This window comes from Ruegeria hyattellae (genome assembly GCF_041537925.1).
Taxonomy (GTDB): Bacteria; Pseudomonadota; Alphaproteobacteria; order Rhodobacterales; family Rhodobacteraceae; genus Ruegeria_C.
In genome coordinates this window covers 112487-169525 of the sequence record NZ_JBGOSH010000004.1, presented here as the reverse complement: position 1 = coordinate 169525, position 57039 = coordinate 112487, and the positions used below count along the sequence as shown (strand labels likewise).

Genomic DNA, 57039 nt, shown 5'->3' with positions numbered 1-57039 from the left:
CCGCCAGTGTCATCGCCTCGATCTGATCGTGGGTGACAAAGACAGTTGTCGTTTTCAGGCGCTGGTGCAGTTCCTTGATTTCGGTCCGCATCTGGATGCGCAATTTGGCGTCCAGATTTGACAGTGGCTCGTCAAAAAGAAAAACTTGCGGATCGCGCACGATGGCGCGCCCCATGGCGACCCGTTGCCTTTGGCCGCCGGACAGATGGCGCGGCTTGCGGTCGAGATACTCGGTCAGGCTCAAGATCTCTGCCGCTTCCTTGACACGACGGTCGATCTCGGCCCTGTCGGCCTTGGCCACCTTCAGCGCAAAGCCCATATTCTCGGCCACGGATTTGTGCGGGTACAGCGCATAGGTCTGAAACACCATCGCGATGTCGCGCTCAGATGGTGGCAGGTTGTTCACGACCCGGTCACCGATTGCAATCGTGCCACTATCGATCGGCTCCAGCCCGGCGATCATGCGCAAGAGTGTGGACTTGCCGCAACCAGACGGGCCGACCAGGGCCACGAATTCCCCATCCGCAATTTCGACATTCAACCCGTGAATGACTTCGACCGCGCCGTAGGATTTGCGCACCTCAAGAATTTTGACGTCTGCCATACCTGCCTGCATCTCCTTCAGAAACCGGAGGTTAGACAAAGGACATTGAGCTGTCCACGCCGGGCGGCGGGTTTTGTTGACTCAACGTCATTCTGGATCATACTGGCGCGATGTGGGGGGCTACTGTCAGCGCAGCTTGTTCTTTTATTAGTATATTTTTCTGCGACTGCATCCCTGCGGATAAGAATAACCACACGTTTTTCTGGGAGGATTGTCGTGAAAGTTGAACTCTACAACTACATTAAGGCCGCGCAAAAAATGAACCGGCGCCAGATGCTCAAAGGCTCCGCAGCGCTTGGCGCAGTGGCGATGATGCCAAAGCAAGCCATAGCGGATGACAGCGGCAATATCCGCGCCGAGATTCTGAAAATCCCGGGCGTTGGCGCTGGCTCTCCAACCGATAGCGATTGGCAGAAAGTCGGTGAGATGTGTCTGGGCGCGACGAAATCCAATGTCGCCGAGGGTGAGTTTGACGGTGTCGAACTGACCTTCATGGGGCTCAACAACCAGAACCTGCACAACTTCCTGTTCCGCGGATTTCTGAAACCGTGGGAAGCCTATACCGGAGCCAAGATCAACTGGATCGATCTTGCGCAGGCCGACTACAATGCCCGGCTGCAGCAATCCATCGCAACCGGGACCGTGGATTTCGACATCATCGAAATGGGGGCCCCGTTCGAGGGCGATGTCCTGGGCAAAGGCCTTGCCTCCGAGATGCCCGATTGGGTGAAAGAGCAGATCGACATGGACGATTATGTCGACTACCTCAAGGCGCCGGTTGGCACCTGGGACGGCAAAACCTATCGCGTGTCGATTGACGGCGACTGCCACACATTCGCGTATCGCAAGGATTACTTCGGCCCCGATTCAATCACCGGACGTGAGGTGCCGAAAACCTGGAAAGATGTGAACGATATCACCAAGGAGTTGATCGGCAAAACCGATCCACTGACCGGTCTGCCTGCGCACGGGTATCTCGACCCACTTAAGGGCTGGGGCGGGTTTGGCTTCTATTTCCTGGAAAACCGGGCTGCCGCCTATGCAAAGCACCCCGACAGCCCTGCATGGTTGTTCGATCCCGACACAATGACGCCGATGGTCAACAATCCGGCCTGGGTGCAGGCCATTCAGGACGTGATGGACCTGATCGAGGCAGGTGCCTATCCGACCGACCAGATCAACGCCGACCCCGGCACCACCGCGTTCCAGCAGTTCCTGGCCGGAACCGGCTCGATGCTGATGTGGTGGGGCGATGTGGGGTCCAGCGCGCGGACCTCGGACACGTCTGTGGTTGGCGACGTGGTCGGCTTTGGCATCAACCCTGGTGCCGACAAGGTCTACAACGCCAAGACGGGCGCGTGGGAAGAGACCTATAACGAGGCACCCAACATGGCCTATATCGGCTGGGGCGTCTACGTCATGGCGACGGTTGAAGGCGACGAGAAGAAGAAGAAAGCCGCCTGGTCCGCCGCGGCCCATCTGGGCGGCAAGGACTTGTCGCTCTGGGCCTCGGCCTATCCGTCGGGTTTCCAGCCTTACCGCAACTCCCATTTCCGGTTCGAGGAATGGGAAGAGGCGGGTTATGACCGCGACTACGTCGAGGACTATCTGGGATCGAACGCGGACAGCTACAATCACAAGAATGCAGCGATCGAACCGCGCATCCCCGGGATCTTCCAATATTATTCGGTGGCCGAAGACGAGTTGGCCAAAGGATATGCCGGGCAGTATGGCTCGGCCCAGGAAACTGCGGATGCAATTGCCGCTGCGTGGGAGAAGATCACCGATCAGATTGGCCGCGACAACCAGATCGCCGTCTACAAGGCCTCACTGGGCCTCTAGTTCTGGACTAAAAAACTCGGAGCGGGCCGCACGAATTGCCGCCTGCTCTTCCATCAACTCACTCGTCCGGGGCCCCATTTGTCATCCTTCGTTGCGTATCAAGACCATGTCGCTAGAGTTTTCGCATGACTTCAGATGGCGACCTTCTCCATACCGTTACGGCAGAAAACATCTCGGACAGCCGAAGGCGATTGGGCAAGCTTCTGGTCTGGGGCACCGCCGCACTGTTCCTGGCACTGGCCCTCTTGCAAGCCTTGCACGAAGCCGGGCGCGTTTCCGCAGGCTTTGAGACCTGGCGTCCGGTTCTCTATGCCTACATGCTCTGGGCCACTTCGCTGTGTGTGGCTCAAGTGGTTGTCAACGGCGAGAAGGGCAAACGCACATTGTTTGTCCTGCCGGCTGCGCTGTTTGTGATCAGCCTTGTCGTCTTCCCGCTGCTTTTCGCGCTTTATATCTCGTTCACGGATTGGAATCTGGCCTCGCCTGCCGGTCCTCAGCCAAACGGCTGGGACAACATGGTTCAGATGTGGAATGACGGGTTCTACTGGAACGCGCTCAAGAACATGGTCTATTACGTGCTGGCGGTCAGCGTGGAATATGTCATCGCCTTTGGTCTTGCGTTGCTGCTGAACGCCCAGATCCGGGCGCGAAAGTTCTTTCGCGTCGTATTCCTTCTACCCCTGATGCTCAGCCCGGTGGCCGTGTCCTGGATGATCGGCAAGTCCATGCTGGAGGTGCGGTTCGGCCCGATCTCGCGGATCATCCGCGAGCTGGGCGGAGAACCCAGCTTTTTCAGCAACCCCGAGATTGCCCGTTTCATGATCATGGCAATGGATGCCTGGACCTTTATCCCCTTCATGATGATCATGCTGCTCGCCGGCCTTCAGGCATTGCCCAAAGAGGTCATCGAAGCGTCGAAGGTTGATGGCGCGACAGGATGGCAGAGCTTCAAGGAGGTCATCTTTCCCCTGATGTTGCCGGTCTCGGTGACAGCAATTGTCATACGTGTCATCTTCAAACTGAAGCTGGCCGACGTCATCATCAATGTCACCTCCGGTGGCCCGGGCGGCGCCACGGACAGCGTGACAAGCTTCATCTTCCGCGAATACCGCGACCGCTCAAACGTGGGATACGGCACGCTGCTGGCGATAATCTATCTGGTGTTGATCGTGATTTTCGTCACAGCACTTCTGAAGCTTGTCAGCAGATGGATGGAGCGGCCGGCATGAGCGACGCGATTTTCAAGGATCACGATGCAGATCGGCGCGCAAATGCCAAATGGTGGGCCAGCCGTGTTGCGATCTATGGTGCCTTGTTGGTGTGGACCGTGGTCTGCCTGTTTCCGATTTACTGGACGATCACAACGTCGTTCAAGTTGGCGCCTGATGTGATGAAGGGCAATATCGTCCCCTGGTGGGATTTCACACCAAGGTGGAAGGGCTGGGAATCCATCGGCATCTCACCGCGGTTGATCGGCGAGGTTTCCACCGTGCGCGAAGAGTTTCTGAAACGCTTCTGGAACAGCGCGGTCGTCGCGATTTCGGCCTCGACACTGGCCGTGGTGCTGGGCTCGCTCGCAGCTTACGGGCTGTCACGGTTCAACTATCGGTTCGGCTTCATGAGAAATTCGGATATCTCGTTCTTCTTTCTCAGCCAGATGATCCTGCCGCCGGTTGTCCTCGCCCTGCCCTTTCTGGTGCTCTACAAATCACTTGCTCTGCTCGACAGCAGGATCGGGCTTATCCTGCTCTACACTCTGATGGTTCTACCGATCGTCATCTGGATCATGCGGGACCAATTCCAAGGAATTCCGGTTGAGTTGGAAGAGGCCGCGCTGGTCGACGGGCTGGGGATCTGGGGAGCGTTCATGCAGATCGTCCTGCCCATCGCGCTGCCCGGCATGGTCGCGGCCTTTATCCTGTCGCTGGTCTTGTGCTGGAACGAGTATTTCTTTGCCGCGCTTCTGACAGCAACCAATGCGACAACCTTGCCCGTGATGGTCGCGTCCCAAACCGGGTCGCAAGGGATCAACTGGTGGTCGATGGCCGCCCTGTCATCGGCGGCGATCCTGCCACTGATCATCGTGGCGATCTTCCTTGAAAAATACATCGTCAAGGGCATGGCCGCAGGTGCCGTAAAGTAGATTCCTTGTCCAGCCTTCAGCGCGCGCCGAGTTCTGCTGCGATATCCTTGGTCTGTTCATACAGCCTGCGAAATAGGCCATATGCCTTCTCATAGGTGGCAATGGGCTGTGCCTTGATCACTTTCACCGGGGGATTCCAGACGGCAATGTCGGGGCGCTTGACCAACCCCACCGCAAGTGCGGCCAGAAAGGCGTCGCCATAGCTTGCGCCCGTCGACTTTTCACAAACGACCTGGTCGATGCCGGTAATGTCCGAGGTCGCCTGCAGCCATAGCGCGTTTTTTGTCCCCCCACCGACAGCCAGCAGGCGTTTGGGGGATTGACCAAGTTCAGCGAAAGTATCGGTGACATGCCGTGTGCCATGCGCGATGCCTTCGATCAGAGCGCGGTAGATATCGCCACGGGTATGGGTCAGGTTCAGCCCGAACACCGTGCCCTTGGCGTGCACATCATGGATTGGCGTCCGCTCGCCCGAGAAATAGGGCAAGACCAGCAAACCTTTCGCCCCGGGGGGTGAGGTAGCAGCTTCCTGCGCCAAGTTGGCAAACGCCTCGTCGACCGGCAAGTCGCGCGCGATTTGATCCCGGAACCAATGCGTCAGTGTGCCCGATGTGGCAAGCCCCGCCATCGAGGCATGTTCACCCGCAAAAAGCCAGGGCGCATACCAGATGCGCGGGTCCGAGACCTGCGTGGCGGCGCGCAGAATGATGAAGATGGTCGAGCCATACATCATCATCATGTCTCCCGGTTGATCGACGCCTACGGATAAGGCTTCTGCAGCGGCGTCGATCGTGCCGGTCGTTACCGGCGTTCCTTCCGCCAGTCCTGTCTGTTCGGCTGCGGATCTGGTGATGTGGCCCGCAATCTCGTTCGACCAAGCCAGGCGCGGCAGCTTGTCGAGCGCGATGATGTCGTCGGCAAGATCGTCGACCCAATCCTGTTTCACCACATCATAAAGCGGCGAGAAATTCGCGGCGGTATAGTGATCGATCACCACCTCGCCCGTCAGACGCTGCACCAGAAAGCTCGTCGAGGTCAGAATATGTGCGGTCTGCGCAAATATCTCCGGTCGCTTCCGCCTGAGCCAGAGGATCTTGGGGCCGACCGATTGCGAGGTCAGAGCATTGCCGCAGCGGGCAATGATCGTGTTCTCCCCGATCCGTTCGGTCAACTCACGCACTTCGGCTTCGGCACGCCCGTCAACGCCGTAGAGGACGCCGTTCATCAGGGGCGATCCACCTTCGTCGACCGGCAACATGCAAGGACCGATTGCGCTGCAGGCCACGGCCTTGATTTCGCGCGCATCGATGCCGCTATTGCGCAAGAGGGTTTGGCTGACATTGGCAAAATCACCCCACCAGTCCTCCTCCGGCCGGTGTTCCGCCCAGCCCGGTTCAGGCACTAGCATCTTGTGCGCGCGCATAGCTTGGGTGTGGATGACGCCATCGGCATCGACAAGAACACCCTTTGTTTCATAGGTGCCTATGTCAATGCCAAGCGTATAGGCCATCAGGTATACTCATCCCGATCAAGTGAGAAGTCAGGCCCGATGCGGCCAAGACCAGCCTCCAGAAGATCGGTCAGGGCCACCAGATCGCTCAGTTCACAAACCTCTCTAGCGGAATGCGAATAGCGCATCGGAAAGCCCAAATCGATCGCAGCCACACCAGCGCCCACCAATTGCACATAGGACAGGTCGGTCAAAATGCCGGTCTGAGCGCTGCGTTGTAGCGCGATGTTGTTTGCCTGTGCCGTCCGATCGAACAGATCGGTCAGGGCCGGATGCGGGATGACACCGTTCAACGTGCCCCGCCCATGAAAGGAATAGAGGCTCATCCCCGGACCCTGACCAAGCGCCATGTCCCCCCGTGCGGCCATGTCGGGCGTGTCGGTTGCAAGCATCAGATCAATCTGGATAGCGATGTCGGGTTGCAGGTGCTGCGCCAGCGGTTGCGCGCCGCGTAGATTGAACTCCTCCTGCACGGTAAAGGCCAGATGTACCGGCGGCCCGCTCTTTCGCTCTGCCAGGCGCCGCGCCATTTCCAGCAGGACGGCGCAACCGGCACGGTCGTCAACACTGGTGCCCGCGATCCGGTCATTGGCCAGTGCATTGGAGTGCGGCGCATAGACCACGGGCGTCCCGATATTGATGCCCGCAGCGACCACCTCTGTGACCGAGTTGAAACCGGCATCTACATAAAGATCAGCGTAAGGCAGAACCTTGTATTTCTGATCCGGCGCTGTCGCGTGGTGGCTCTTGTTAGCGATGATGCCAGCAACGTCGCGGCCTTCTCCGACACAGAGCAAAACTTCTTGCGCCGCCAGGGCGCGTTCCGGAACGCCGCCCAGCCGCTCAAGCCGGATCATCCCGCCCGCCTCGATCCTACGCACGACAAAGCCCAACTGATCCATGTGGGTAAACAGCATCACGCCGGGGCCCTCGCCCGGAAAATGCGCAACCAGATTTCCAAGTCGATCCGACCTGCTCGCGACACCAATATCATCCAGGCGCTGTCGTATCGCGCGGCGCACGCGGTCCTCGTGTCCGGACAGGCCCGGGACCATCATCAGGTCCAGAAGATCGCGCTTGATCCGGTCTTTCATGCGCGGGCCTTTCGCACGCGCGCCATGAAGTCACGGGCCCGATCAGGATCAACCGGGTTCCAGGTATCGCCATCCACCTTCAGCGAAGACCCCACAATACAGCCATCCGCAACAGCCAAAACATCTGCAACCGTTTCGTGTTTGACGCCGGTATTGGCCATCACGGCGACATCCGGCAGAACTGCCTTGACCGCCTCAAGATCGGACATGGCTGCGGCCTCGCCGGTGATCTGGCCCGATACCAGAACGGCGTCCGGGATGGACGAGAATACCGCGCTGCGCGCCCGATCCGGCAAGGGCCGCTGATCGAGGGAATGGGCGAATTCGGCCGAAACATTATAGAGCATCGCCATGTCGGGGCGGTTCAGCCTGTCTCGATACCGCATGGCCTTACCGGCATCCGGCGTCCATGGCCCCATATCCGACGCATAGGTTCCGGTGAAAATCTCGCGCACGAACGCAGCCCCTGTGGCAACGCCCAAGGCCACGCTCGACATCGGGTCCCAAAGAACATTCACACCGAATGGCACTTGGATCTCAGGCTTGAGCTGACCGATGATCGCGGCCATCGTCGCGGTTGAAGCCATGTCTACCTGGAACTCGTAGGGCCGATCATTTTCATTGCCGAACATCACCGCGTCGAACCCGGCACCCTGCAAAGCGACCAGATCGGCACGCGCCGTCGCAAGCAGATCAATTGATGGTTCAAAGAGCGGCGTTCCAGGTAAGGCACCGATGTGAACCATACCAATAACAGGTTTGGTGTTGCCAAACACGCGATCAAAATTCTGTGTCATGCCGCCCTCCTTCGCAAGACTAAGTCCATGGGTCTGTTTACGTAAAGAGAAATTGGGTTAGGTTGCGTCATCGGAGAAGGAGAGCTCGATGGCTTTGAAGACACGGCACTGGGATCGTCTTGGCAATGGCGGTCTGACGTTCACGGAATTGGGCTTTGGCACCGCACCTCTGGGAAATCTCTACAAGGCGATCTCGGACGAGGAGGCGCGCGCCACCCTGGATGCAGCCTGGGACGGTGGTGTACGTTACTACGATACCGCGCCCCTTTATGGTCTGGGTCTTGCGGAAACCCGGTTGAACCCGTTTCTGAGGGGCAAGCCCCGGTCGGACTATGTGCTCTCATCCAAGGTGGGACGGCTGGTCCAGCATTGTGCGCCAGAAAATCGCTCGGGCGTGGGCAAATGGTTCGACGTCCCACTGCGACGCGAGCAGTTCGACTATAGCTATGACGGGGTCATGCGCTCGTTCGAACATTCGTTCTCGCGGCTTGGCGTTGATCAGATCGACATCCTTTATGTGCATGACCTGTGTATCTTTTCGCATGGCTCCAAGGAGGCGTCCGATACCCGCATTGAGGAGTTCTTTGGCGCGCGCGGATATGACGCCATGATCTCGCTCAGGGATCAGGGCCTGATCAAGGCAATCGGCGGCGGCGTCAATGAATGGGAAGTTTGCCAGACGCTGGCAGAGCGCGGGGATTTCGACCTGTTCCTGCTGGCTGGTCGCTATACGCTGCTGGAGCAGGCTGCGCTGGACAGTTTCCTGCCACTTTGTGAGGCGCGCGGCATCGGGATCGTAACGGGTGGGCCATATAATTCTGGTATATTGGCAACCGGCGCCAAACCGGGCGCCTATTACAATTACGAGGTGGCACCAAAAGAGATACTGGATCGCGTTTCCGCGATCGAAGACGTTTGCCGAGATCATGGCGTGCGACTGGTCGATGCGGCCTTTCAGTTTCCGCTGCTTCATCCGGCCCACGTTGCCGTCATCCCCGGCGGACAGCATGCCAGCGAAACGGCAGACAATCTGCAAGCCGCTCAGGCCCAGATACCCGCCGCTCTTTGGGCCGATTTGAAGACCAAAGGCTTGATGCGGGAGGATGCCCCGACGTGAAGATCGATGCCCATCAGCACTTCTGGCAGCCCCTGCGCGGAGATTATCACTGGATGCCAAAGGACGATCAGACACTGAACCGTCCCTACGCGCCCCCTGATCTGGAACCCCATCTCAGGGCGCATGCGATCGGAGCTTCGGTGCTGGTACAAGCAGCCCCTACGCTGGAAGAGACGGAATACATGCTCGGCCTTGCTGATGCGACTCCGTTCATAAAGGGCGTTGTCGGGTGGGTTGATTTCGAAAACCCGGATCACCACGCTCATCTGGTTCGGCTGGCCAACCATCCGAAGTTTCTTGGCGTGCGACCGATGATCCAGGACATTGGTGATGTGAATTGGATGCTGCGCGACGACATCCAGTGGGCGTTTCGCGCCGTGATGGATCTGAATCTGACATTTGATGCGTTGGGCTTTCCCAGGCATTTGCCGAATTTCCTTGCGCTGACCACCCAATATCCAGAAATGCGCGTTGTCTACGACCACTGTATGAAACCGCAAATTCGCGATCAGCGGGCGGGACAAGACGCTTTTGCAGACTGGGCAGACGGGATGTCACGCCTTGCCGATCAAACAACCGGGTGCTGCAAATTCTCAGGTCTGGTGACCGAGGCGGGTGCGGATTGGACGATCGAGGACTTGCGTCCCTTCGCAATGCACGTGCTCAATGCCTTTGGCGCTGATCGCGTCATGTTCGGCAGCGATTGGCCGGTGTGCAGGCTGACATCGGACTATAACACCTGGTATGAAACGGCGCAGGCATTGACCAGTCATCTAAACGACGCGGAGCGGGCAGATATCTTTGGCGGGACAGCCGCAAGGTTTTATCGCCTGACCTGATGCACCGGGATGACTGCGATTGCCCAATGATTGATGGCGCTTCGTTTGACGAACAGCTTGTGGCGGGGAGACAGGGATTCGAACCCTGGGAACGCTCTCACGCTCAACGGTTTTCAAGACCGCCGCATTCGACCACTCTGCCACCTCCCCGCTGGGCTGGTGATCTAGATCGTCACGAAAGATCGCGCAAGCAAAAAGCGGGAAAACTTGCCGAGGCCGGTCCTGCGGTCTTTCATTGGCACAACCCGCAGGCTATGATCCGCCGCAATGGGGTTTTTTGCCCTGATCATAGAATGACCGGACAACCGGCACCGGGCCGCTTAGGCGGCCATACTCAGGCAAGGAATATGACCATGGTTCGAGCAATCGTGAAATGCAAAGCCCTTGTTGCTCCGGCTGTGCTGGTGCTCTCGCTGGCCGTTCTGGCCGGGTGCGAAGAAGGCAAACGCCCCGCCTTCCTGCAGCCCAAGGACAAATCGGAAACCGGCGCGTCGCCCAGCAAGGATAGTTCCAAGGCCATCGAGCGCGACGTCGAGGCACCCAACGTGTTTCAGGCCACCGAGGCCGGACTCTGGGACGGGCGGCCCTCGCTGGGTGGGGTCTGGGTCGCGCATCCGGATGCAACCGACCCGGAACGGGTGATCATCACCAACACCGCAAATGGCAGGTCCGTCGTCGGCGCGCTGTTCCGGCGTGAACGCGACATTCCCGGCCCGCGCCTGCAGGTTTCGTCCGACACTGCCGAAGCGCTGGGTATGCTGGCGGGCGCACCGGTCGAATTGAACGTGATCGCCCTGCGCAAGGAAGTGATCGAACCCGAGCCGGTGATCGAAGAAGAAGAGATAACTGAGGTCGAAACGGTCGAGGTCACTGACGAGATCACCGCAACCGAGCTGGACCCGATCGCAGGCGCCGCTGCGGCAATCGAGGCTGCACCTGAAACACCGGCAGCGCAGGCCCCAGCGGCAAACCCGGGGTCGTCTTATGTGCAAATCGGCATCTTCAGCGTCGAGGCCAACGCCAACCGCGCGGCCAATCAGATGCGCAGCGCCGGAATGACTCCCTCGGTCCTTGAGGAAAGCGCCAGCGGCAAGACATTCTGGCGGGTCGTCGTCGGACCCGCAAACACAAAATCGGAACGCACGGCATTGCTGAACAAGGTCAAGAAGACCGGGTTTTCAGATGCCTATATCGTGAAGAGATAAAAGGAGGTCAGACCCGGTGCTGACACAACTTCAAAGAACCGCCCTCGTCCTGTCCCTAGCGCTTGTCGGCCTGCCCGCTGCTGCGTTCGACACCTCTGCCAAGGCGGCTTATGTGCTCGATCAGGGCACCGGCACGGTGCTGTTGTCCAAAAATGCCGACGAGCCGCTGCCACCTGCTTCGATGTCGAAGCTGATGACGCTTTACGTTGCATTCGAGGCACTGCGCGACGGACGGCTGACGCTGGACGAACAACTGCCGGTCTCGGAACACGCGATGAGCTATGGCGGCTCGACCATGTTCCTGAATACCCAGGACCGGGTCCGGGTCGAGGACCTGCTACGCGGCATTATCGTGCTGTCGGGCAATGACGCATGTGTGGTGATCGCCGAGGCGCTCAGCCCCGACGGTACCGAGGCCGGGTTTGCCCGCTACATGAACAAGCGGGCCGAACAGATCGGCATGAACAATTCCAACTTCGCCAACTCCAACGGCTGGCCGGCCGCCGGACACCGGATGTCGGTGCATGACCTGGCGGTCCTGGCGAACCGGTTGATTACGGATTTCCCGGAATATTACCCGCTCTTCTCCGAAGAGGTGTTCGAGTTTGACGGCCGCGCGCCCTCGAACAAGAACAACCGCAACCCGCTGCTCAAGCTGGGCATCGGCGCGGACGGGCTGAAAACTGGGCACACCGCCGAGGCCGGATATGGTCTTGTGGGATCCGCCAAGCAGGGTGATCGCCGGGTGATTTTTGTGATCACCGGGGTTGATACAAATGCCAAGCGCGCAGAGGAGGCCGAGGCCATTGTTAACTGGTCGTTTCGCCACTTTGTCGAAAAAACCCTCGCCGAAGGCGACGAAGCGGTTGCCCAAGCACAAGTCTGGATGGGCGCTAAACGATCGGTAGGGCTGGTGCCCGGCGACGATCTGAGCCTGCTGGTCCCGGTACTGGGCGACAAGGAGATCACTGCCGAGGTGGTCTATAACGGACCGATCAACGCCCCGATCGAACAAGGCCAGCAACTGGCGGAACTGATCATCAAACCCGATGAATTGCCCGAGATTCGCCGCCCGCTGGTGGCCGCACAGGACGTGCCGCTTGGCGGCTTCATTGTCCGCCTGAAAACGGCAGGCATGATGCTGTTCGACCAGTTTATCAACGCGCCCGCGGGGTCTTCGTGACGGCGCGGGGCCTGTTCCTGACCTTCGAAGGCATCGACGGTTCCGGAAAATCGACGCAGGCGCGGCTGTTGGCGGATGTGCTGCGGACGCAGGGCCGCGAGGTGATCCTGACCCGTGAGCCGGGTGGATCGGCGGGGGCCGAGGAAATCCGGCGGCTGGTACTGGAAGGCGAGCCCGACCGCTGGTCGGCGGAAACCGAAATCCTGCTCTTCACTGCGGCGCGCCGAGACCATATGGAGCGGACCATTCTGCCTGCGCTGGCAGCAGGCCAGATCGTGATCTGCGACCGTTTCGCCGACAGCACCCGCATGTATCAGGGCCTGTCGCGCGGGGATCTGCGGGCACTGGTGGATCAGTTGCATGACCTGATGATCGGGCGCGAACCCGATCTAACCCTGCTGATCGACATGGACCCCGAAACCGGCCTGGCACGCGCCAAGGGGCGGCAGGGCACCGAAGAGCGGTTCGAGGATTTTGGACCCGAACTGCAAAAACGCATGCGGCAGGGTTTTCTGGATCTGTCCCGGGAATATGCCGACCGGTTCCGTGTTATCGACGGCAACCGGCATATGGGTGACGTCGCGCAGGATGTGGCGGACATCGTGCTCAAAGCACTGTAAGGGTCATCACGATGAGCGATGATCTTCCAGCACCAGACCAGGCCCCCGGCGCACCGCATCCGCGTGAGACCCAGAGGCTGTTTGGCCACGCGCAGGCAGAGCAGGCATTTCTGGAAGCGTTCAATTCGGACCGCCTGCACCATGCCTGGCTGATCACCGGCCCAAACGGTGTCGGCAAGGCAACGCTTGCCTGGCAGATCGCGCGGTTCCTGCTGGCCACGCCTCCTGCCGCCGAGGACGGGTTGTTCGGCGCGCCGCCACCCCCAACTTCGCTGGCCGTTGATCCCGAGCATCCGGTGGCACGGCGCATTCTGTCCGGGGCCGAACCCGGTCTGGCCTCAGTGACCCGATCAGTCAGTGACAACAAACGCTTGCGCAACGAGATCGTGGTCGATGATATTCGCAGACTGGGCAAGTTCTTTGGCCTATCTTCGGCGGATGGCGGGCATCGGGTGGTGTTGGTCGACAGCGCCGACGAGATGAACACAAGCGCCGCTAACGCGCTGCTGAAAATGCTCGAAGAGCCGCCCGCCCGCACCACGCTGCTGCTGATCTCACACCAGCCCTCGCGGCTGTTGCCGACGATCCGCTCGCGCTGCAGAACCCTGCGGCTGCACCCACTTTCGCCCGAGGACATGCAGGCCGCGCTGGATCAGGCCGGGGCCGATGCGCCGTCTGACGCCGGTCACCTTGCGGCGCTGGCGGCGGGGTCGGTGGGCGCAGCGCTGCGACTGATCAATCTGGACGGGCTGCGTATCTACGAGGAACTGATCGCCATTATGGGCACCTTGCCGCGTCTCGACCGCCCGCGCGCCCTGAAGCTGGCCGAAGCCAGCGCACAGCGCGGCGCGGCAGAGCGGTTCGAGCTGCTGCTGAACCTGATCGACATCGCACTCAACCGGTTGGCGCGGACTGGTGCCAGCGGCCAGCCACCCTCGCCCGAGGCCGCCAGTGGCGAGGCACAGGTACTGGCACGACTTGCCGCCTCACCTCATGCCGGGCGTGCCTGGGCACAAACGGCAGCGACGGTCTCGGCCCGCGCACGACATGGTCAGGCGGTCAACCTTGACCCCGCTGCGCTTGTCCTAGATACGGTTTTCAAGATGCAGGAAACCGTTGGCCAGACCGGATGAACGACAGCACGATCCCTCAGATTACCGACAGCCATTGCCATCTCGATTTCCCCGATTTCGAGGGCAAGCTGCCAGAATTCGTCGCCCGTGCCGCCGAGGCAGGCGTGACGCGCATGGTGACGATCTGCACAAGGCTGCGCAACGAACCCAATGTGCGCGCCATTGCCGAGGCCCATGCACGGGTCTTTTACGCCGCAGGCACCCATCCAATGAGCGTCGCCGAGGAACCGATGGTCACCGTTGACCAACTGGTCACCCTGTCGGCCCATCCAAAATTCGTTGGCATTGGCGAGACCGGGCTGGATTACCATTACACGTCCGACTCGGCAGAGGTTCAGAAACAATCTCTGCGGATCCATATCGAGGCCGCACAGCGCACCGGCCTGCCGCTGATCATCCATGCCCGTGCCGCTGATAACGACATGGCCCGCATTCTGGCCGAGGAATACCGCAACGCGCCTTATGCCTGCGTGATGCACTGTTTTTCCTCCAGCGCCGGTCTGGCGTGCGCCGCGCTGGATCTGGGCTTCTACCTGTCGATGTCGGGCATCGCCGCCTTTCCCAAAAGCCAGGAATTGCGCGACATATTCGTCGCCGCCCCGGTCGAGCGTATCCTTGTCGAAACCGATGCACCCTATCTTGCCCCGCCACCTCATCGCGGCAAGCGCAACGAGCCTGCCTTTACCGCGCATACCGCCCGGGTCGGAGCGGAACTGTTCGGGCTGGACTACGCCGATTTTGCTGCGCAAACGCAGCAGAATTTCGACCGCCTATTCGCCAAGGCCGCACAATACCGGGCCGCCGCATGAGCGATACGCTGCGCTTCACGATCCTCGGCTGCGGGTCTTCCGGCGGGGTACCGCGGCTGGGCGGGCTCTGGGGCGATTGCGATCCCGAGAACCCGCGCAACCGACGGCAGCGTTGTTCGATGCTGGTGGAACGTGTAGGGGCCGAGGGCACCACGACAGTCCTGATCGACACCGCTCCTGACATGCGCAACCAGTTGCTGGCCAGCGGCACCGGGCGGTTGGATGCGGTGGTCTATACCCACGCCCATGCTGACCACGTGCACGGGATCGACGATTTGCGCATGATCGTGTTCAACATGCGCGCACGGGTGCCGGTCTGGGCCGATGGCGACACGCAGAACGCCCTGCTCGGCCGCTTCGGTTACGCCTTCGTGCAGCCCGAAGGGTCACCCTACCCACCCATTCTGGACCTCAAGACCATCGATGGTACTTTCGAAATCGACGGCCCCGGCGGCCCGATCCCGTTCCGGCCTTTTCGGGTCGGCCATGGCAGCATCGACGCGTTAGGGTTCCGCATTGGCGATCTGGCCTACTTGCCCGATGTATCCGAGATGACGGATGAGGCCTGGGACGCGGTCAGTAATCTGGATATCTGGGTGCTGGACGCGCTGCGCCGAAACCCGCACCCGACCCACGCCCATCTGGAACGCTCATTGGAGTGGATGGCACGGGCGCAGCCGAAACGCGGCATCCTGACCAACATGCATTTCGACCTGGATTACGCCACTGTCGAGGCCGAAACATCCGACCACATCACTCCCGCCTTTGACGGGATGGTAATCGAATTGGTGCTCTGACATGACCCGCATGCCGGCAGACCCGTCATGCTGAACACCTTGGCCACTGTCATCCTGCCGGTCTTTCTGGTGATCGGCGCGGGATATGTCGCAACCGGCGTGGGCTATATCAAGCAGCCCCATAACGACGCGCTGATGCGCTTTGCGACCGGCTTTGCGATCCCCTGCCTGCTGTTTCACGCGATCGCCAAACTGGACCTGCAAAGCAGTTTCAATCCCGACCTGCTGATCAGCTTCTATCTGGCCGCCGCGCTGTGCTTCACCGCCGGGTTGATGGGCGCGCGGGTTCTGTTTCGCAGGCCATGGGAGGATTGCGTCGCAATCGGGTTCTGCTGCCTGTTCTCGAACTCGCTGATGCTGGGCATCCCGATCACCGAGCGAGCCTACGGGACCGAAGGCCTGGCGGGCAACTATGCCATCGTGTCGATCCATGCACCGTTCTGCTATTGCCTCGGCATCACGGTGATGGAGATCATCCGCAATCGCGGCAATGGCGGGCGTCAGACCGTGACGGCAGTACTGCGCGCGATGTTCCGCAACGCGCTGATCATCGCGATCGGGCTGGGCTTTGCCTTCAACTTCAGCGGGCTCAGCATGCCCGGCGTGATCGATGACGCGTTGCAACTCATTATCCGCGCCGCCCTTCCGGTGGCGCTGTTTGCGATGGGCGGCGTGCTGGTGCAATACCGGCCCGAAGGCGACATGCGCACCATCGCCTTTGTCTGCGCGATCTCGCTGCTGTTGCATCCGGCGCTAGTCTGGAGCTTCGGCACCGCCCTGTCGCTGCCGCAGGATCTGTTCCGCTCGGGCGTCCTGACTGCGGCGATGGCCCCGGGTATCAACGCCTATATCTTCGCCAGCCTCTATGGCCGCGCGAAACGGGTGGCGGCATCGTCGGTGCTGCTGGCCACCGGTGCCTCGGTGCTGAGTGTCTGGATGTGGCTGACCCTGCTGAGATGACGGCTGCGCCGGATTGACATTGGCAGACGCCGCGACATTTATGTCCCAAGCCCCAATAGGACACCCCATGCCCGATGCCCTGATCGTCGCCCACGGACAACCCTCCGATCCTGAACCCGCCTCTGCCGAGTTGGCCGCGTTCGCGCGCGGGGTTGAGGCCCACGCGCCGGGCCTGTCGCTGGCCAGCGCCACACTGGCCGCGCCCGGAGAGCTGGATGCGGCGGTGCAGACCCTGCCCTCGCAGGCGCCGGTCTACCCGCTCTTCATGGCGCGGGGTTGGTTCGTGACCGAGGTGCTGCCGCGCAGGTTAGGCGCGCAGGATCTGACCATTCTGAACCCTCTGGGCGTAGAGCCCGACCTTCCCCGCCTGGCCGCGCAAACATTGTCCGAAACCATGGCGCAGCAAGGTTGGCAGCCGCAGGACACCACGCTTGTGCTGGCAGCGCATGGCTCGGGCCGCAGCCGCAATCCGTCGGCGGTTGTCAATGCCTTTGCCGATATGCTGAAGCCCATGCTCCACGGCTGCGATATACGGGTCGGCTTTGTCGAGGAGCCCCCGTCGATCGAAGACGCCGCGCGCGGGATCGGTGCGCGCGGCATCTGCCTGCCCTTTTTTGCCTGCCAGGGCGGCCATGCCAACGAAGACGTACCGCAGGCGCTGAAGGCGGCCGAGTTTCAGGGCATCCTGCTACCTGTGCTGGGGGAATTGCCGCCCGTCAAACGCCGCATCGCCGAACAGTTGAGCACGTATACGGACCCAGCGAGTTGAGGCTTTCGCGTCACACACCGGGACCGGGCCGTAGCTGCGGATTGACCGAGTGCTTCGAATAGCCGAATTAGAAACCCATAAATAGGACAGGCCGGGTTTGAACATCCGGATCGCAAGGTCTGACCGAGGGACAAAAAGGAACGCCCATCCGCGCAGAACGGACGGGCGTTTTCTTTTTCTATATGTACCTTACGGCGGTCAGTTTTCGGTAGTCGGGAAGATCGGCAGCGCCGCCGTTCCGGTGCCTGCGCCATTGTTCGCCGCACTCAGAATTGCCAGCCGGTCCGGGTTCTGACCCAACACCGCACCGCCATTTTGCGCGGCGCTCACTGCCAGCTTCATCCACTCGGCCGCTTGTTGTCCGGTGGGTTTGGCCACGCCGAACCCTTCGCGCAGTTGGTGGCTGACCAACTCGCCATAGCCAAGCTCACCCGTGGCTGTCAGCAACACGGCAGAGGCCAGCGCCAGTTTCGGCGTGTCGGTGCGGTAGCCGATGCCTAGGCAGACCTCGCCTGCAGATTGCAACTGGTCCATCGACCGGCCCGACCCTTCCAGAAAGGTCTTGGTCTTTGCGATCACACGCGCGGGCGGTTCGTTGTCGATACCTTTGATCTGCGGTGCGATCGCCTGCGCCAGACCATCGCACTGTGCCTGGATCTGGGCGCTGGTCATGTTGGGAATCGTCGCCTCAAGACGTGAACTTTGCGCCATCGCCTGAGTCCGGGCCACGCAGAACTGTTCATTCAGAGCAAATTCCGGATCGGTGACCTGACCTGATTGCGTCAGACCACCATTGGCTGCGGTCAGCACATTGACCTCGTTGCAGTGCTCATTGGGCGAGCGTGCGGTCTGGCCAAACGTGAAATCCGGCAGTTCGGCATCGTCGGTCTTGACCGGTGTGGCCGCCGGAGCAGGCGCGGGTGCAGGCGTCGGGGCCGGGGCTGCCGGGGCCGGAGCCGTGGCAGGTTGCACCTGCGGGGTCTGGATGCCCAGTTGTTCGTTGCGATATGTGCGCAGCAAGCCGCCCTGCCCCTGCGTGGCAACGATCTGATTGTAAGGGGCCACATGGGCGCTGGCGAGCGCGCGTTGTTGCGAATTCAGCAGGAAGCTGCGCTCGTAATCATTGAGGTAGCCGTCGATCGGATACCCCATATCGGCCTGAAAGCGCGAAATACCGGCACGGCTGTTGCGTCCCAACGACCCGTCAACCGCCCCGACATTATAGCCGAAATAATTCAGCGCCGCCTGCACGTCGCGGTTCTGCTGCCGCTGAGCGGAAGAGATGCCCGAATATCTGGGCGCGGTGCTGCGCTGGCGCTGGGTAGCGGCCCTTTGGCGCTGCTTGTTCTTGTGAACCTCGTTCACGATGATGCCCCCAAGCAGTGCGCCACCGATCAGGGCCGCCGCCTCATCCGCGGGGGCCTGTTTTGCGGGAATCAGTGCGACGCTGGAGGCCAGCACTGCCATACAGATATGTTTGGTATACATTTCAACAACCTCGTTGAAGTCGCGGGCCCATAACAATCAGAACCCAGATCGACAGATTTCCTGTCGAGACTAAATGAACAGACCCACACAGCCCACCAAACCAGCCGCGTCTTGTCAAGTTTCAGCGCCTTTTCGCTGTCCGATTGCCGGTAAAAGTGAACTTGGGTTACGGATCGTGTCAAAAACGACGGACTGTTTCAGTTCAGCGCGAGGTTCATCAGGGCCTGCTGGCTCATATCGGGTGTTTGCGCATAAACGCCCAGATCGTCCGAGAATCTGTCCAATGCGCCCGCAAGACGGGTCTGCCCGGCCTGTGTCAGGTCCTGCTCCAGCACCATGCGCAGCCGCTCTGTTTCGTCTGGTGCATAATCCGTCGCCAATGTGTCCAGCGCGGTCTGATAGGACAACAGATAGAACTGGCGCTGGCGCCGCATCTGCTTGATCTCTTCGACATGGCCGCGCAATTGCCGTTCCATCAGACCGCTGCCACCGCCGGTGCGCTGCAGTTCGACCAGCATCCGAATGCTCGCCGCCTTGGCGTCGATCTGGGCGGCACTATCACGCAACGCCTCGACAAACACCGCGCCTGACAGTAGCGCCGCGCGCGCCGACTGGTCCAGCGCAGTCTGGATGCGATCGCGGTTCTGGCGTAGCTCAAGTTGCAAGGCATCCAGTTCCTGTTGCCGCTTGGTGTCCGGTTCCGCCCGGATCAGGTCCGAAAGGGTGCGGTCCGGATCGCCCTGCGCATCGTCGCCCTCTGCGGCCAATGCGCGCCAACTGTCCTCGATCTCGCCCAGCCGCGCCTGAGATGTCGAGACATGCGCACCGATCACCAGCCGCAGACCAAAGGTCTCGCCACGCAGGGGTCGCCCGGTGCGGGTGTCATGCGGCGGATACTCGGTCCGTTGCGCCGAATAGAGATCGCCCGCGCTGGACAGGACAGAACCGCCCCTCGTCACCACACCGCCCACCTGACCATGGGCGCGACCGGCGGCGTTCATCCGATAGGGTTCCAGCATCAGTTCCTCGGCATTGCCGTAGACATCATAAAGCCCCAGCGGGTTGGGCTTTCGCAACCCGACCGGCCCAAGCCGCCCGCGCGCCCCGCCACCCTGATAGAAGGCATGCTCCCGCGGATCGCTATCGGTGAAATAGCGCGGATCGGAAAACGCGCTCGGGTCTGCCTTGGCGCCACCGCGCGTTGCGTATTCCCACTCGGCTTCGGTCGGCAGGCGCAGGAAGCCGGACGCATCGCCGCTGCGCGGTAAACTATCGGGCGCGTTGCGATAGAGCCATGCGGTATAGTTCTGCGCCAGCGTCACCGCGTCAAACCAGCTGAACCCGCCGCGCGCGATACGGTCGGCACGCCCCCCGTCGCTGCAATCACCTTGCAGCGCGCGAAACTGGCCCTGCGTCAGCTCATAACGCGAGATGTAATAATGCGTGCTGGAGGGGTCGTCGCTGAACGGGCCACGCAGAAACGCCGTGCGCAGATAATCGGAATACCCCGCCCTTTCTGAGGATTGCCCCAACCGCACCCGCCGGTCGGCCAGCGGATCGGCGGCATCCAGCGGCACCACCACTTTCTGAAACGCCATCGACCCGCCGCAGGGCATCGGCAAGAGCAGATCGGCAGGCGCCTGACCCGCGCCGGGGTCATATAGCTCTATCTCCCACCCACCTGTTTCAGGTGTGGACTGCGGCGTGGTTTGCGCCATGGCCGGTGTTGCGGCAAGCCAAGCCAACGCCAAGATGCGCCCAATCATGAAACCTCCCGCAGAACCAACGCCGGGTCCGACCGCTGCGCACGCCAAGCGGCGATTGCGGCGGCAAGCGCCACAACGACAAATACCGCAAGTGAGATCATCAGGGCCTGCCCCATCGAGATCACCGACAGGCTGCGACCGCCCGGCAGCCCCTGCCCAAACCAAAGCTGCGCCATACGGCCAGCGATCCCATATAGCAGGAACGACAGCACCAGGCCAAGCGCCGCCGCAACCAGCGCCTGCACCACCGGGAACAGCGCCAGTTGGCGGCGGGTCAGCCCAAGCATCGCAAGGCTGGCCAGCACCCGCCGCTTACGCGCCACCTCGGACCAGAAGCTGAGCGTCAGCGCGGCGGCCAGACCCAGCGCTGCGATCCCCGCCGTCAAGCTCAATGCAAGGGTCAGGTTGCGCCCCAGCCGCAGCAGCGAAGTGACATCGGCGGTGCGGGCATGGGTGGTCACGCCAAGTTGATCCTCGATCCGGGCCTGCAGTCCTGGCAACGTCTCAAGGTCACGGGCATAAATCCGCGCGCCTGAATAGGCCGGGACCCGCCCGGCGATATCCTTGCCCGCCTCGATCCCGTGATCGGGCAAGGCATAGGCATCGTAAAAGGCCTCGATCAGGTCCAGCGTCTCAAACGGGACAAGAACCGCGCGACCGCCCAGCGCACGGTCCTCCAGCACCAGCCCCACTCGCATATCCAGCACCAGCTGCCTCGGCCGCCCTTCAGCCTGGCTGATCAGCTGAACGGAGGCACCGGGCGCAAGCTCCAACTGCCGCGCCAGCAGCGCGCTCACTGCAACGTTGCTGTTGTCGAGCCGTGCCCCCGCCGGCAGCGTCGGATCGCCTGTGCCCGAGGGCACGATCACCGCCTGCCGGATACGCCGACCGCTACTCTGGCGGACATTCATATAGTCAAACTGTGTGCGCACCTTGGGGGTCATGAAGGCGATCTCGGTCCAGCCGCGCAAGGGCGCGAGATCGTCCTCGCTCAGCGTCACATTGCCCGCTGTGTCGATCTGCAGATAGGCGGGGTTTTCCATCATTTCGCCGATCAGGGCAGAATAGACGCCGTTCTTGACGCCGAACAGCACCAGAAGCGGCACCAGAATACCCACCAGCAAGGCGCAATTGCAGAACAGATAGAACCGCTCGCGCCAGAGATCCTTGAAGGCCAGCCAGGTGATCAGCATGGAGCGGCCTCCAACCTTGTGGTGAAGGGCCTGTCCTTTGCGGGTTCAAGCCGCCGCATCTCGATCCCGAAACGGGCGATCCGGTCGGTATCGTGCGAGGACAGCAGCAGCCCTGCGCCAGTATCACGGGCCACCTCCAGCAACAGCGCCAATACCTGATCGGCGCTTTGCGCATCCAGCGCGGCGGTCGGCTCATCCGCGATCACAAAGGCGGGGCGATGGGCCAGCGAGCGGGCAATTGCCACCCGCTGACGTTGACCGATGGACAGCGCGTCAGGCAAGAGCGTGCGCAGATCGGCGAGGCCCAACCGCTCGATCAGTTCGGCGCACCACACGGCATCGGGCCGGTCACAGATCCGCTGCGGCAGGGCGATGTTGTCACTAACGTCAAGAAACGGCAGCAAGCCGCCAGTCTGGGGCACAAATCCAAACAACGTCGCCCGCATCAGCGGCAGCTCATCACCATCCGCCCCGCGCGACCAGAGCGCGGCCAGATCATTGCCCGCAGCCGCATAGAGCGTTTCCTTGGCAGGCGGGCGTAGCAGGCCGAGAACCTCAAGGATCAGCGTCTTGCCCGAACCGCTGGCCCCGGACAGGGCGATCACCCCGCCGGGCGGAAGATCAAGCGCGTCGATCTCGACCCGGAACACGCGGTCGATATCCGCAACCTCGATGGCACCATTGCGAACGGTCAGCCCGCCCTCAGCGATCATGGCAGGACATCAAACGGCATGGCAAAGACATGCTCACCATCCGGGGCATCGTCCGAAAGCGCCGTCCAAACAGCGGGGTCCAGCAGCCATTTGCGGTATTGCGTCAGCTTTTGCCGCATCCCGTCCAGGATCTGCCGCCGGATCATCGCGCTTTGCTGCCATCGGGCCGGTGTGGTCAGCATGAGTTGGCTTTCATAGGGCAGGTCTTCGAGAAATTCCAATGCCCCGCCAAGGGTTTCCGCGTCGGTGTTCACCAGCCGATCCGGGTTGCGTGCCATCCGCGCCACTACATCGCGGACCTGCGCAAAGAAGGTGTCGGCATCCTCGGCATTGCGGCTCTGCTCGCCCAGTTCCAGCAATTGTTCCAGCAGATCGGCCATCGTCGCCATCTCGTTCTTGGTAACTAGCAAACGCGGCTCGATGGCCAGACGGGTTGGATCTTCGACCGCCTTTTCCGACACCCAGCCTTCGATCACATCCGGGGCTTGCCGGTCCTTCAGACGCCCGAGATAGGCCAGTTGCATCGCCAACCCCAGATTGGCCACCTTGCCCGCCTCATCCGGGCTGAGCAGCGGTTTTTCGTCGCGCGCCACGCGGATGACATCAGTCAGCGCGGTGACAAGCTGCGTCACCTCCTGCTCAAACGCGGCCTCGGAGCCATCGGCAATGCCATAGTAAAAGGTCTCGTCATTGAAGCGCGAGAGCTGGCGGTATTGGTTTTCGGCATAAGCATGTTGCGCCGCGCCCCCGGCAGGTGTCTGCAGATGCAGGGTCATAACGGCAACGCCCTTGTCCTGCGCCGCACGCTGCAATTCGGCGGGGCCAATCCCGGAGCGAGCGTTAGGGTCGCGGGCATCCTTCGGCCCGGCATCGGTGATCAGTACCACGATCCGCGCATCGAATGGATCGCCATCGCTCCCTGACCAGTTGGTGCCTTCCAGAGCATCTTCGACCCCGGCCAAACTGTCCTCGTTGAATCCGGGCGAGTTGACGCGGGCCACATTGGACGCCGCACGGATGGTCGAGACGACCTGCGTCTGATCATCACGCCGTTCTAGCGGCAGAAGCGTTCTGGTGCGATATTCAAGGCCCGGGGCAGCCGCATCATTGTCGCGAAATGCTACAACGCCGAACTGCACGCGCGAGCCAACCTCGGTGCCTTGAATATCACCGATGATCTTTGCGACCGCCGCCTGCGTGCGCTGGATATAGGGGTCCATCGAACTGGTGGTATCAAGGACAAACACGATGCCCGCATCGAAATTATCGGCGATCATGCCCGCCTGCGCGCCATCTTCGCGCAGCGGCACCGAGGCGACCTGCATCAGCAGGTTATCCTCGTAATTCAGCGGGTGCAGGTCCTGGGTGAAATCGAGGATCGGCATCAGGTAAAGCCGTTCAACGATGTTGATATATTCCTCGGGCTCTGCTGCCACCACACCGCGCTCAGGCGCAAGCGCACCTTCAGACACTTCGCGCAGGATCTGCGCCTGTTCGGACTGCAGTGCGTCGTTTTCCATCAGGTCGCGTAGGCGCTCTTCGCTGTCGAACATCACCTGCCGTTGCCGACCCGCAGCGTTGGTGAAAGCGGCGACAATATTCTGTTTCCATTCCACCGCCTGATCGGCGCGCAGCCAACCGTCAGGCCCCTCGGAAATCGAACGGCCCACTTGGTACCAGCCGGGCTGAGTGGCATAGACATAAAGCGGCTGAAAGGCGGGATATTGGCGGAGAACACCGCCATCTGGTTCCGAGAATTGCAGGGCGCCCGGACGGGTCAAAACCCGCTGATAGACAGTCTTTCGCCCCTCAGCCAGCAAGGGCCGATCTGCCGCCGAGACACTGGACGGGGTCGTCAGCATCATTGCGAAGCCAAGGGCGATTGCGGCGGATTTAACGGCAGAAATCATCAAATGCCCCCTTTTCCAGCGTCAGCGAGGACCCGTCGAGCCGCGCACAGGTTGCGTCAAGCCGCGCCTGAGCCTCACCTGAGCCCGCCGCCACCGCTCCGGCGTAGTATTCCGCCGCCTGTGCCGGATCATCGGCAAATGTGAGCCCGGTCAGGTTCTCGATCCGCGGGGCAAGTTCGTCGCCGTCATAAAGCGTACCGAACAGTGTCAGCGCCTCCGGGTTGCCCTGTTTGGCGGCGGTCTCAATCAGGGTCAGAGCCGCATCGGGCGATACATCCGATCCGCAGTCTCGCACCGCCGCAATCTGTGCATCGAACCCGCCCAGTGCCCGAAGCGCGGGCAAGGCACAGGCAGAGCCGCTGGTCTCGGCGACCGGCGTCAGGCCCTCCGGTGTGATCGAGTCACTCTCTTCGGACAGCATATACCACGCCGCCGCGCCCGCCGCACAGAGCAGCAATAGCACGCCCAGCCAGAGCGCATAACCGCGCCGTTTCGGCGGAGTTTCCACTGATTCAACTGAGGCAATTTCCGTTTCTGGTTCAACAGGTTCTGGCGGCAATTTCACCTGGACCGGCTCCACGACCGGTTGCGCGCGCGTGGTGACCCGCAACGCCCCCGGCACCGCTTTTTCCGTGCGCGGCGCAACACTGTCAGGCCAAATCGCCTCGTACTGCTTGCCGTCGATCCGGAACCGCAGTGCGGTGTATTCCTCCAGCCGGTTCACCACTTCGGGTCCCAGCCGCAACCAGTCGGCCCCGTCATGGCGGAAGATGTCGAACGGGCCAAGCTCCTGCATTTGCGGCTGCCAGTTCGGCTCCTCTGCTACCCCCGCATACGGATGCAGCCAGCGCCCGGAATAGGCATCCTGCACCGCCACGCGCACCTGATCCGGCATCGATTCGCCGGGCAGTTCCAGAAAGGCAAACCCGCCCGAGGGGTTCTGGGGGTCCGGGTGGACTTTGATCCTCATCCGCCCTGCCCGTTCAATGCGCCGAGAATGCGGCCCAGCGCCAGATTCTGATCCACATCGACCTGCCCGCCCAGACCGTCCTTGGCATTGGCGACAAACATTGCATCCAGGCCAAAGACCCAGTCGGTCCAGAAACTCTGCGCTGTCGGACGCGGCTGCTGCGGCAAATCATCGGCGCTATCCGACGGTGCCGGCGTCACGAAGATCGCGCGCTCGCTACCATCACTGTTTTGCACCTTGGGCCTGTCGGCCTCGGCCACATCCTGCATGCCTAGGGTCGAGACAAAACCATTGATCGCTTCAGCCCCCAGAATCGAGGCCGGTTGCGCCTGTTTCTCAACCGTCAGTCCAAAATTCACCTCACGCAAAATGTCCGCTGTGCGGTCGCTCAGATCGGTGCGTCGTGCCGCCTGGATCAGTTCAGCCACCAGATCACCCGATGTGCCTTCACCGATCCCATAGGCCCGAAGCCGCATCGCATCGCTGCGCAGCGCCTTCATGCCTTCGATCCAGGCCTCCAACGCGGTTTCTGCCTGAAACTGCTCCAGGGTCATGGTGCGGATGCCGTCTGGTGTGCCCTGCGAGCGCTGCGTCGGACGGCCCGGGCGTTGCAGGCCAGCGCTGCCGCCTTCGGCCGCGTTCACCGCGTTTGTGATGCGGATCGAACTGGGTACCCGGCTGATCCGGCCTTCGATCTCTTCCTGATCGACCATCAGGGCCGAAACCAGCGCGCCAAAGCGGTGTCGAGACAGAACCTGTTCCAGATCGTCGATGACGCGCGCAGCGGCATCTTGTTTCTCGGCAATGCGCTTTTCCACATCATCCGAGACATGGAACGGGGCCATGGCGCGCGCGAGCTCATCTATGACTTGCCGCAACTGCGCCCTGATCTGCACCAACTTGCTGTCGGGTTTACACACCTTCTCAATATGTTGCGCGAGGTAGTTCACCCCGCCATCGTTAAGCGATAGCGCCGCATCCCAAGCCGCCTCGGGTGACGCGAAGTGCCGCTGCACCGACGGCGCCTGTACACAGCCTGAGCGCAGCTCGGCCAACCGCGCCTCTTTTTCGGGGCGCAGGCGTAGCTCGCGGCGGTCTTCGTCATAGTCGATCAGCCCGTCGACATAATAGTTCGGATTGCGCAACCAGAAGCAGTTGTCAAAGCTCTGGCCCGTCTGCCATTCGCTGACCCACGGGTCACTGCCCTTGCCGAATTTCTCCAACAGTGAGGCCTGCATTCGCCGGTCGAACCGGGTCTCGTCCCCGCCCTCTGCCGCGCTGTCCGACAGATGCTTGTCGAACTTGGTCAGCACCATGAACAGCACGCAATCCGCCGCCCGCCGGGCCTCGGGCGTCGGGCCATGGGTCTTGGCGATCCAGTTCTGCACCAACCCTGGCAGATCCACCGTTTCCATGTTGCTGTCCGGAATACACAGCAGCATTGAAGTGATTTCCTGATCCTCGACATAGCGATCGAAGAGATAGGCCACCTTGCCCCGCAAGAGCAGTTCGGGAAGCAAATTATCAGGGCTTTCAAAGGCTTTCGATAGGTCTTGTTCGAAGCGGTTCCGTGCGCCGGGGAAATCCAGCAGATCGGTATCCGCAAACATTTGCGACGGCAGGTCGCGCATCGGCAGCACCAGTTCGGCTGCCAACCCGCAAATGACCGAACGTGGCAGCGTTGCCTGCCGCCCCTGTTCGGTGGTCACGCTGAGTGGCGTACCATCTGCCGCCCCGCTTAGCGTTTTGACGTCGATGATCGAGGCCTCGCGCGGCACCAGCGCATCCAGCCCGGCATAGACCTGCGCCGCATGATCGAGCTGCGCCAGCGCATCGGCAAGGGTCAGGTAGAGCTCGGAAAACGGCGCATGACCGCCCCAAAGCAGCGACAGAAACGCGGCCCGGTCCACACGCGACAGGCCCGGCAGGATTTGCGCGGCCTCTTCCCAGAGTGGGCGCAGCGCGGTGGCATAGGCCTCTCGCCCGAAATGGCTGTCGACATATTCGGCGATCTCATGCACGTCATCCTCATCCAGTCCCGGCTGTACCGTGCCTGCGCGCGGTTTGAACTGATCGAGATGCGCCGCGATATCGCCCGGTTCCGGGACCGGTTCGGACCGGTCGCCATCCATGAAGAATGAATTGATCATTGTGCGGGCGATGTCTGCCTCAGAGAGCAGATTCAACCGGATCGGAAAGCCCGCGGGGCTGGGCGCGCGTTCCATGGTGAACCGCGTCACCAGACCGGTGCTTTCCCCTTCGCCCTCGGGGTTGATCTGGCGGATGTAATCCAGCTGACCGTCCGACCCCTCGAAATCCGCCACCAGACGCCCGTTCTCGGGTCGGGCCAGCACCGAGACCAGAAAGGATTTGCCCGCCTGGCTGGGGCCGAACACGCTGACCGACATGCGGGTCCGCGCCGACCGGCTCAACCGCCGCGAACGCCGCGCCGATTGTCGCATCAACCGGATCAGCGACCGCGCCTCGGCCCCCAGCAGATCACCATTGCCGGGGTCCTGCACCCAGGTCAGCGCCTCGCCGCAGACCGAGGCGATACGGGCGCATTCCTGTGCAAGCTGTTCCTGTACGTCTGTGCTCATCTTCTCAACCTACAGCCGGAAAAGTCCGGTATCGATCCAATATTCATCCTCGAACCCCAGCGTATGAAGGCGCAGATGCACCTCGCCCGGCTTCATGCTGTCGCCTTCGGCGTCCTCAACCTCAGTGACCGAGAACGCCTCGCGCATGGCTTCGCGCCTCAATACGGTGTCGGAGGTTTCCACATCGCTGTCCCCGTCAAACTCTGTGCGCTCAAACGTGACATTCAAGGGTGCCCGGCCCTGCGCCGACTGGGTCGCGAAATCCAGCCGATAGAGCGGTGTCGTCGTCCAGCGTTCCAGCGGCAACTGCCGCGCGCCCAGATGGATCGGCGTATACATCTTCACGCTTGCCTCAAGATCCTGCGCTGATTTACCCGCGTCCAGATCAACCTCAGAAAACAACACGCGATCTGCCAGAATTTGCCCCGATGTATCCATTTCACCGATATAGCGGGCGGTGGAGCGCATGCGGAAGGCTCCGGTCATCACTTTGAAGTTAGGGATGCGTGCCTCGCTGAGCGCGATCAGCATGCCACCCACTGCGACCGTGGATTTCGGATCGCCGATGCGCTGGGTCACCGGATCGCGGAACGGGTACCATCGCCCGGTCTTGTAGCTGTGCATCGGGATCAGCCTGTGCGGCGGCACTACCATCATCTCCTGCAGGATCGCGCGTACCGCAGGCAGGCGCGATGGACGCCCGGTGATCAGCACCACGTCGACACCCAGATGCGCGATCACCTCGCCCATATTGCCCAGCGCCTTTTGCAGCACCTCGCGGGCGATGGCATCCACCTCGTCCCGGCTGAAGGACAGTACCACATCGCGCAGATGGAACTCCTCAGCGCCAAGCGTTCGGGCGGGTTGTTCGATATAGTCGGTCAGCACATCCGGCAGGCTGGCATCACCGCTGTCCGACAGTGGCAGGATATCGGCAATCGTCAGATCGAGCGGGGCAAACTCATCTGCGGTCTCACAGGCCTCCAGAATAGCCACAGCCAGCGGCATCAGCACGCGCAGCGCAAATTGCCGCCGTTTCTGGATGCTCTGCTGATCGAGGCCACCGGTATCGCCCGCGAATAACTCTCGGATCTTCTCGGCGGCGTAGCGCCCGCCGCTCACCTCGATCGCCGTTTGCAGTCCCGGCAGGATGATCGAGGCGATGACCCGTTGCAACAACTCGTCACCGGCCACGCGGAACCCCTCGCGGAAAGTCTGGCGCGGGTGCAGCACACGCCCCGCCTCGCCCCAATAGGTGGTGACCATCAGGTCGGTTGTGCCGCCACCGATGTCAATGGAGGCCAAACGCAACGACGGCGTCGGATCAGCCCCGTCGGAGCGCGCGCGCGGGCGGCCTTTGAGCTCAAGGAACCGGTCGATTCGGCCATCGAATTTTTGGGTGAGTTCTGAATAGAGATAGACAAGCTGCGTGCAGCTGGCCTCGTCCCATTCCACGATCAGTTCGGGGGGCTGCGAGATCGCGCTTTCGCCCGAGCTTAGCCCCATCAGCGACCACACCAGCGATAGCGCACCCTTGGCCTTGGACCGGATTATCGCCTGTTCCTGCGCGGTGGTCGCGGTGGGCAGGGTCAGTATGATCCGGTCAAGGCGGCGCGGCAGTTCCGATTGCGCCCGCCGCGCCCGGCTTGCGGGCGCGTTCACTTGGATCAGCGCATGGGCGATGATCTCGGCCAGCATGAAGCCGAAGAGCGAGGCGCGCGCAAACCGGGGCCGGATCGCCGGGTTGGTTTGCGATTTGCCGCGCGGGCGCAGCCGGGCCTTTTCATCGGCGGCGATCTGTTCCAGCACATCGCCGTTTTCATTTAGAAACCGCATCCCCGCCCGCAGCGATTTCGGCAGGTTGTTGGGATCGGAGTGGTGATGGAACCGCCAGTCCTGCTGCAAGGGCGTGTCATCCCAGAGATAGCGTTTGGGACTCGAAAGACCCGAGGCCGTCTCGGTCCCCTCCTCGCCTGCGACGAGCCGCAGCGCCTCGGGTCCGGTACGCACGAAGCTGGGCCAGATGAAGGCGTTGCGTCGGCCCGAGCGGCTGGCAAAGCGTTCGTCGCCCATGCGGAACTCGGAGAACTCCACTCGGCTTTCGAAGAGGCCCGAATAGGTCCGCTCGGGCTGCGACAGGTCGCGGACTTCCAGAGGATATGATCGCGCCAGATCCAGCCGCGTCTCGCCCGGGAACCGCTCTATCAGGATGCCGCAGGTACGCGAATTGCCCACATCCAGCACCAGTTCCACATCCACCGGCGTCATCCCGTCGCGCTGCGAGACGGTGTTGGCCAGCCGCAGACGTGGCACGCTAACCGCATGATTGACCAGCCGCAGAAACGCAAGATAGCGCGCCCAATGCTCGAATTTGTGTGGCAGCGTGTCAGGGGTGATCCGCCTGCCGGGCCGTTCTGCGCGCTTGAAGGCGATAAACGCCTCCTCCAGCCAGTCGGACACCCACTTCTGCAGATCAAGCGCCTGCCCGTCGCCGTCGCTGTCCAACCGGCGCAGGAACCAGTCCATATGCGCAGGATCGGACACGAAGCGGAACTCGCGGGATTTCTCGGCATCCGCGCGCTCGGGCGCCAGATAGCGGTCCGCCTGTGCGGCCTCGATCAAGGCGGTATCGATGGCCAGTTGCACGCGATGGGTATTGCCGCCTTCGCCCTCGGGGCTGTCCAGTTCCACCACCCGCATCCGCGCCCAGGTCGAGGGGCCGGGATCGAAGCGTTCCTCGCCACCCGGGCCACGATCCGTCTTGATGCGCAGCACCGGCACCGGCACCCATTTCGACAGAAATGGTTCTAACGCAGCTATGGGACGCACCGAATAGGAGTCGTCATCGTCGCGTGCGGCCTCTTCTATCGCCTCATCGGTCTCGGCGTCGCCGGTGAGCGGCATCAACGCCCATTCCTCATTGGCGTCATCGCCGCCGACCTGACGTTCGATGAACCGCGCGTTCTTGACCTCGACCTGATCCAAACGGAATCCGAAATCGAGAATTTGCACGCCCGAATAGGGCACAAGCGTCACCTCGTCGCGCCAATCGACCAACCGGGCTAGGTGTTCACTGCTTTGCATTCACGTCTCTCAATTCGGGCTTCAATTCGGCGCTTCGGGCACAGTGTAGGACGCATCCTCCAGCCCTGCCAAGCGCTTGATTTTCTGGATGAGATTTGGCAACAGCCCGCCTTCTTCCTCGGGCTGCGGCGCGGCGGGTTCCGCAGGGGCCTCAGCGGGGGCAATCGGCACCACCGGCCTGCAGGCGCGGTCAGTCAACGCGATCTCATGCTGCAGGCGTGCGACACGGTCGCCCAGCACCTGATACTCGGAATAGGCCGCCGACAGTTCCGCTGTCTCTTCATGGCAATGATCTGGGCCAAACGGGCTCAGCCCGCAAGGGTGGATCATCAAATAGAGGATCAGCGCCAACAGGGCCGCCAGCAGCAGCCAGCCCAGCAGGATCAACCACCACCAGACCGGGCTGGTCCAGACGCTGGCCACCGGGCCGGATTGCACCGCGCTGAGCGGTTGCGCGCGCGGCACCATTTTGGTCAGCACCCCGCGCACAGCCATCCGCTCGCCGCTGACCCAGGCCCAATGCACCAGCACCGGGTGATCGCCATCAGCGCTGCGGATCACGTGGATCATGTCCTCGGACGGGATTTCCACCGCGTTGCGCAACGCCTCGCCCAAGCGGCGCTCGTCCGAGCCCGGCCCGGCCTCCAGCGTCTCCGCTTCAGACAGAATTGCGGCAATCATTTCGCCCAGCCGCGCCTTGAGCGCGTCCTGCTCTTCAGCCGCGAGATCAGACAGGCGCAACGGCTGCCCTGCCATCGGCGCGTGCCAGTCGATGCGGTCGCCATGGGGCGTGCTGACCGGCTCGGCCAGTAGATAGGCATAGTCTGCCCCCAGTCGTTGCCGCAACGCGCCGGTCACCAGCTCATAAGAGCGTTGCGCCGCCGTACCCAGCGGTTGCAGCCCTTCCGAGGTGGTGGTTGTGAGCAGTGCTTCAAACACCCGACATTACTCCTCTGTCGGGATCGATTGGGCGATTTGCGGGCGGACCTGCGGCGCGCAGACCTCCTCGGTCAGCACCGGCTGCGCCGGCGTGCCTTGCAGGAACTCCAGCACATCCGGCACTGCCAGCGCGTAGCTGCGGTTTTGTAACGGCCCCTTGCGCACGAAACTGTTGATCCCCACAACCCGCCCGCACATATCCACCAGCGGACCACCGGAATTGCCAGTGCTAAGCGGTGCGGAATGCATCAGGACATTGGTGTCCGGCGCCAGTTGCTGTTCAGTGTTCACGATCCCATCGGTCACGGTCAGTGCCGGCACAGCGCTCGCGTCACCGCGCATCAGCCCGGCGAAATCGAGGTCCAGTTCCAGAACGTCTCCGGGAAAACCCGCCGCAATCACGTTGCTCAGGCGCAGCGACGATGGCGGTTGATGAAAGGTGAAGCCGGGCAGATCACTTGCCTCGATCTGCAACAGCGCGAAATCGTCGCCGGTTTCGGCCAGCGGGCCGGAGGCCTTGACAACGGTGGCCGCCTGAGGCTCGGGCAAGGCCTTACCAATCACCACAACACGCGTATCAGCGCCAAGGTCGATGACATGCTGGTTTGTCAGGATATGACCGTCACCGATGGAAAAACCCGACCCTGCCGCAACGCCGGAGGGTCCCTCGGCCAGAACCAGAACAGTGCGGTTGTCGAGATGGCTAACCAGATCGTCGGGCTGGTCGGGCGCCTCGGGGTTGGGCACCAGAACGCGGTCGGCCTTGTTGGGCAGCAGCGCATCGGGGGCGGCTTCGGCCTGTTCGGGGAATGCGGTGCCCTCGGCGGGCGGCAGCAAGCCTTCGGGTGTCAGGCCACCGGGCAGGATCAGCACACCATCGGCGCGACAAATCGCACCGTCCAGCGCGGTTTCCAGCGAAGCGATGCGCTCACGCAGGCTGGCGTTAAGCGCGTTTTGCGCTTCCAGCGTCCCGGCCTCGGTTATGCGCGGCGGCTCTTTCGGCAACAATCTTGTGCCCGGCTGCAAGAGCCAGAACAGCACCGCCGCAGCGATCAGCAACAGCACGAGCAACGGCACCCAAGCCAATGGGGACAGGCGGGTCCGGGGCGCGGAGTCATCGATCGGAGGCTGTGCCGCCACCGGCGCTACAGCAACCGCAGGCGCGACTGAGGGTTTCGGGGCAGCTGTGGGCAGGCGCATGAAACGGCCCAATGTGGCTTCAAAATGCGCAGGCCGCGCTGCCGCGCTGGCCCCGCGCCCGTCGGGCATCAGTCCCCAGTTCACGATGAAGGGGCGGCCATCCGCCACCATCACATCTTCTGCCCCGAAAGTGGTCAGCGCGCCCCAGGCCAGACCGCTCTGCGCCGGATCTTCGGCCAGCGTCCGCAGCGGTCGCAGATGGTCGGACAGATAGGCCGAGATCCGGTCTTGCTCGGCGGGGCTCAACCGGCTGAGCGGCTGTGCCTCTCCGGTCGCATCGGCATACCAGGCAACGGTCGGTGCAGCCTCGTCATTGCCGCGGCTGATCAGCGGCTCGGCGAACAAACACGCCACTTCTGGCCCCGCCCGTTCCGACAGCAGCACTTGCAATTCGGCGTGACGCTCCAGCACCGGCACGTCACCCGCCCGCACGAAATCGTCCGGGGCCACGCGGATCTTGGACAGGAACTGATTGGCCATGAGGTTACCTCCGCGCCCGCCGCAGCGTTGCAGAGCTGCGGCCGTTGGTTTCCGGTTGATAGGTATCGCAATTTGCGTTGCCGCGATTGTCGATGCTGCAATTTATGTCGCGGCGGAAAATGGACGAGCCGTTGTCGCATTGCAGGTTACCCGGCTCGCGCATTGTCAGGCGGCCATTGCCAGGCAACCGCCCGGACAGACGCCCCTCGCAGCGGATCCCACCGGTCGAGCGCATCACCTGCGTACCGTTGCCGTTGCGGTCGAAACAGATGCGCCAATAGCGGAACCGTTCGATCTTGCCGGTGTTGATTTCGCGCACCGCATAATCCGATGACAGCTCCCAGCAGCCCTCCATCACCGAGATGTCCTTGTTGTCGAACGCGTCCGGGTCCAGCCCGCTGGGGGTCTTGGGTTTCGGCGGTGGCGGTGGCGGAGGGGGTGGCGGCGGCGGCGGAGGGGGCGGCGGATCTGCCTTGCAGTAATAGAGCGCCAGCTCGTGTTCCAATTGTTTCACCCGCGCGATCAGATCAGCATTGGTGACGTCACTCCGGGCCAGATCAGCCCGGAGACGTTCAGACGCGGGGTCTTCGCAGAACGAGATCACGCGGTCGGAAAACGGCAGGCGAACACCACACGATTGCAGAAGCAACGTGGCAGAGACACCAATCAGGGTGACAAGCACGAAGGCGAAAGCCGCAACGAGAAACCGCATAATCACCCAGGCGCCCGTCCCTGTTGGGGTGCGATGCGCCTCCTAACCACTTTCGGCGAGTTTATGACGCAGGCTTCGCGGGCCGCAAGCCCCCGTCTTTGTGCGCGCATACAGGGTCGTGAAAATCCGCCGGTCCGATTGCGGTGCAATGCCGGGTCAATTGATGCAGTCCGGGGGTTCCGGGGCACAGGGCAAAGGCGGCGCGATCATCGACGGGTCAAAGAATCGGTGCCCGGCGCGACCGCCATGCTTGGCCGCATAAAGTGCTAGATCGGCGGCATGCAGCAGTTCGCCCGCCTCGACCCCCGTCAGTTGGTCGGACAGCACGGTGCCCATGCTGCCGGAAATGCGGCATTCCTCTGCATTATAACCGATAGGAGTTTCCAGACGTTCGATCAGCCGTCTCGCGATCGTGTCCAGCTTATGTCGGTCCCGCAGCTTGGGAAAGACAATCACGAACTCATCCCCGCCAACCCGCGCCACGGTGTCGTCGCTGCGGGTCACGTCCACCATGATACGCGCGACCTGTTGCAGCACGTGATCGCCCGCAGCATGGCCCAACGTGTCGTTGACGGTTTTGAAATAGTCCAGATCCACATGCATCAGCGCAAACGGCACTGCCGCGCCCAGATAGCGATGCAGGATCAGGTCCAGCGCGCGGCGATTCTTCAGGCCGGTCAGCGTGTCGGAGAACGCCTGTTCCTCGGCGGCGATCTTGGCGCCCTGAAGCCGGGCATTGAGATTGCGCGACGCCTCCATGGCGGCTGATTTCGCCTCGATCAAGTAGAGCAGTTCAATCGCCAGATCGGTATGCGCGAAGTCAGCCCCGCTGAGCCCGTAATCGCCCACCGCATCCAAAAGCGAGATACCAAACGACATGTTCACCACCGCCCCCTCTCCCAGCGGTGCAAGACTGGCCTTCAGCGCGGTCTGCGGATCGTCGCGGAAGCGCAGGTGCAGCCGCCCTTCGGACACGGTTAGCAGTTCCTCCATCGACATGACGCGGCGCGGGCGCAAAACCTCGAACAGGTCCAGAAACCGCGCGCCCAGCAAGCTGCTGCCCGGGCGCAGCTTGCGGATTGTGGCACCGGCCTCTGTCACATGCCCGGTGGCGTTCAGTGTCAGATGCATCGGACAAAGCCGCCCCAACATTTCTCCAAGCTCGGCCTCGGTCATCCCGCGCGCGCCCCCAATTCGAAACTGCGCCCTTCGGCAAAAGAGCTTTCGATCAAGGTGATCTCGATGATCTCGGCATTGCCCGTCACCCCCTTGTGATCGAGGATCGCCAATGCGCCATAATCATCTGCCATGGCACGCAGCACACCGGTCATGACATCGGCATAGCCCGGCAGACCCGGCTGGCAAGTCAGCGTATAATGGCCAAGCGCGTACTCGCGCAATTCCAACCCGGGCAGCGTCAGGTCGGACACCGCCATGCGTGCCCGGTCGGGCAGATCGTCCAGCGAATGCAGGAATTCCACATAGGTTACCCCACCGAATCGCAACAGGCGCCGCAGAGATTCGGTATTGGGGTTCGAGACCAGATATGTTCCAAGATCTTCCAACAGGTCGCGCCGGTTGCGGCCCAGATCGCGCACGATCTCAACCAGCAGCTTGTCGGTACAGTTGTTTTCATAGACCAGCATCGGTTCGAATTCGACAAACCCGAGCTCGGCGGCTTCGGTCACCCGCAGCCAGCATTCGCGGCCAAAACTGTGGCACACGAAGGATTGGATCGCCCTGTTTATAAGCCCATGCATGACCTCACCCCAATCTGCGTCGGCACAGTGTCGCGCCGAAAGGATTAAGAAAGTCCCAACATGCCAGGGTGATCAAAAAATATTCGGGTCAGAAATCAGTGGGCGCGCCGCCTTCGGCCTTTCTGCGTGCCACGAAATCGGCCAACTCGTCACGGATGCCCGCATCCATGGCCGGGGCCTCGAACGCGCCGATGATCTCTTTGAACATGTGATGGGCACGCTCCGCCGTCCAGATTGCGCCTGCCTCTTCCCAAGCTTCGAAGTTGCGCCAATCGCTCAGATAGGGTTGGTAGAAGGCTGTGCTATAGCGGTCCTGAGTGTGTTGAATGCCAAAGAAATGACCGTCATTTCCGACTTCGCTAATCGCCTCCAGCGCGATGTCCTGAGGCGTTGTCGCGGTTACAGAAGGCTCCATATAGCGCTGAATATGCTGTAGAATCTCGCAATCCATGATGAACTTCTCGGGGCTGGCGATCAGCCCGCCCTCAAGCCATCCGGCCGCGTGATAGACCATGTTGGTGCCCGATTGCACCGCCGCCCAGAGCGAATTCGAGGTCTCCCACATCGCCTGACCATCAGGCACATTTGCGGCGCAGACGCCCGAGGACCGCATCGGCAAGCCGTAGAACCGCGCCATCTGTCCGGTCATCTGGGTGGAGCGCATATATTCCGGCGTGCCAAAGGCAGGCGCGCCCGATTTCATGTCAACATTGGACGTGAAGGTCCCGATAACACAGGGAATTCCCGGCCTGACATACTGAAATAGTGCGATCGCGCAAAGCGCCTCGGCCAGCGATTGCGCCACTGCACCCGCCATCGTGACAGGCGCCATCGCACCGGCCAGCGTGAAGGGCGTCACCACAATCGCCTGTCCCCGCCGCGCCAGCCGGAGGCAACCATCGATCATCGGGTAGTCGTGCTTGAGCGGCGAGGTCGAGTTGATGTTGGTATACATGCGCGGCGAAGCTTCGAACTCTTCATCGCTCAAGCCCCCGGCGATGCGCACCATCTCCATCACGTCTTCGACCCGTTCTTTGCCCAGCGAATAGGCGTGCATCACCTTGTCGCTGAGCGTCAGTTTGTCATAGAGCACATCCAGATGCCGGACCGAGGCATGGATATCGACCGGCTCCACCGGATACCCGCCCGCGAAGTGGATGCAGTTGAAATATTGCGTCAGCTTCAACAGGTTCCGGCATTGCTCGCGATTGCCCGAGACCTTCTTGCCAATCTCCATATCCCAGTAATTCGGCGGCGAAGAGACATTGCCAAACAACATGGCATTGCCCCCCACCGTCAACTGGCGGTCGGGATTGCGCGGAGTGAGCGTGAACTGGCTGGGGGCCTTGCCCACCATCTCCATGACGAAATCACGGCCCATCCGCACCACGTCACCCTCGACCGAGCACCCGGCCTCGCGCAGGATGCCCAGTGCTTCTTCGTTCAGGAAGACAACTCCGATTTCTTCGAGGATGCGCATCGCGCCGTCATGGATGGCCTCGATGCCTTCGGGGCCAAGCGGTTCGACGGGTCGGTCGATATTGACCGGGATGCGCCAGGGCATCTGCTCGATGACCGCTGATCCCCGCCGGGCGGCGGCACCGGCACGGCCTCCGCCCCGTTTCCTGCGTGTGGCGCTCTGGTTCATGGCACATCTCCCTTCGCTTCTTTCGAGGAAGCCTCAGATGCGCCGCGCGCTGCCGCTCTGTCCGCGACCTGTAACGTCGCTTTTCAATCCTTTACCGGCGGTTTTGCGAGTTGAGGCGCGCTAGAGACCCAGCCAGGCCGGGATTTCGCCGATATTGTTCAGGACCACATCCGCATGAGGGGCAAGTTCTTGCACTGGCGCCGGGCCAGTCAGCACGCCCACGGTCCGCATCCCCGCGGCGCGGCCCGCGATCAGGTCATGAGTGCTGTCGCCGACCATGGCGACATGTTCGGGCGCGACGTCGACATAAGTGGCGAAGGCAAGCAACTGCCCAGGTTCGGGCTTGGCCCCATGGCCGCTGTCCGACCCCGCAATAAAATCGAACCGGTCCTGCACCCCGGCCCCGCCCAGGTGCACGCGTGCAGGCGCTTCGGCGTCGTTGGTGGCAACGCCAAGCTTGATACCCTGGCCACGCAGGTGATCGAGAAACGGGATCAGCGGCACCGCCTCGGCCTGCGGGGCCTTGGAGGCCTCATGATTCAGCATGTCGATGAGTTCGGGCTTGGTCATGCCGGGTATGGAAGGCGCGAGCACCTCGACGATTTCTGCGGGCGTTCCCGCAATCACGATGCTGTCGGGGTGGTAACGACGGGCGTGCAGGTCAAAGCCGATCACTTCACCCAGCTGCGCCGCGCGAGTATGGTCACCCTCTGCCAGCTTCATCATAAGGGCACAGGCAAAGGTCTCCCACGTGGTGGCGAAGTCAAACAGGGTTCCGTCCTTGTCAAACAGAATGGCGTCGATCTGCATCAGGGTCTCCGGTTTGGTGGGTCAGGTCCAGTGCATCCCGGCCTCGCCCGCTAGGGCAGCACGGGCCTGCATCGGTTGGTCATAGGGAACGGTGTTGGCATCACAAAAGGCAACGATCCAGGCATCGTCCATCATCAGGAAATCCAGCACCGAGAGCAGAAACTCAGAATCTCCGGCGCTTGCGCGCAGTTGCGCCTCATCTGCGCCGGTCGATCCCAGAAAGATCGGCAGCAACTCGTCATTTCCGACCAGCCAGGTCAGCGCGCGCAGCGCCAGCGTCTCGGCTGCAGGGGCGGAAAAGGTCATCGAGCCTCCGGTCTTTACGGCTACGGAAAGGGATTCTTAACCAGTTTCTTAAACAAATCGGAAGGAATGAAAAGCACTTGTCGATAGGATGCTTCGATGCAGGGAACGATTTTGATACTGGACGGCGTGTCCACCAACCGGATCATGCTGAAGGTTCAGTTGTCGGCCGCATGGTATCATGTGGTACAGGCCGCAACGCTTGAAGGCGTGATGCCGCTGATCCACCGCACGCATCCCGACCTGATCATCTCGGCGATGGACCTGCCCGATGGCGATGCGCTGGGGCTCCACCGAATGCTGCAGGCTGAAAGCGGCACCGCCAACATTCCGATGATCGCGATCGCGCGCCAGAATGATCGCGGCGCAAAGCTGCGGGCGCTGGCGGCGGGCATACACGATGTACTGTGCCAGCCCTGCAATGACGTGATCCTGCTGGCCCGTATCCGCAGCCTGATCCGTATCCATGGCAATCTGGGCGAGTTGCAGCGCCAATCCGCGTCGCAAGCGGTGGGGTTCGACGAAGCGCCCAGCCCCTTTGCCCCGGCAGAGCGGACCGCCTCGGTCGCAGTGATCGCGCAAAGCTGCGGCACCGGAGCGGTCTGGCGCACGCAACTGCGCGAGCAGGTGGGCCACCGGCTGGATCTTGTCACCTGCAACGGGCTTCATGGCCTGCCCGGTCAGGCCGCGCCGGATGCGCTCATTGTGGAGCTTTCGGAAGGAGCGGCAGGCCTGCGCCTGCTGGCTGATCTGCGCGCGCGTGGGTTGACCCGCAACGCCGCCGTGATCGCGGTGCCCAAACTGCCCAGCACCCAGCGCGCTGCAACCGCGCTGGATCTGGGGGCCGATGACGTGTTGATTGGCGGGTTCTGCGCCCGTGAGGTTGCGCTGCGGCTGGAGACGCTGTTGCGCCGCAAGGCCCGCGCCGACCGCTACCGCGACAGCGTGCAGGCAGGGTTGAGGGCGGCAACACGGGATTCGATGACCGGGCTTTATAATCGCCGATATGCCCTGCCCGCTTTGGGCCGGCTGCTGCGCGGGCCCAAGACACCCGATGCGGGTTTTGCCGTGATGATGGTCGATCTCGATCACTTCAAAGCGATCAACGACACCTATGGACATGCGGCAGGCGACGCGGTGCTGATCGAAACCGCCCACCGCCTGCGCAGCAACCTGCGCGCGCAGGACCTAATTGCCCGGATCGGGGGCGAGGAATTCATGGTCGCGTTGCCCAACACGCCCCGCGAGGATGCGGACCGTGTTGCGGCGCGCCTGTGCCGACAGATCAACGCGCAGCCCTTCAAGGTGGGTGCTGGCAACGCCCCCATCCTGGTCACGGCCAGCATCGGTGTCGTGGTGGGCGAGCCCGAGAACACGGCATCGGGACAAAGTGATATCGACCGCCTGATCGCGCAGGCCGACAAGGCGCTTTATGACGCCAAACATGCGGGGCGAAACTGTTACATGCTGCAGCAGGCCGGCTGAGGTTACTTCTTGCTACCCTTTTTGCGCCCGCGCTGTGCCAGCTCTTCCAACCTTTCTGCATAGACCTGCCGCTCGGCATCATCCATGGTCAGAACCTGCTCGATCCAGGCGTTCTGCATCGCCATGAAAACCGCGCTGCGGGCCTCGGCCTGTTCGCTGATCACCAAACGCAACGCCTGCGGATCAAACGGATCGGCATCCAGCATGGCAATCACCGCCTTCAGGTCCGCGCCCTTGGCGCCCTGCCGGGCTTTGTGCAACTCACGCGTCTGCGTGCGCAGTGTCTTGCGGTCGTCATCGGGCAAGGCCCGGTAGAGCATGGATCCCACCGTTTTTGGCATCGGGCGCTTGTGATCATGCCCGCCAAAGCGCAGCATCGCGCCAACGGCCAACCCCGCAACCGCCAGGTTCAAGGCCAGCGAGACGCCAAGCAGCAGTTTGACCCAGGTCCGGGTTCTGTAGACGGTTTCGGCCATTTACCCCTCCTCCAGCGTGACATCATTGAAGGCAAAGCTCTGAAACAGCTCCAGATCTTCCTCCTGCTGAAACACCATGCCGGCGGGATCCGGCAGGAATTCCGGCGGTGCCAGACCGATCCAGACCCCGGCGGCGCTGGCCGCAGCAAGCCCGCCCAGCCCGGCCCAACCGCCAAGCAAGGACTGTATCTGATCCCAAAGACCGGGGCGGGTTCGAATCGGTTCGGCTTGTGTCAGATGATCCTGCTGAATGCGGACCGCATCCGCCATCATGAGCGTAGCCAGGCCATCGGGCATTTCGTCCCGCGAGTTGCGCGCGTCGGCAAACAGGGCCTCCAGTTCCTTGTCATCTTCAGTCATCGCCATATCCCAATTCCGCACGCCGGTCGGCCAAGGCCTTGGCAAGTGCTCTTTTGCCCCGGGCAGTCAGACTTTCGACCGCCTCGACGCTGATGTCCATGATCCCCGCGATCTCGGGGTTCGACAGCTCTTCGATATGCCGCAATACAACCGCCTCGCGCTGCCTGTCGGGCAGTAGCATCAGGGCGGCCTGCAAGGCGTCATGTCGGGCCGCGTCCTGTAGCCTGTCAGCCGGGCCCGGCGCGCTGTCTTCAGGCTCAGGCACCGCGTCGATATCCAGCGGTTTCTTGCGACGCTTGATGTCAAGGCAAAGGTTCAGCGTCACCCGATAGAGCCAGGTCGACACCTTGGCCTGCCCCTGTTGCCAGTCCGGGGCCATGCGCCAGAGCCGGATCATCGTTTCTTGTGCCACATCCTCGGCCTCGGCCCGATTGCCCAATACTCGCAGCGCCACCGCATAGGTCCGGGGGCCGAGCCGATTGGTTAGCTCGACCACCGCCTGCCTGTCGCCCTTGGCGAACATCACAAGCAGGGTATCGTCGCTGAGCCCGGTCACGGTCGAGATGTCACCGGACCCAGCCGAAGATATCACCGGCAGGTCTTCCACACGGATCAGTTCTGTTGCGCGTCACCGTGCTTGTGCTTGCCGTGCTTCCTGCCCATCTTGTGGCCCGCATCCGCGAATTCCTGCTGCGAGATAGTGCCATCGTCATTGGCGTCCATCCGATCGAACATCTTGGCCGGATCACGCCGCTTGGGCAGCTCGTCCTGGCTGAGTTGACCATCGCCGTTGGCGTCGCGACGTTCAAGCATCTTTGCCGCCTTCTCATTGGCTTTTGCCTGCCCTGCGGCCTGCAACTCTTCGAGGCTCAGCATGCCGCTGCCATCGGTGTCGACCGAAGTGAACCGCTGCTCCTGCCAGGCCTGCACCTCTTCGATGGTGACCTGACCGTTGCCATCGGCATCCAGCACCTCGAAGGCAACGCCCTTGCCCGGCCCTTTGGCCATTGCGCTGCTTGCGGCGATTGCCGTCGCCAGAACAACAACCCCACCGATAAAGCCTGCATGTTTCATCCTGATCTTCCTTTTCTTGTGCGACGGCCCGCTGCCGCCGATCATGTAGGTCAAACGCAGGCCAAACTGAAATCCGTCGCGGACTGGACAAACTTTTTCCAGACACCCCGCGCGCGTGTTAAGATGCCCGGGCCTGTCACCTTTTGCGACATGGGGACGCAAGACAGATCTAGACCCTTTTCTGTCGCGCCGTTTCAGGGCAATAGGGCGGGTGATTTGCATTGAGGGCACCATGACCGATCAAGCCATTGAAGCGACCCAACCCGTATCAGATCGTCCCACCTGGCCTGCGCTGGCCAAGGGGTTCCGTCGCAAATGTCCGCGCTGCGGCAAGGGGTCGCTGCTGTTCAAATATCTCAAGGTGCATGATACCTGCGGCGAATGCGGTCAGGATTTCTATCACCACCGCGCCGATGACGGGCCCGCCTATCTGACCATTCTGCTGGTCGGTCACCTGATGGCCCCGGCGCTGCACGTGACCTTCGTGCAATGGCGTCCAGAACCTCTGACGCTGTTTTTGATATTTGCGGTTGGTTGCCTGGCGCTCTCGCTCTACCTTCTGCCCAGACTGAAGGGCGCGGTTGTCGCCTATCAATGGGCGCGGCGCATGCACGGTTTCGGGCAGGCAGACTGAGCCCCGCAAGACAGGCTGGGGCATGAGCGAAGACAAGACAGCAATCCGGAACGCCGCGACCGTCATCGTATTGCGGGATCGTGAGACGAACCCATCGGTGCTGATGGGGCAGCGCGGGGCCAAGGCGGCCTTCATGCCCAACAAGTTCGTTTTTCCCGGTGGTGCGGTGGATGCCGCTGACCGTGAAATCGCGCTAGCCGCGCCGCTGCCCACGCTGTGCCGTGACCGTCTGACGGAAGATGTGCCCGAAGATATCGGCAGCGCCCTTGCTGTCGCCGCGATCCGTGAACTGTGGGAGGAAACCGGCCTGATCCTGGGCCAGCCCGGCACGTGGAACGGACCGGTGCCCGACGATTGGCAGGATTACGCCGCGACCAAGCACCTGCCCTCGGCACAAGGTCTGCAGTTCGTCTTTCGCGCCATTACACCGCCCGGTCGCCCGCGCCGCTTTGACGCGCGGTTTTTCTTGATCGACGCGGCCCACATCATCGGTGATCCCGACGATTTCTCGCGCGCCTCGGACGAGCTGTCGCATCTGCAATGGATCCCGCTGAGCGAGGTGCGAACATTCGACCTGCCCTTCATTACTGAGGTGGTCTTGGCCGAGATCACCGAGCGGACGCAGGACATGACCCCGCCCGCCTCGGTTCCGTTCTTTCGCAATGATGACGAGCAGAGCCTGTTCCTGCGTCTGCGTGGGCACCATATGACCGACGACTGAACCGGTCAGCGCATCCGGCTTACCACCACCGTCACTTCCGGTTTGCGGCCGATCTCGGTCAGGGCAGACTGGCGGGTGATCCGGCGCAGCGCCTCTTCCAGCTTGTCATCGTCGCGCAGGGTCTTCTTGTCGGCCCGCATCAGGAACTGGTTCAAATCCTCTTCCAGCACCTCGATCAGCGCCGCGCGCGAGTTGCCGGTTTCCGGCAGGCCCTTGGTGTCGCACCAGGGTTCGCCCAGCGGCTCATCCTCTTCGTCCAGAATGGCTGTCACGATCACATGGCCGTTCAGCGCCATGCGGATACGATCACGTACCACCCCGTCCAGAGCGCCGATCTGGACGCTGCCATCCAGATAGGTGCGACCCGTTTCGATATAGTCGGCAACCTTGGGCGCGTTGCCGCTGAGGTCCAGCATCATGCCATTGACCGCGACGATCCCGGCGCGGCCTGCGGCCTCGGCCAGTTTCGCGTGTTCGCGCAAGTGACGGTGTTCGCCATGCATCGGGATCACCATCTGCGGATCGACGATCTGATGCACGCGCTCCAGATCGGGGCGGTTGGCATGGCCTGAGACATGATAAAGCCCCGAACTGTCATCAACCACGTCCACGCCCATTTCGCTGAGCTGGTTCATGATGCGGATCACACCCTTTTCGTTGCCGGGAATGGTTTTGGACGAGAACAGGAACAGATCGCCTTCGGCCAGCGACAGCCCGCGATACTTGCCGCGAGCAAGCTGCGCGCTGGCAGCGCGGCGCTCGCCCTGGCTGCCGGTCACGATCAGCATCAGATTGCCACGCGGAACATCCTGCGCCTCTTCCGGGCTGATGACCTTGGGAAAATCGCTGAGCACGCCGGTCTCGACCGCCGCTTCGATCATCCGCCGCATGGCACGGCCCAGCAACACGACAGATCGCCCTGCCCGCGCGCCCGCCTCGGCCAGGGTTTTCACACGCGCCACATTCGAGGCGAAGGTTGTGGCGACCACCATGCCCTTGGCCCCGGCCACCAGCTTGGTGATCTCCGGTCCGACCTCGGATTCGGAGCGGCCCGGATGGGACGAAAACACGTTGGTGCTGTCGCAGACCAGCGCTTTCACCCCGGATTTCGCCACTTCGGCCCAGAGATCGGGGTCAAACGCCTCACCCACCACGGGATCTGCATCCAGCTTGAAATCACCCGAATGCACGATCCGCCCGCCGGGCGTGTCGATGACCAGTCCGGCACTTTCCGGGATCGAATGCGACACCGGCAGGAAGCCCACCTTGAACGGCCCGGCCTCGATCTGTTCGGGCCAGGGCGAGGCCGTGCGCACGGCCTCTGGCGCGTGGCCACGCTCCTCCATCTTGCGCCGCGCGATATTGGCGGTGAAAGCGCGGGCATAGACCGGCACGTTCAGCGCTGCATAGTTGAGCGAGACCGCGCCCACATGATCCTCATGCGCATGGGTGACAAAGATCGCCTCGAGCCGGTCAGCGCGTTCTTTCAGCCAGGTAAGATCGGCAAAGATCAGGTCGACGCCGGGCGTCGTATCCATATCGGGAAAGGCCACGCCCAGATCAACCAGGATCAGCCGTTCCTTGCCCGGTGCGCCATAGCCATACACATAGGCGTTCATGCCTATCTCGCCCGCCCCGCCAAGGGGAAGGTAAATCAATCGTTCACTGCTCATTGAGAGCCACTATCCTTGTTATAGCGATGGATCACGGTCAATCCGTGCATCGTCAGATCGTCTTCGAATGTGTCGAACAACTGGGCGGATTGCTGGAACAACGGTGCCAGCCCCCCGGTTGCGACAATTTTCATCGGGCTGCCATATTCGCCCCGTATCCGTTCGCAGACCTCGCGCACCAGACCGACATAGCCCCAGAACACACCGGACTGGATGCACTCCACGGTATTGGTGCCGATCACTTTCTGCGGTTTCGAGATATCCACATGCGGCAACGCAGCCGCCGCCAGGTGCAGCGCTTCGAGGCTCAGGTTGACGCCGGGCGAGATCACGCCGCCCACATAAGCACCGTCATGCGCTACCACGTCGAAGGTGGTCGCAGTGCCGAAATCCACCACGATCAAATCGCCGCCATGCCGGTCAAAGGCCCCGGCGGTGTTGACCAGCCGGTCGGGGCCGACCTGTGTGCCCTCATCCACGCGGGGCGGAAAGGGCAGCAGACAGTCGGGCTTGCCCACTACCAGCGGGCGGCAGCCAAAGAACCGGTCCGCGAAGACCCGCAGGTTGAACACCACGCGCGGCACCGTGGACGAGATCACCACATCGGTTATTTCCGCCTCGATCCCGTAATGTTTCACCAGCGTCGAGTACCAGGTGAAATAGGCATCCGCCGTGCGTGAATGGTGGGTCGAGGTGCGCAGGGTGCACAGAAACTCCTGCCCATCCCAGATCGAGAACACGGTATTGGTATTGCCGCAATCAATCGCCAGTAGCATGCGCTTTGGTCCTCAGAAATAGATATCCGCCGCAGGAATGCTAGCGCGGCCTTTGGCGGTCAATAGGACAAGATTGCCCTGCCCGTCCACCGTCTCGAACGTGCCGACCGTTTCATTGGTGGAGGTCCGCGCAGTAATCACCTCGCCCAGCCTAGCAGCACGGGCGAGCCAGGCCTGCCGGATCGGCTCGAAGCCATAGCTCTGGAACTGCGTCTCGTAGCGGGCAAAAGCGGCGGCGAGTTCGGTCAGGAAATCCTCGGGCGTGACCAGCGCACCGGTCTCCGAAAACAGCGAGACCGGGCGCAGCGCACCGTCCTCGACCTGTGCGGCAGCCGGGGCCTCAGCCAGGTTCACACCGATACCGATGGCCAGATAGTTGACACCCTGCCCCTGGCCCGCGCTTTCCAGCAGGATGCCTGCCAACTTGCCACCGTTGAGCAGCACGTCGTTGGGCCATTTCAACGTTAGCCCGTTCGCACGCCCGGTCACAGCGACACAGGCATCGAACAGGGCAAGCGCGGCGATAAAGCTGCGCAGCGCGGCGTTTTCGGCGGTTCCGAACGGGCGCATAACCAAGGTGGCAGCCAGATTACCGGTCGGATTGGCCCAGGCCCGCCCGCGACGTCCGCGCGCGGCGGTTTGGCGATGGGCCAGGATCCATTCGGGCCCGGTCAGCGCAGGCGCGATCCTTGCAGCCTCGTTCAGGGTGCTGTCGACCTCGTCCAGCACCCGCTTGCCATAGGCTTCAGGCCAGATGCTCATGGCAAAAAGGCCCGGTTCAGCAACCGGGCCCGGTGTGGGTGATTGGACATGCTATCAGTTGACAAGGGTTGCTGCCGCTGCCGCCGCCGCACCTTCGACGCCGAACTGATAGAACACACCGACGATCATCAGCGCCGCCGAGGCCATCAGCGCACCCCACAGGACCGGCGAAGAATTGGTGTCGAGTTGGTCTTCGTTCTCGGCCCCGAAATACATGTAGAAAACGATGCGCAAGTAATAGAACGCGCCGATCACCGAGGCGATGGCCGAGGCCACGACAAGCCCGAACAGATCGGCCGAGATCCCGGCCTGCCAGACTCCGAACTTGGCGAAGAAGCCCAGCATCGGCGGCACGCCCGCCAGGCTGAACATCAGGATCATCACGGCCAGCGCCTTGGCCGGTTCGCGGCGCGAATATTGGCGCAGCGCGTCGATATCGGTGACCGGCTGGCCGTCCCGCTCCATCATCAGGATAAAGGCGAAGGTGCCGACATTCATCGTCACATAGATCGCCAGATACATCAGCATCGCCTTAATGCCCATTTCGGTCCCGGCGGCTAGGCCGATCAACCCGTAACCCATATGGGCGATCGAGGAGAACGCCATCAGCCGCTTGATGTTGCGCTGCCCGATCGCTGCAATCGCACCCAGGAACATCGACAACACCGAAAGCAGGACGATCACCTGCTGCCAGTCCGTCACGGCACCACCGAAAGCGTCATGCATCACCCGCGCAAACAGTGCCATCGCAGCCACTTTCGGCGCAGTGGCGAAAAAGGCCGTGATCGGCGTTGGCGAGCCCTCGTAGACGTCGGGGGTCCACATGTGGAAGGGTACGGCAGACACTTTGAAGGCCAGGCCCGAGATCAGGAAGATCAAGCCAAAGAGCATCCCCAATGACATATCACCATGGGTGGCAGTCTGGATGATCCCGGTAAAGAGCGTGGTGCCCGCAAAGCCATAGACCAGCGACGCGCCGTATAGCAGCAGCCCGGAACTCAGCGCGCCCAGCACGAAATATTTCAGACCGGCCTCGGTCGATTTCGCACTGTCGCGGCGCAGGGCGGCCACCACATAAAGCGACAGCGATTGCAGCTCCAGCCCCATATAAAGCGACATCAGATCACCGGCGCTGACCATCATCATCATGCCCACGGCTGCCAAAGCGATCAGCAGCGGGTACTCAAACCGCAACAGCCCCCGGCGCGACATATAGTCCTGGCTCATGACCAGGATCACCGCCGCCGACAGCAGCACAGCAACCTTGGCAAACCGCGCGAATCCGTCATTGATGAACATGCCGTTGAAGGCCACCTGCGTGGCGTTTGGCTGCACCGCGATCCAGATCGCCAGCGCCGCCATCAGCCCGGCAGTGGTCCAGACCAGAAGCGGCCCCAGCGCATCCTTGCGCGTATAGACAGCCCCGATCAGCGCGGCCATCGCATAGACGGACAGCACAATCTCGGGCAGGATTACGGTCAGATCAGCCTGGATCATCTCCGGCCCCCTCAGTTCGATGCGTGCTGGGTGGCGGCCTCGGCCGCGGCCAGCGCCGTGTCATAGGTCGAAATCAATGCAGTTGTCGACGGGCCGATTACATCGGTCACAAGCGACGGGTAGACACCCAGCAGCAGAGTCATCGCGATCAGCGGCGCAAAGATCAGCCGCTCGCGCGAATTCATGTCGCGGATCGATTTCAAGCTCTCCTTGATCAGGTCGCCAAAGACCACCCGGCGATAGAGCCACAGCGCATAGGCCGCAGAAAAGATCACGCCGGATGCGGCCACGGCAGTCACCCAGGTGTTGACCTGGAACGCCCCCATCAGCGTCAGGAATTCCCCGATAAACCCGGAGGTACCTGGCAGGCCCACATTGGCCATTGTGAACAGCATGAAGACCAGCGCATAGGCAGGCATCCGGTTCACCAACCCTCCATATGCCTCGATATCGCGGGTGTGCATCCGGTCATAGATCACCCCAACACAGAGGAAGAGCGCCGCCGAAATGAAGCCGTGGCTGAGCATCTGGAAAATCGCACCATCGACGCCCTGCTGGTTCGCGGCAAAGATTCCCATGGTCACAAACCCCATATGCGCGACCGAGGAATAGGCGATGAGCTTTTTCATGTCTTCCTGCACCAGCGCCACCAGCGAGGTGTAAACCACCGCGATGGCCGACATCCACAGGACCAGCGGCGTCATCACCTCGGACCCTACCGGGAACATCGGCAACGAGAATCGCAAGAAACCATAACCGCCCATCTTCAGCAGGATGGCGGCCAGCACGACCGAGCCCGCTGTGGGGGCCTGCACGTGGGCATCCGGCAACCAGGTATGGACCGGCCACATCGGCATCTTGACCGCAAAGCTGGCAAAGAAGGCGATGAACATCAGCGTCTGCATGCCACCGACGATATAGACGCCCAGCACGCTGAAGCTTTCAGACGAGAACTGGTGCCCCATCAGCGCAACGATATCGGTGGTCTGCGCATCCGCATACATCGCCACCATCGCCACCAGCATCAGCACCGAGCCGAGGAAGGTGTAGAGGAAGAACTTGAAGCTGGCATAGATCCGCTCCTTGCCGCCCCAGATGCCGATGATCAGGAACATCGGGATCAGCCCCGCCTCGAAGAACAGGTAGAACAGCACCAGGTCCAGCGCCAGGAACACACCCAGCATCAGCGTTTCCAAGAGCAGGAAGGCAATCATGTATTCCTTGACCCGGTCCGTCACGTTCCAGCTGGCCAGAATGGTCAGCGGCATGATGAAGGTGGTCAGCAGCACGAAAAGAACGCTGATCCCGTCCACGCCGACCTTGTATTTCAGCCCCATCAGCCAAGCGCGTTCTTCCACCATCTGGAAGCCGGTATTTTCGGGATCAAAGCCGGTATAGACGCCGAGGGACACCAGAAAGGTGATGGTCGTTGCAAACAGCGCCACCATCTTGGCATTGCGCTGCGCGGCAGCGTCTTCTCCGCGTAGGAAAACAGCCAGGATCAGCGCCGCAATGGCCGGAATGACGAGAACAATGGAAAGAATGTTGTCCATCAGTGCGCCCCTCCGCCGATCGACATCCAGGTGACAAGGGCGGCAATGCCCAGCACCATGTAGAACGCATAGGTGAAGATGTAGCCCGACTGCGCCTTGCCCGCGAGCCGAGTAAAGAACGGCACCACGCCCATCGCGACCCCGTTCAGGAAGCCGTCAATGGTGTTGCCATCGCCGCGCTTCCACAGGAAGCGGCCCAGCGCCAGCGTCGGACGCACGAAGATCGCGTCATAGATCTCGTCAAAGTACCACTTGTTCAGCAGGAACAGGTAAAGCGGGCGCTGATTTTCGGCCAGCCGTCCGGGCAGCGACGGGTTCACGATGTAGAAGAGATAGGCCAGCAGGAATCCCAAAGCCATCGCCACGAAGGGTGAGACCTTGACCCATTTCGGTGAAGCATGGGCATCGTCCAGCACGTGGTTGTCCGGGGCCATATAAATCCCGCCCTCGCCGGGCTCACCCGCAAAGACATAGTGATGGTCACCGCCATGCGCGGCATCGCCTGTTTCGCTGTCAGCATGGGCCGTGTCCTCGGCGTGCGCATCGCCCTCTGCCGTGTCGTGATGCTCCTCGGCGGTGCCATCGGCCACATGTTCGGCATGGGTGTCCGCGTCATGCCCCTCGGCATGTTCCGAGGCCTCGGCCACCGGGATACCATAGAATTTTCCCACCTGATCGGCATGCCCGAAGAACGAGCCATACCAGAGCATACCGGCAAAGATCGCGCCGAGGCTCAGCACGCCCAGCGGCACCAGCATGGTCATCGGGCTTTCATGGGCGTGGTCATGGGTGTGCTTGTTGCCGCGCGCCTCGCCATAGAAGGTCAGGAAGATCAGCCGCCAGCTGTAGAAGGCGGTGAAGGCCGCCGCGATGACCAGTGCCCAGAAGGCAAATCCGGTGCCACCGGCCCAGGCGCTTTCGATGATCGCGTCCTTGGACAGGAACCCGGCAAAGCCGATACCGGTCAGCGGAATGCCAACCCCGGTAATCGCCAGCGTGCCGAACATCATGCCCCAATAAGTATAGGGGATCTTTTTGCGCAGCCCGCCATAGTTCATCATGTCTTGTTCATGATGCATGGCGTGGATGACCGAGCCCGCACCAAGGAACAGGAGCGCCTTGAAGAACGCATGCGTCAACAGGTGGAACATCGCCGCCGAATACATGCCCACGCCTGCAGCCACGAACATGTAGCCCAGCTGCGAACAGGTCGAATAGGCGATGACGCGCTTGATATCGGTCTGCACCAGACCAATCGTAGCGGCAAAAAACGCCGTGGCCGCACCAAGGAAGGTGATGAACGCGGTGGCGTTCGGCGCGAATTCCATCAGCGGCGACATGCGGCAGACCAGGAACACGCCCGCCGTCACCATGGTTGCCGCATGGATCAGTGCCGAGACCGGCGTCGGGCCTTCCATCGCGTCCGGCAGCCAGGTGTGCAGGATCAACTGCGCCGACTTGCCCATCGCACCGATGAAGAGCAGCACGCAGATCACCTCGATCGCTGACCATTCACCCCAGAGGAAGGTCAGCTGCGTCTCGGCCAGTTTTGGCCCCGAGACGAAGACATCCGAGAAATTGATGCTGTCGACCAGAAAGAACAGCGCGAAGATGCCAAGCGCAAAGCCGAAATCGCCCACGCGGTTCACCACAAATGCCTTGATCGCCGCCGCATTGGCGCTTGGCTTGCGGTAATAGAACCCGATCAACAGGTAGGATGCGACGCCCACGCCCTCCCAGCCAAAGAACATCTGCACCAGATTGTCCGAGGTCACCAGCGCCAGCATCGAGAAGGTGAAGAAGCTGAGATAGGCAAAGAAGCGCGGCTTATAGCTCTCACCCTCGCGGAACGCAGGATCGTGATCCATGTAGCCGAAGGAATATAGATGCACGAGCGCCGAGACGGTCGTCACCACGATCAGCATGATCGCGGTCAGCCGGTCCAGCCGGATCCCCCATTCGGTGCTGAGCGACCCGCTTTCGATGAAGCGCATCACCGGAATCTGCTGAGTCACGCCGTCGAAGGTGAAGAAAACGATCCAACTGAGGATACAGGCCAGGAACAATAGCCCCGTCGCCGTCCACATCGCTGCCTTCTCGCCGATGAACTTCCAGCCAAACCCGCACAGGATGGCCCCCACCAGCGGGGCAAAGAGGATTGTGGTTTCCATGAGTTCCTCAGCCCTTCATTACGTTGACGTCTTCGACGGCGATGGTGCCGCGGTTGCGGAAGAAACAGACCAGAATGGCCAACCCGATGGCCGCCTCGGCCGCGGCGACGGTCAGCACAAAGAGCGTAAAGACCTGCCCGACGAGATCTCCCAGAAAGCTGGAAAAGGCCACAAGGTTGATATTCACCGCCAGCAGCATCAGCTCGATGCTCATCAGCAGGATGATCACATTCTTGCGGTTCAGGAACAGGCCAAAAATGCCAATGACGAACAGGGTCGCCGCAACGGTCAGGTAATGTTCAAGTCCAATCATATTCTCACCATTCCAGCAACGGATAGCCGTATTTCGTACAGGTATGCTGCGCCAACGGCGCAACGGGGTCATCGGGGCCAAACGGGTCGGCGAGAGGCGCATCCGATACCTCAGGCAGGGTGTCGGGCTCTGCCGCATCACTAGAGAGCAGATCATATCGATTGTTCGAACAATCGAAGTGATAGATCAGGTGCTCGGTACCATCGGCCCCTTCCTTGCGGGCGTGCAACTGCGTGAGGCCACCGCCAAAATCCTTGCTCGCTGCTTCGAAATGCTTGTTCACCGTATCGAGCGGGTTTTCGATCTCATTCTCAGCCGCACTCGCACCACCTGCCAAAACAAGCAGACCGCAGACTGCGACAATCTCAGTGGTGATCCTTGTCCGCCCGCGCATAGTCACAGCCCCTGCCCCGGTTTCACGTCTTTCAACTCCATCGCCTGCGCCGGATCGCGCATCATCTGAGCGATGATGTCCTGGCGCTTGATGTCCTGACGGTGGCGCAGGGTCAGGACGATGGCACCGATCATGGCGACCAGCAGGATCAGGCCCGCAAGTTGGAACAGCAGAAAATACTGGTCGTAGAGGATCACACCCAAAGCCTGCGTGTTGTGCATGTCGGTGGGTATCACCTGCGCGCGCAGGCTCTCGGCCGCTTGTGCGCTTTCCCAGGCGCCAAAAGCCATGACGAACTGCATCAGGATCACCAGCCCGATCAGCAGCGCCAGCGGCATGTAACGCGCCATCTCGGCCTTGAGCTCGGCGAAATCCACGTCGAGCATCATCACGACAAACAGGAACAGCACTGCCACCGCGCCCACATAGACGATGATCAGCAGCATGGCGACGAACTCGGCCCCGAGCAGCACAAACAGCCCCGCCGAGGACAGGAAAGACAGGATCAGCCACAGCACCGAATGCACCGGCTGGCGGCTGATCACGGTGAATAGACCACCCGCTATGGCGCAGATTGCAAAGAGGTAGAAGGCAAATACCGTCATGTCTCGTCTTCCTCGCTTTCGCCCATTACCTCTTTGGCCAGTTCCAGCGCGCGGGTCATGGCCGGGATGCCGGCAAAGACCGACATCTGACCGATCGTCTCGACGATCTCCTGCTTGCGCGCACCTGCCTCCAACGCGTGGCGCACGGTCTGGCGCACCGCCGTGTCGGCCTGCGCACCCTGACAGGTCAGCCCAGCCAGCGTCAGCAGCAGGCGGGTCTTGGCGTCCAGCCCATCCTTGTTGACCGCGTTGCCGAACATCATTTCCATGACTTCCTTGGGCATGGTCGGCCACAGCGCCTCGAATCCTTTGGGTGAGAAGCTTTCAAGCGCGGGGTTGAGCGCCTTGGCCATTTCCTGAGCCTGCGCCATCATCGCTTCGAACGGGTTTTTGGGCGTGTCATTCATCGGTAGGGCGCGTCCAGTTCCAGATTGCGTGCGATCTCGGCCTCCCAGCGTTCGCCGTTATCAAGGAGCTTTTCCTTGTCATAAAACAGCTCTTCGCGGGTTTCGGTCGCGAATTCGAAATTCGGGCCTTCAACAATGGCATCCACCGGGCAGGCCTCCTGACAAAAGCCGCAGTAGATGCACTTAGTCATGTCGATGTCATAGCGCGTGGTGCGGCGGGAGCCATCCTCGCGCGGCTCAGCATCGATGGTGATGGCCTGTGCCGGGCAGATCGCCTCGCACAGTTTGCAGGCAATGCAGCGCTCTTCGCCATTGGGATAGCGTCTGAGCGCATGCTCGCCCCGGAACCGCGGCGAAAGCGGGCCTTTTTCATGCGGGTAGTTGATGGTGGCCTTGGGGCCAAAGAAGTATTTCAGCCCCAGCTTCATGCCCTTCCAGAAATCCTGCAGCAGGAAGTATTTGGCGGCGCGGGTATAGTCGATCTGGGTCATATCAGCCTCCGGTGCCCCAACGGGCGAACGCGCCCCAGAACCAGTCGAATTTGGCGGCGAAGGCCACGAATACGACCCAACCCAGCGAGAAGGGTAGGAAGACTTTCCAGCCCAACCGCATCAGCTGGTCATAGCGGTAGCGCGGGGTGATCGCCTTGACCATCGCGAAGAGAAAGAAGAAGAACGCCATCTTGGCGACCATCCACAGCACCCCGTCGGGCAGGCCGGGAATGGGCGACAGCCAGCCGCCGAAGAACAGCAGCGAAGTCAGGGCGCACATCAGGAAGATGGCGATATATTCGCCCGCCATGAACAGCAGGAAGGGCGTGGCGGAATATTCGACCTGATAGCCAGCAACCAGTTCCGATTCCGCCTCGGGCAGATCAAACGGCGGCCGGTTGGTCTCGGCCAAGGCCGAGATGAAGAACAGGAAGACCATCGGGAAATGCGGCAGCCAGTACCAGTTGAAGAGGCCCAGATTGCCGTCCTGCGCTTGCACGATCGCGCCGAAATTCATTGATCCGGTCGAGATGATGACGCCGATGATGATCAGGCCGATCGAGACTTCGTAGGAAATCATTTGCGCCGCAGAGCGCAAACATCCGAGGAACGGATATTTTGAGTTCGATGCCCAGCCGCCCATGATCACGCCATAGACCTCCAGCGAGGAGACGGCAAAGACATAGAGGATGGCGACGTTGATATCGCTCAGCACCCAGCCATCGTTGAACGGGATCACCGCCCAGGCGATCATCGCCAGCACGAAGGATGTCAGCGGTGCGAGGATGAACACGGTGCGGTCGGCCCCGGCGGGGATGACCACCTCTTTCACCACGTATTTCAGCGCATCGGCCACCGATTGCAACAGGCCATAAACGCCGACCACGTTCGGCCCCCGACGCATCTGCACGGCGGCCCAGATCTTGCGATCACCGTAGACCAGAAACAGCAGCGAGATCATCACGAAGGCCACGACCGCAATGACTTGCGCCAAAATGATCAGGGCTATGCCGCCTGGGGTGCTAAAGAAATCTGCCATGCGTCCTCACACCGTGGGTATTCCGTTTTCCGCGCAATCCGCGACCATGACCTCTGCGTCAATGGTGTTGAGACCGCGTGGCAGGGTCGGCGAGATGGTGTAAACAGCATCCGCTGTCCACACGCCACCCTTTTCATCGAGATTCGTGCGTAAATGCCGCGCAAACCCATAGCCTTGGCTCAGCGCGTATTCGGCCACGGCGCATTTGCCATAGCGATCCACATCCGCCGCATCGCGCGCGCCGCGCATGCGGAGGTCGATTTGCACCAGATCACTGTCGAGCGACACTGTTTCGATCCCCAGATAGTCGGGCGCGAATTGCGACACCTCTTCCTGCGGTTCTTGGGTGCAGGCGGCCGCGAGGGCTAGCGATATGAGCGCGGGTCGGATCATTCGGCGGCGATCTTCTCACCGCCGCGCGCCTTGGCTTGCGCCGACAGTTCCGCCATCAACTGGCTGGCTCGCGCAATCGGGTTGGTCAGGTAGAAATCGCGCAGAGCATAACGGAAGCTGGCCTGGCCCAGCGCACCGGGCGACAGCGGCTCGCCTTCATTCTCGATGACTTGATCGACCTGTTTCAGATGCGGCACCGCTTTGATCAGGGTTTGGCGCAGCTGCGCCAGCGTGTCATAGGGCAGCGCCTCGCCCAGTTCCGCCGACAGCGCGCGCAGGATGGCCCAGTTCTCTTTTGCGTCACCGGGCGCGAAGCCCGCGCGCATGGCAAGCTGCGGGCGGCCTTCGGTGTTGACGAACAGTCCCGCCTCTTCGGTATAGGCCGCGCCCGACAGGATCACGTCGGCACGATGCGCGCCCCGGTCGCCGTGGCTGCCCTGATAGATCACAAAAGCACCCTCGCCGATCTCGACTTCATCACCGCCGAGATTGTAGATCACGTCGGCCTCTGCGACCGCGTCCATGCCGCGATCATTGGTGGCATCCACGTCCAGCGCGCCAACGCGGCCCGCAGCGGTATGCAGGACCAGAAGCCCGCTTTCGGTATTTGCTGCAATGGTTTGCGCGGCGGCCAGAACGGCGGCACCGTCGGCCTCCTGCAAAGCACCCTGCCCGACGATCACCAGCGAACGTTTGCCGCGAATTTTCGCGTCGCCGCCCATGTCGACGACCTTTTGCAGCGCCGCCCGATCATCGCCTGCGTGATAATACTCATAGGTCAGATCAACCGAAGGCCCGACCAGCGCCACCTGCGCGCCATGCGACCACGCCTTGCGGATGCGCGCGTTCAGCACCGGAGCCTCGTCGCGCGGGTTGGTCCCGATCAGCAGGATACGTTCGGCGCTGTCGATATCTTCGATGGCGGCGGTCCCGACATAAGCCGCGCGATTGCCTGCGGGCAGCTTGGCCCCATCGGTACGACATTCCACGACGCCGCCCTTGCCCTCGACCATCTGTTTCAGCGCAAAAGCGGCCTCGACCGGGGCCAGATCGCCGACGATCCCGGCCAGTTTTTCAGCGCCGTTAATCGCCGCAGCCGCCGCCGACAACGCCTCGGGCCATGTGGCCGGTTTCAGCTTGCCGTCTACCCGCACGTAAGGCCGATCCAGCCGCTGCCGACGCAGCCCGTCCCAGACAAAGCGGGTCTTGTCGGAAAT

Annotated in this window: 54 protein-coding genes and 1 tRNA gene (2 of these 55 only partly in view); 16 read left to right on the top strand and 39 right to left on the bottom strand. The window is 61.7% G+C overall.

Features of this window, described 5'->3' with window-relative positions:
- Positions 1-604 carry the 5' portion of an ABC transporter ATP-binding protein gene (locus AB1E33_RS11615; RefSeq protein ID WP_372577442.1) on the bottom strand. Its footprint begins 431 nt before the window's first position, so only the first 604 of its 1035 coding nucleotides appear in the window; the start codon lies at positions 602-604; its stop codon lies beyond the left edge, outside the window.
- A gap of 216 nt (positions 605-820) precedes the next feature.
- Here AB1E33_RS11615 and AB1E33_RS11610 point away from each other — a divergent pair, with 216 nt between their 5' ends.
- The 3 genes from AB1E33_RS11610 (at position 821) to AB1E33_RS11600 (ending at position 4589) form a co-directional block, all read left to right on the top strand.
- Positions 821-2446 carry an extracellular solute-binding protein gene (locus AB1E33_RS11610; protein ID WP_372577441.1) on the top strand — a complete coding sequence of 542 codons (1626 nt, stop codon included), beginning with the start codon at positions 821-823 and terminating at the stop codon, positions 2444-2446.
- 125 nt (positions 2447-2571) lie between these two features.
- Positions 2572-3675, top strand: coding sequence for a carbohydrate ABC transporter permease (locus AB1E33_RS11605; RefSeq protein WP_372577440.1), 1104 nt, complete (start codon positions 2572-2574; stop codon positions 3673-3675).
- Positions 3672-4589 carry a carbohydrate ABC transporter permease gene (locus tag AB1E33_RS11600; RefSeq protein ID WP_372577439.1) on the top strand — a complete coding sequence of 306 codons (918 nt, stop codon included), beginning with the start codon at positions 3672-3674 and terminating at the stop codon, positions 4587-4589. The genes AB1E33_RS11605 and AB1E33_RS11600 overlap by 4 nt, the downstream gene beginning before the upstream one ends.
- 16 nt (positions 4590-4605) lie before the next feature.
- Here AB1E33_RS11600 and AB1E33_RS11595 read toward each other — a convergent pair whose 3' ends face one another.
- The 3 genes from AB1E33_RS11595 to AB1E33_RS11585 are packed head-to-tail and all read right to left on the bottom strand — an operon-like array spanning position 4606 to position 7990.
- Positions 4606-6099: an FGGY-family carbohydrate kinase gene (locus tag AB1E33_RS11595; RefSeq protein ID WP_372577438.1), complete on the bottom strand. Its 1494-nt coding sequence runs from the start codon at positions 6097-6099 to the stop codon at positions 4606-4608.
- Positions 6099-7193, bottom strand: a complete 1095-nt coding sequence (locus AB1E33_RS11590; RefSeq protein WP_372577437.1) for a M42 family metallopeptidase — start codon at positions 7191-7193, stop codon at positions 6099-6101. Before AB1E33_RS11590 ends, AB1E33_RS11595 begins: the two co-directional genes overlap by 1 nt.
- Positions 7190-7990, bottom strand: coding sequence for a BtpA/SgcQ family protein (locus AB1E33_RS11585; protein ID WP_372577436.1), 801 nt, complete (start codon positions 7988-7990; stop codon positions 7190-7192). The genes AB1E33_RS11590 and AB1E33_RS11585 overlap by 4 nt, the downstream gene beginning before the upstream one ends.
- 88 nt (positions 7991-8078) lie before the next feature.
- On the opposite strand from AB1E33_RS11585, the gene AB1E33_RS11580 reads away from it, so the two are divergent.
- Together AB1E33_RS11580 and AB1E33_RS11575 are read left to right on the top strand one after the other, a co-directional pair.
- Entirely contained in the window at positions 8079-9107 is a 1029-nt protein-coding gene (locus tag AB1E33_RS11580; RefSeq protein ID WP_372577435.1) for an aldo/keto reductase, read from the top strand.
- Positions 9104-9946 (top strand): amidohydrolase family protein, encoded by an 843-nt coding sequence (locus AB1E33_RS11575; RefSeq protein ID WP_372577434.1) that lies wholly within the window; start codon positions 9104-9106, stop codon positions 9944-9946. Before AB1E33_RS11580 ends, AB1E33_RS11575 begins: the two co-directional genes overlap by 4 nt.
- Positions 9947-10006: 60 nt before the next feature.
- On the opposite strand, the gene AB1E33_RS11570 is transcribed toward AB1E33_RS11575, so the two are convergent.
- Positions 10007-10096: transfer RNA gene (locus AB1E33_RS11570), tRNA-Ser, on the bottom strand.
- Between the two features lie 203 nt (positions 10097-10299).
- Between AB1E33_RS11570 and AB1E33_RS11565 the strand changes: the two genes are divergently transcribed.
- The 8 genes from AB1E33_RS11565 to AB1E33_RS11530 all read left to right on the top strand — a co-directional run bounded on the left by AB1E33_RS11565 (position 10300) and on the right by AB1E33_RS11530 (position 17422).
- On the top strand, positions 10300-11151 hold the full coding sequence (locus AB1E33_RS11565; RefSeq protein WP_372577433.1) for an SPOR domain-containing protein: 852 nt from the start codon (positions 10300-10302) through the stop codon (positions 11149-11151).
- Between the two features lie 16 nt (positions 11152-11167).
- A complete protein-coding gene (locus AB1E33_RS11560; protein WP_372577432.1) occupies positions 11168-12334 on the top strand; it encodes a D-alanyl-D-alanine carboxypeptidase family protein in 1167 nt (388 codons plus the stop codon).
- Positions 12331-12954: a dTMP kinase gene (gene tmk / locus AB1E33_RS11555; protein ID WP_372577431.1), complete on the top strand. Its 624-nt coding sequence runs from the start codon at positions 12331-12333 to the stop codon at positions 12952-12954. Before AB1E33_RS11560 ends, tmk begins: the two co-directional genes overlap by 4 nt.
- Positions 12955-12965: 11 nt before the next feature.
- A complete protein-coding gene (locus tag AB1E33_RS11550) occupies positions 12966-14087 on the top strand; it encodes a DNA polymerase III subunit delta' (protein ID WP_372577430.1) in 1122 nt (373 codons plus the stop codon).
- A complete protein-coding gene (locus AB1E33_RS11545) occupies positions 14084-14896 on the top strand; it encodes a TatD family hydrolase (RefSeq protein ID WP_372577429.1) in 813 nt (270 codons plus the stop codon). Before AB1E33_RS11550 ends, AB1E33_RS11545 begins: the two co-directional genes overlap by 4 nt.
- Positions 14893-15693 (top strand): MBL fold metallo-hydrolase, encoded by an 801-nt coding sequence (locus AB1E33_RS11540; protein ID WP_372577428.1) that lies wholly within the window; start codon positions 14893-14895, stop codon positions 15691-15693. The genes AB1E33_RS11545 and AB1E33_RS11540 overlap by 4 nt, the downstream gene beginning before the upstream one ends.
- Before the next feature lie 27 nt (positions 15694-15720).
- Positions 15721-16653: an AEC family transporter gene (locus AB1E33_RS11535; protein WP_372577427.1), complete on the top strand. Its 933-nt coding sequence runs from the start codon at positions 15721-15723 to the stop codon at positions 16651-16653.
- A 67-nt stretch (positions 16654-16720) separates the two neighbouring features.
- Positions 16721-17422 (top strand): CbiX/SirB N-terminal domain-containing protein, encoded by a 702-nt coding sequence (locus AB1E33_RS11530; RefSeq protein ID WP_372577426.1) that lies wholly within the window; start codon positions 16721-16723, stop codon positions 17420-17422.
- Positions 17423-17620: 198 nt separating this feature from the next.
- Here the strand turns inward: AB1E33_RS11530 and AB1E33_RS11525 are convergent, their stop codons facing one another.
- From AB1E33_RS11525 to AB1E33_RS11450, 16 genes are all read right to left on the bottom strand, one after another.
- Entirely contained in the window at positions 17621-18910 is a 1290-nt protein-coding gene (locus tag AB1E33_RS11525; protein WP_372577425.1) for a peptidoglycan-binding domain-containing protein, read from the bottom strand.
- 197 nt (positions 18911-19107) lie between these two features.
- Positions 19108-20676, bottom strand: a complete 1569-nt coding sequence (locus AB1E33_RS11520; protein WP_372577424.1) for an SUMF1/EgtB/PvdO family nonheme iron enzyme — start codon at positions 20674-20676, stop codon at positions 19108-19110.
- The gene (locus tag AB1E33_RS11515) at positions 20673-21869 is read right to left on the bottom strand and encodes an FtsX-like permease family protein (RefSeq protein ID WP_372577423.1); all 1197 of its coding nucleotides are present in this window, start codon (positions 21867-21869) and stop codon (positions 20673-20675) included. Before AB1E33_RS11515 ends, AB1E33_RS11520 begins: the two co-directional genes overlap by 4 nt.
- Positions 21863-22582: an ABC transporter ATP-binding protein gene (locus AB1E33_RS11510; RefSeq protein ID WP_372577422.1), complete on the bottom strand. Its 720-nt coding sequence runs from the start codon at positions 22580-22582 to the stop codon at positions 21863-21865. Before AB1E33_RS11510 ends, AB1E33_RS11515 begins: the two co-directional genes overlap by 7 nt.
- Positions 22579-24492: a vWA domain-containing protein gene (locus tag AB1E33_RS11505; protein WP_372577421.1), complete on the bottom strand. Its 1914-nt coding sequence runs from the start codon at positions 24490-24492 to the stop codon at positions 22579-22581. The genes AB1E33_RS11510 and AB1E33_RS11505 overlap by 4 nt, the downstream gene beginning before the upstream one ends.
- Positions 24476-25462, bottom strand: coding sequence for an SEL1-like repeat protein (locus AB1E33_RS11500; protein ID WP_372577420.1), 987 nt, complete (start codon positions 25460-25462; stop codon positions 24476-24478). The genes AB1E33_RS11505 and AB1E33_RS11500 overlap by 17 nt, the downstream gene beginning before the upstream one ends.
- The gene (locus AB1E33_RS11495; RefSeq protein ID WP_372577419.1) at positions 25459-28062 is read right to left on the bottom strand and encodes a virulence factor SrfC family protein; all 2604 of its coding nucleotides are present in this window, start codon (positions 28060-28062) and stop codon (positions 25459-25461) included. The genes AB1E33_RS11500 and AB1E33_RS11495 overlap by 4 nt, the downstream gene beginning before the upstream one ends.
- A gap of 9 nt (positions 28063-28071) precedes the next feature.
- Positions 28072-31146, bottom strand: coding sequence for a virulence factor SrfB (locus AB1E33_RS11490; RefSeq protein ID WP_372577418.1), 3075 nt, complete (start codon positions 31144-31146; stop codon positions 28072-28074).
- A 21-nt stretch (positions 31147-31167) separates the two neighbouring features.
- Positions 31168-32085, bottom strand: coding sequence for a hypothetical protein (locus AB1E33_RS11485; RefSeq protein ID WP_372577417.1), 918 nt, complete (start codon positions 32083-32085; stop codon positions 31168-31170).
- 6 nt (positions 32086-32091) lie between these two features.
- A complete protein-coding gene (locus AB1E33_RS11480; protein WP_372577416.1) occupies positions 32092-33765 on the bottom strand; it encodes a S1C family serine protease in 1674 nt (557 codons plus the stop codon).
- A 4-nt stretch (positions 33766-33769) separates the two neighbouring features.
- Entirely contained in the window at positions 33770-34477 is a 708-nt protein-coding gene (locus tag AB1E33_RS11475; protein ID WP_372577415.1) for a hypothetical protein, read from the bottom strand.
- 156 nt (positions 34478-34633) lie between these two features.
- The gene (locus AB1E33_RS11470; RefSeq protein ID WP_372577414.1) at positions 34634-35653 is read right to left on the bottom strand and encodes a diguanylate cyclase domain-containing protein; all 1020 of its coding nucleotides are present in this window, start codon (positions 35651-35653) and stop codon (positions 34634-34636) included.
- Entirely contained in the window at positions 35650-36237 is a 588-nt protein-coding gene (locus AB1E33_RS11465; RefSeq protein ID WP_372577413.1) for a heme NO-binding domain-containing protein, read from the bottom strand. The genes AB1E33_RS11470 and AB1E33_RS11465 overlap by 4 nt, the downstream gene beginning before the upstream one ends.
- Before the next feature lie 88 nt (positions 36238-36325).
- Positions 36326-37885: a trimethylamine methyltransferase family protein gene (locus tag AB1E33_RS11460; protein ID WP_372577412.1), complete on the bottom strand. Its 1560-nt coding sequence runs from the start codon at positions 37883-37885 to the stop codon at positions 36326-36328.
- A gap of 120 nt (positions 37886-38005) precedes the next feature.
- Entirely contained in the window at positions 38006-38695 is a 690-nt protein-coding gene (locus tag AB1E33_RS11455) for an HAD family hydrolase (protein ID WP_372577411.1), read from the bottom strand.
- A 21-nt stretch (positions 38696-38716) separates the two neighbouring features.
- Entirely contained in the window at positions 38717-39001 is a 285-nt protein-coding gene (locus AB1E33_RS11450) for a DUF3572 domain-containing protein (protein WP_372577410.1), read from the bottom strand.
- A gap of 96 nt (positions 39002-39097) precedes the next feature.
- On the opposite strand from AB1E33_RS11450, the gene AB1E33_RS11445 reads away from it, so the two are divergent.
- A complete protein-coding gene (locus AB1E33_RS11445) occupies positions 39098-40483 on the top strand; it encodes a diguanylate cyclase domain-containing protein (RefSeq protein ID WP_372577409.1) in 1386 nt (461 codons plus the stop codon).
- Between the two features lie 2 nt (positions 40484-40485).
- On the opposite strand, the gene AB1E33_RS11440 is transcribed toward AB1E33_RS11445, so the two are convergent.
- The 4 genes from AB1E33_RS11440 to AB1E33_RS11425 are packed head-to-tail and all read right to left on the bottom strand — an operon-like array spanning position 40486 to position 42393.
- Positions 40486-40959 carry a periplasmic heavy metal sensor gene (locus AB1E33_RS11440; protein ID WP_372577408.1) on the bottom strand — a complete coding sequence of 158 codons (474 nt, stop codon included), beginning with the start codon at positions 40957-40959 and terminating at the stop codon, positions 40486-40488.
- Positions 40960-41319, bottom strand: a complete 360-nt coding sequence (locus AB1E33_RS11435; protein WP_372577407.1) for a hypothetical protein — start codon at positions 41317-41319, stop codon at positions 40960-40962.
- On the bottom strand, positions 41312-41926 hold the full coding sequence (locus tag AB1E33_RS11430; RefSeq protein ID WP_372577406.1) for an RNA polymerase sigma factor: 615 nt from the start codon (positions 41924-41926) through the stop codon (positions 41312-41314). Before AB1E33_RS11430 ends, AB1E33_RS11435 begins: the two co-directional genes overlap by 8 nt.
- Positions 41927-41931: 5 nt before the next feature.
- The gene (locus AB1E33_RS11425; protein WP_372577405.1) at positions 41932-42393 is read right to left on the bottom strand and encodes an EF-hand domain-containing protein; all 462 of its coding nucleotides are present in this window, start codon (positions 42391-42393) and stop codon (positions 41932-41934) included.
- 232 nt (positions 42394-42625) lie between these two features.
- Here AB1E33_RS11425 and AB1E33_RS11420 point away from each other — a divergent pair, with 232 nt between their 5' ends.
- Complete coding sequence (locus tag AB1E33_RS11420) at positions 42626-43027, top strand: DUF983 domain-containing protein (protein ID WP_372577404.1); 402 nt, start codon at positions 42626-42628, stop codon at positions 43025-43027.
- 22 nt (positions 43028-43049) lie between these two features.
- Positions 43050-43748 (top strand): NUDIX hydrolase, encoded by a 699-nt coding sequence (locus AB1E33_RS11415; RefSeq protein ID WP_372577403.1) that lies wholly within the window; start codon positions 43050-43052, stop codon positions 43746-43748.
- A gap of 5 nt (positions 43749-43753) precedes the next feature.
- Here the strand turns inward: AB1E33_RS11415 and AB1E33_RS11410 are convergent, their stop codons facing one another.
- The 14 genes in view from AB1E33_RS11410 to nuoG are tightly spaced (at most 54 nt apart) and all read right to left on the bottom strand, a layout consistent with a single transcriptional unit that may run on beyond the window.
- The gene (locus AB1E33_RS11410) at positions 43754-45421 is read right to left on the bottom strand and encodes a ribonuclease J (RefSeq protein ID WP_372577402.1); all 1668 of its coding nucleotides are present in this window, start codon (positions 45419-45421) and stop codon (positions 43754-43756) included.
- Positions 45418-46197 (bottom strand): type III pantothenate kinase, encoded by a 780-nt coding sequence (locus tag AB1E33_RS11405; protein ID WP_372577401.1) that lies wholly within the window; start codon positions 46195-46197, stop codon positions 45418-45420. The genes AB1E33_RS11410 and AB1E33_RS11405 overlap by 4 nt, the downstream gene beginning before the upstream one ends.
- 12 nt (positions 46198-46209) lie before the next feature.
- Positions 46210-46959: a biotin--[acetyl-CoA-carboxylase] ligase gene (locus tag AB1E33_RS11400; protein ID WP_372577400.1), complete on the bottom strand. Its 750-nt coding sequence runs from the start codon at positions 46957-46959 to the stop codon at positions 46210-46212.
- Between the two features lie 54 nt (positions 46960-47013).
- The gene (gene nuoN / locus AB1E33_RS11395) at positions 47014-48456 is read right to left on the bottom strand and encodes an NADH-quinone oxidoreductase subunit NuoN (RefSeq protein WP_372577399.1); all 1443 of its coding nucleotides are present in this window, start codon (positions 48454-48456) and stop codon (positions 47014-47016) included.
- Positions 48457-48467: 11 nt separating this feature from the next.
- A complete protein-coding gene (locus AB1E33_RS11390) occupies positions 48468-50009 on the bottom strand; it encodes an NADH-quinone oxidoreductase subunit M (protein ID WP_372577398.1) in 1542 nt (513 codons plus the stop codon).
- Positions 50009-52180, bottom strand: coding sequence for an NADH-quinone oxidoreductase subunit L (gene nuoL / locus AB1E33_RS11385; RefSeq protein WP_372577397.1), 2172 nt, complete (start codon positions 52178-52180; stop codon positions 50009-50011). The genes AB1E33_RS11390 and nuoL overlap by 1 nt, the downstream gene beginning before the upstream one ends.
- Before the next feature lie 7 nt (positions 52181-52187).
- Positions 52188-52493: an NADH-quinone oxidoreductase subunit NuoK gene (nuoK, locus tag AB1E33_RS11380; RefSeq protein WP_008553673.1), complete on the bottom strand. Its 306-nt coding sequence runs from the start codon at positions 52491-52493 to the stop codon at positions 52188-52190.
- A gap of 4 nt (positions 52494-52497) precedes the next feature.
- The gene (locus AB1E33_RS11375) at positions 52498-52887 is read right to left on the bottom strand and encodes a hypothetical protein (RefSeq protein WP_372577396.1); all 390 of its coding nucleotides are present in this window, start codon (positions 52885-52887) and stop codon (positions 52498-52500) included.
- A gap of 2 nt (positions 52888-52889) precedes the next feature.
- On the bottom strand, positions 52890-53492 hold the full coding sequence (locus tag AB1E33_RS11370) for an NADH-quinone oxidoreductase subunit J (protein WP_372577395.1): 603 nt from the start codon (positions 53490-53492) through the stop codon (positions 52890-52892).
- Positions 53489-53899 (bottom strand): carboxymuconolactone decarboxylase family protein, encoded by a 411-nt coding sequence (locus AB1E33_RS11365; RefSeq protein WP_372577394.1) that lies wholly within the window; start codon positions 53897-53899, stop codon positions 53489-53491. Before AB1E33_RS11365 ends, AB1E33_RS11370 begins: the two co-directional genes overlap by 4 nt.
- Positions 53896-54390, bottom strand: a complete 495-nt coding sequence (gene nuoI, locus AB1E33_RS11360) for an NADH-quinone oxidoreductase subunit NuoI (protein WP_372577393.1) — start codon at positions 54388-54390, stop codon at positions 53896-53898. The genes AB1E33_RS11365 and nuoI overlap by 4 nt, the downstream gene beginning before the upstream one ends.
- Position 54391: 1 nt before the next feature.
- Entirely contained in the window at positions 54392-55429 is a 1038-nt protein-coding gene (gene nuoH, locus AB1E33_RS11355; protein WP_372577392.1) for an NADH-quinone oxidoreductase subunit NuoH, read from the bottom strand.
- A gap of 6 nt (positions 55430-55435) precedes the next feature.
- The gene (locus AB1E33_RS11350; RefSeq protein ID WP_372577391.1) at positions 55436-55822 is read right to left on the bottom strand and encodes a YNQ4 family lipoprotein; all 387 of its coding nucleotides are present in this window, start codon (positions 55820-55822) and stop codon (positions 55436-55438) included.
- Positions 55819-57039 carry the 3' portion of an NADH-quinone oxidoreductase subunit NuoG gene (gene nuoG, locus AB1E33_RS11345; protein WP_372577390.1) on the bottom strand. Its footprint extends 801 nt past the window's final position, so only the last 1221 of its 2022 coding nucleotides appear in the window; its start codon lies beyond the right edge, outside the window — the gene reads right to left on this strand; its stop codon occupies positions 55819-55821. The genes AB1E33_RS11350 and nuoG overlap by 4 nt, the downstream gene beginning before the upstream one ends.

Bases quoted from the DNA above. Each gene is read 5' to 3' on its own strand.
- AB1E33_RS11605 (WP_372577440.1), top strand. From the start codon at position 2,572: ATGACTTCAGATGGCGACCTTCTCCATACCGTTACGGCAGAAAACATC.
- AB1E33_RS11400 (WP_372577400.1), bottom strand. From the start codon at position 46,959: ATGAGCATCTGGCCTGAAGCCTATGGCAAGCGGGTGCTGGACGAGGTC.
- AB1E33_RS11470 (WP_372577414.1), bottom strand. From the start codon at position 35,653: ATGACCGAGGCCGAGCTTGGAGAAATGTTGGGGCGGCTTTGTCCGATG.
- AB1E33_RS11350 (WP_372577391.1), bottom strand. From the start codon at position 55,822: ATGATCCGACCCGCGCTCATATCGCTAGCCCTCGCGGCCGCCTGCACC.
- AB1E33_RS11375 (WP_372577396.1), bottom strand. From the start codon at position 52,887: ATGCGCGGGCGGACAAGGATCACCACTGAGATTGTCGCAGTCTGCGGT.
- AB1E33_RS11405 (WP_372577401.1), bottom strand. From the start codon at position 46,197: ATGCTACTGGCGATTGATTGCGGCAATACCAATACCGTGTTCTCGATC.
- AB1E33_RS11540 (WP_372577428.1), top strand. From the start codon at position 14,893: ATGAGCGATACGCTGCGCTTCACGATCCTCGGCTGCGGGTCTTCCGGC.
- AB1E33_RS11580 (WP_372577435.1), top strand. From the start codon at position 8,079: ATGGCTTTGAAGACACGGCACTGGGATCGTCTTGGCAATGGCGGTCTG.
- AB1E33_RS11585 (WP_372577436.1), bottom strand. From the start codon at position 7,990: ATGACACAGAATTTTGATCGCGTGTTTGGCAACACCAAACCTGTTATT.
- AB1E33_RS11520 (WP_372577424.1), bottom strand. From the start codon at position 20,676: ATGATTGGGCGCATCTTGGCGTTGGCTTGGCTTGCCGCAACACCGGCC.
- AB1E33_RS11465 (WP_372577413.1), bottom strand. From the start codon at position 36,237: ATGCATGGGCTTATAAACAGGGCGATCCAATCCTTCGTGTGCCACAGT.
- AB1E33_RS11475 (WP_372577415.1), bottom strand. From the start codon at position 34,477: ATGCGGTTTCTCGTTGCGGCTTTCGCCTTCGTGCTTGTCACCCTGATT.
- AB1E33_RS11595 (WP_372577438.1), bottom strand. From the start codon at position 6,099: ATGGCCTATACGCTTGGCATTGACATAGGCACCTATGAAACAAAGGGT.
- AB1E33_RS11370 (WP_372577395.1), bottom strand. From the start codon at position 53,492: ATGACGGTATTTGCCTTCTACCTCTTTGCAATCTGCGCCATAGCGGGT.
- AB1E33_RS11440 (WP_372577408.1), bottom strand. From the start codon at position 40,959: ATGGCCGAAACCGTCTACAGAACCCGGACCTGGGTCAAACTGCTGCTT.
- AB1E33_RS11425 (WP_372577405.1), bottom strand. From the start codon at position 42,393: ATGAAACATGCAGGCTTTATCGGTGGGGTTGTTGTTCTGGCGACGGCA.
- nuoH (WP_372577392.1), bottom strand. From the start codon at position 55,429: ATGGCAGATTTCTTTAGCACCCCAGGCGGCATAGCCCTGATCATTTTG.
- AB1E33_RS11545 (WP_372577429.1), top strand. From the start codon at position 14,084: ATGAACGACAGCACGATCCCTCAGATTACCGACAGCCATTGCCATCTC.
- AB1E33_RS11365 (WP_372577394.1), bottom strand. From the start codon at position 53,899: ATGAATGACACGCCCAAAAACCCGTTCGAAGCGATGATGGCGCAGGCT.
- AB1E33_RS11410 (WP_372577402.1), bottom strand. From the start codon at position 45,421: ATGAGCAGTGAACGATTGATTTACCTTCCCCTTGGCGGGGCGGGCGAG.
- nuoL (WP_372577397.1), bottom strand. From the start codon at position 52,180: ATGGAAACCACAATCCTCTTTGCCCCGCTGGTGGGGGCCATCCTGTGC.
- AB1E33_RS11515 (WP_372577423.1), bottom strand. From the start codon at position 21,869: ATGCTGATCACCTGGCTGGCCTTCAAGGATCTCTGGCGCGAGCGGTTC.
- AB1E33_RS11445 (WP_372577409.1), top strand. From the start codon at position 39,098: ATGCAGGGAACGATTTTGATACTGGACGGCGTGTCCACCAACCGGATC.
- AB1E33_RS11530 (WP_372577426.1), top strand. From the start codon at position 16,721: ATGCCCGATGCCCTGATCGTCGCCCACGGACAACCCTCCGATCCTGAA.
- nuoK (WP_008553673.1), bottom strand. From the start codon at position 52,493: ATGATTGGACTTGAACATTACCTGACCGTTGCGGCGACCCTGTTCGTC.
- AB1E33_RS11505 (WP_372577421.1), bottom strand. From the start codon at position 24,492: ATGATTTCTGCCGTTAAATCCGCCGCAATCGCCCTTGGCTTCGCAATG.
- nuoI (WP_372577393.1), bottom strand. From the start codon at position 54,390: ATGACCCAGATCGACTATACCCGCGCCGCCAAATACTTCCTGCTGCAG.
- AB1E33_RS11435 (WP_372577407.1), bottom strand. From the start codon at position 41,319: ATGACTGAAGATGACAAGGAACTGGAGGCCCTGTTTGCCGACGCGCGC.
- AB1E33_RS11450 (WP_372577410.1), bottom strand. From the start codon at position 39,001: ATGACCTTTTCCGCCCCTGCAGCCGAGACGCTGGCGCTGCGCGCGCTG.
- AB1E33_RS11495 (WP_372577419.1), bottom strand. From the start codon at position 28,062: ATGAGCACAGACGTACAGGAACAGCTTGCACAGGAATGCGCCCGTATC.
- AB1E33_RS11565 (WP_372577433.1), top strand. From the start codon at position 10,300: ATGGTTCGAGCAATCGTGAAATGCAAAGCCCTTGTTGCTCCGGCTGTG.
- AB1E33_RS11415 (WP_372577403.1), top strand. From the start codon at position 43,050: ATGAGCGAAGACAAGACAGCAATCCGGAACGCCGCGACCGTCATCGTA.
- AB1E33_RS11550 (WP_372577430.1), top strand. From the start codon at position 12,966: ATGAGCGATGATCTTCCAGCACCAGACCAGGCCCCCGGCGCACCGCAT.
- AB1E33_RS11460 (WP_372577412.1), bottom strand. From the start codon at position 37,885: ATGAACCAGAGCGCCACACGCAGGAAACGGGGCGGAGGCCGTGCCGGT.
- AB1E33_RS11535 (WP_372577427.1), top strand. From the start codon at position 15,721: ATGCTGAACACCTTGGCCACTGTCATCCTGCCGGTCTTTCTGGTGATC.
- AB1E33_RS11455 (WP_372577411.1), bottom strand. From the start codon at position 38,695: ATGCAGATCGACGCCATTCTGTTTGACAAGGACGGAACCCTGTTTGAC.
- AB1E33_RS11590 (WP_372577437.1), bottom strand. From the start codon at position 7,193: ATGAAAGACCGGATCAAGCGCGATCTTCTGGACCTGATGATGGTCCCG.
- AB1E33_RS11390 (WP_372577398.1), bottom strand. From the start codon at position 50,009: ATGGACAACATTCTTTCCATTGTTCTCGTCATTCCGGCCATTGCGGCG.
- AB1E33_RS11510 (WP_372577422.1), bottom strand. From the start codon at position 22,582: ATGATCGCTGAGGGCGGGCTGACCGTTCGCAATGGTGCCATCGAGGTT.
- AB1E33_RS11600 (WP_372577439.1), top strand. From the start codon at position 3,672: ATGAGCGACGCGATTTTCAAGGATCACGATGCAGATCGGCGCGCAAAT.
- nuoN (WP_372577399.1), bottom strand. From the start codon at position 48,456: ATGATCCAGGCTGATCTGACCGTAATCCTGCCCGAGATTGTGCTGTCC.
- AB1E33_RS11420 (WP_372577404.1), top strand. From the start codon at position 42,626: ATGACCGATCAAGCCATTGAAGCGACCCAACCCGTATCAGATCGTCCC.
- AB1E33_RS11490 (WP_372577418.1), bottom strand. From the start codon at position 31,146: ATGCAAAGCAGTGAACACCTAGCCCGGTTGGTCGATTGGCGCGACGAG.
- AB1E33_RS11525 (WP_372577425.1), bottom strand. From the start codon at position 18,910: ATGTATACCAAACATATCTGTATGGCAGTGCTGGCCTCCAGCGTCGCA.
- AB1E33_RS11500 (WP_372577420.1), bottom strand. From the start codon at position 25,462: ATGAGGATCAAAGTCCACCCGGACCCCCAGAACCCCTCGGGCGGGTTT.
- AB1E33_RS11480 (WP_372577416.1), bottom strand. From the start codon at position 33,765: ATGGCCAATCAGTTCCTGTCCAAGATCCGCGTGGCCCCGGACGATTTC.